The sequence below is a fragment of the Cyanobacterium stanieri LEGE 03274 genome (assembly GCF_015207825.1).
GTDB lineage: Bacteria > Cyanobacteriota > Cyanobacteriia > Cyanobacteriales > Cyanobacteriaceae > Cyanobacterium > Cyanobacterium stanieri_B.
The window spans coordinates 1-57,671 of the sequence record NZ_JADEWC010000011.1; the positions used below are offsets into that span (position 1 = coordinate 1).

Here is a 57,671-nt window from a genome sequence, read left to right on the forward strand (position 1 = left end):
AGTCTGATTTATTGGACTTAAACGCTTGGGGAGATTTGTCCTCTATCTTGGTTGGTGGCAACACCTGCTAGGGTAAGATGAATCACTGAACCAAGAATCCTCCTGCGTTCACGCCGAGGAGTGTCAAGATCCTGAAAATTCTTTAAATTTAGAATTTGGTCAGTATTGGAATAACCATTATATTGCCATTTGCTTGTCAGGATGGTTTTGCAAAAATCGTCAATCTAATACAAGACAATTTCCAAGGAAAATACCCAATTTTTTCACTAAACCAAGTAAGAAGCAGATCAAGTCGCTCTTATATCTAATTTCAATCCTTCGCAAAAAATATAATATACCCATAGATAATATACGAGGTCATCGGGAACTAAATGGGTGCGATACAACTTGCCCTGGAGAAAATTTTGATCTGCATAAACTTAGGACAAGCATTCAATCTTATCAAGAGAAAGCATCGTCATCCCAAATATAATTTTTATCAAAGCATTTATTAAAAAAGACTTTAATTCCTTGTAAGTTACATTCCTTTATTTTCGGAATTAGGTTCAACTGAAATAAGATGAGAAAAAACAAATCTAAAAGAGCAATTTTTTTGTATATCTTTGACTGGGTGATCAAAAATATTGCTAGGTTATATATATTAATCCTCATATTATCATTGCTATACTTAAGTACCAATGATGTAAATATACAAAAACTACCACTGATAATTATCTTCTCACTCTTAATTTTGAAAACATTTGCATTATTTTCTTTGAATTGGGTTAATCCACCAACTTCTGCATTTATGTTAAGAGTAACTAATTCTTTTAGTGATAAAAGTAAAAAACGAATTCAATATACGTGGATAAAATATGATGATATATCCCCCTTTATGCCTATAGTTGTTATCCTGTCTGAAGATTATCAGTTCCCTAATCATTCTGGCTTTAATTGGAGAGAAATTCTGCGCGCTTTTCAACTCAATCGATCTTCTCACTCATTGATAGGGGGAAGCTCAATTTCCCAGCAAACTGTTAAAAATCTTTTTCTTTATCCTAGTAAAACTCTTTTTAGAAAAACTATGGAGGCTTATTTGACATTAATTCTTGAAGCAGTTTTGAGCAAGAAGCGTATTTTAGAAATATATTTGAATATTGTGCAATTCTCTCCTGATATTTTTGGTGTGGAATCTGCATCATTACATTTTTTTAAGAAGAGTGCTCAGAGTCTGACGGTGGAAGAATCTTGCCTCTTAGCTACTGTTATGCCTAACCCCTATATATATGAGGTTCATTCTCCTTCTCATTATATGCGTGAAAGACAAGAGCTTATCTTAAGCTATCTTAATAAAGCGATTTCTGAACAATCTTTAGAGCATTTCCTTTCTTCAAGTCATTTCTCTTGCGTTGAAGAAAAGTGGTTTGCTCGAAAAATATTTTAGAAGTGATAGTTGAGAATGGAAATATTAATGGGCAAATTAATTGGGAGTTGGAAACCTGTTTTAGACGGTATTACATCGATCTAGCTCAACAATTCGCTACCATGGAAAATAATAACGATAGTTTGAAAATTTTTAATGTAAAAATAGCTTGAAATTTAATCAGGGTAAAGATTTTAGGCTAATTTAGATTAAAAATGATCTATGTTATGTTTTTTTATTTTCTTTAAGTAAAGCTACTTATCTTTCCATCATAATCAAGACACAAAAAAGAAAAAGACAAGTCACAATGGAATTATGGAAATCTTTTATTGTGATATTTTTTTGGAGGCAAATTGATGAATAATGTTCCTACCAGTTATCTGTTATGGTTGTTTTGGTTAGCTGGGTGCGCTGGAATACATCGTATTTACAATAAAAAGTATGTGAGTGGGTTATTTTGGTTATGTACTTGGGGGGTTTTTGGTATTGGTCAATTGGTGGATTTGTTTCTTATTCCTGATATGGTTGAACAACATAACTGGAAGATGCGTAAACGTTTGGGGATGACGGGGGCGGAAAATTATTTGGCTGGTGGGTTTCAATCGCCTAATCAAGTTTATAATCCTTCTGTGCATCCCCCTGTATTGGAGGTTAATTCACAAACCGTACAGCCTGGCAATAAGTCTTTATCAAATGAGGATATTATGGTTAAGTTGGCACAGGCCGCTAGTAATCATGGTGGTAAGTTGTCGGTGACTAGGGCTGTGATTGATACGGGATTGACTTTTGAGCAGGTGGAAAGGGTGTTACAGATAATGTTGGAGAAGGGTTATGTGGTAATTGGTAATGATCCGATTAAGGGTCATATTGTTTATGATTTTATGGATATTTCTTAGTTTGATGAGTTTTAAAAACAGGAGATAATTTTCTGGTTTTCATTGGTTGATATATTATTTATAATCTTGCTGTGTTATGTTAAGTTTCAAAAATTCGTTATTAATTGTTGACAAGATGATAAATTTTATCCCGAAATCAGGTTAAGACAGTGAAGATGGTGTCAGTCTTATTGTTGGTGATGGTTCTCAGGATTGGGGTTTATGGGGAATGACAATAACGATCGCCCTTAATCAAAGATACATAGAATTATAATATTTAGCATAATCACCACTGACGATATTTTCTACCCAGTCGAGATTATTAACATACCAATCAATGGTTTCTTTTATGCCCTGCTCAAAGGTATAACGAGGCTTCCAACCTAATTGAGAAGTTATTTTACGATTATCAATGGCGTAACGGCGATCGTGTCCTGGTCTATCTTTGACAAATTGAATTAAATCTTGACTCCTATTTAAACTATCAATAATTAAACGAATAATATCCAAATTTGCCTTTTCATTATTACCGCCAATATTATATATTTCCCCCACCTTTCCTCGATGTAAAACCACATCAATAGCATAACAATGATCCTTCACATGAAGCCAATCCCTAACCTGCATACCATCCCCATACACAGGAATCGGTTTATGTTTTAAACAATTATTAATGGTCAAAGGGATTAATTTTTCAGGAAATTGATATGCTCCATAATTATTACTACAACGGGTAATATTAACGGGCATCCCAAAGGTTTCATGGTAAGCCCGAACAATTAAGTCGGCACTGGCTTTAGAAGCCGAATAAGGGCTATTAGGAAGCAAAGCCATGGTTTCGGTAAACATACCCGTCTTACCCAGCGCCCCATAAACCTCATCCGTTGACACCTGTAAAAATTTCACACCGTCTTGATATTTGCCACAATATTTGTCATCGGGGTTAATTTTCCAATACCTTTTCGCCACATCCAATAAAACTTGTGTACCGATAATATTAGTGGTTAAAAAAATATCTGGGTCAATAATACTCCTATCAACATGGGATTCGGCGGCAAAATTGATGACAGTATCAATGGAATAGACTTGAAAAATTTTCTCCACGGTTTCTCTATTCCTAATATCACCTTTTATAAAAGTGTAATGGGGGTTATTTTCAATGGTTTTGAGATTTGCTAAATTCCCTGCATAGGTTAACAAATCAAGGTTAATAATTTGATAGTCGGAGTGAAGATTCAACATTTCCCTGACAAAATTACTACCGATAAATCCTGCACCGCCAGTGACTAATATTTTTTTCATAATTTATTTTTCTTTGATTTCTTGTAAATATCTTTTGAGGGCGTTTTTCCAATGGGGTAATTTTTCTAGCCCAATATTTTCTGTGGCGACGGTAGATAAACGAGAATTTTTTGGTCTTTGGGCTTTAGTTATGTATGCTTGGGATGATATGGGTATTATCTCCATATCTTGTGCCAGTTGAGCGAAAATTTCTTGGGCGAATTGATACCAACTACAATAACCTTCATTAACTCCATGGTAAGTGCCATAGTTTTCTGTTTGAATTAAGTTACTGATAAATGTAGCTAAATCTTTAGTATAGGTTGGAGAGCCAATTTGATCGTCAACTACTTGTATTTTCTTTTTTGACTCCCCCAAGTGCATCATGGTTTTAACGAAATTATGTCCGTTAATTCCATATACCCAAGATGTTCTGATGATAAAATGTTTTTGAATGTGATTTTTGACAATCTTTTCTCCCTCTGCCTTGGTTTGACCATAATAGTTAACAGGATTTATGAAATCTGTTATGGCATGGGGGTTATTTCCTAAGCCATCAAAGACATAATCGGTGCTGATATAAACTAATTTAGCGTTTATTTCCTGTGCGCTTTGAGCTATATATTTTGTTCCTTCTACGTTAACTGAGTAACATATCTCTTGCTCTTCTTCGGCTTTGTCAACGGCGGTGTAGGCGGCACAATGGATGATAATATCGGGCTTCGTTTTGATGATAAATTGTCTTGTGCGTTTTTCGTTGGTAATGTCTAAATTATCTTTGGTGGTAGTAATTACGTTGATTCCTATGTGGGATAATTGCTTACTGACATCATAGCCTAGTTGTCCGTTTCCTCCTGTTACTAATGCTTTGATTTGAAAGTTAACATCACTATCTTTTAGTAAGGGGGCGACTAAGTCTTTTTCTGACATGATGGGGTTTTCAATGCCCCAATTGATACCTAAGTCTGGATCATTAAATTTTAAGGTGCGATCGCACTCAGGACTATAATATTGATCAACTTTATATTGAACTTCAGCATCATCAGTTAAAGTAAGAAAACCATGGGCAAATCCTTTTCTTCTGGAGCAGATATTTTAATGGCTTGTCTAGTTTCAATCATTTGAACAAAATTCGTTGCCTCTACGAGACTATCCATCGTACCCGTATCAAACCAAGCATATCCCCGCCCTAATAATTCTACATTTAAATTTTGCTGTGCAAGATAAATATTATTTAAATCAGTAATTTCTAACTCTCCCCTAGCAGAAGGTTTGAGTTGTTCAGCAAAACTAACCACCCGATTATCATAAAAGTAAAGCCCTGTCACACAATAATTAGATTTAGGTTGAAGGGGTTTTTCTTCAATGGATATAACTTTATAATCTTGATCGAATTCTACCACCCCAAAGCGTTCGGGATCATTAACATAGTAACCAAAAATAGTCCCTTGACCATTTTCCACATTCCTCTTAGCTTTTTTTAAAATTTTGCTTAAACCATTACCATAATAAATATTATCCCCTAAAATCATGGCAACACTATCTTGACCAATAAAATCCTTAGCAAGAATAAAAGCCTGTGCTAAACCATCGGGGGAAGGCTGTGCGGTGTAAGATAAATTAATTCCAAATTGATTACCATCCCCTAATAATTTTTGAAAATTGGGCAAATCTCGAGGAGTAGATATAATTAGTATATCTTTGATATTCCCTAACATGAGTACTGATAAGGGATAATAAATCATTGGTTTATCATAGACAGGTAATAGTTGCTTACTGGTAACAGTAGTAAGGGGATAGAGCCTTGTTCCTGAACCACCTGCTAAAATTATTCCTTTCATAATATTAATGGTAAAGATCGCCCCTAAATATATAAATTATACTAACTAAGGGATACGACGCACTGCCAACATGGTAAGATCATCAAATTGATCAGCTTCTCCAATATGCTCAATAACCCTATCTTTGACAGTATTAACTAAATCAGTAACCGAGTTACAGGGCTTATCCAATAATTCCTCTAACCTTTTAGAGCGGAAAAACTCTTTATCCACAGAGCGCGCATCGGTTACACCATCGGTATTACCAAAAACAATATCCCCTATTTCTAAATAAAACTGTTTAAAGTTAAACTTCATCCCCGGCATCATACCCACCGCAGGGCCTGTGGATTTTAATAATTGTTTAGTATGACCTTGACTATCTTTAACATACAATGACTCATGACCACCGTTAATATAGGTTAGAAGACCATTTTCAGGATTTAAAACCCCCATAAACATAGTGGCAAACATTCCTAAATCTCCATGGTTATTACCGATATAATTGTTGGTAATACTAACGGCTTGGAGGGCATTAAGGTGGGTTAAGTTGGTTTGGGTATCTTCCCCTATCCAGCCTGTGCCGAGGGGCTGATGGGTGGCTAAAATATTATTTATATCTCCCTGGAGACGATGTTGATGGGAAAAGATACGAATGAGGCTACGAAAAAGCCCCATAAATAAGGCCGCACCTACTCCTTTATCGCAGACATCCGCCAAGACTAAAACCACATTGCCATCGGGTAGGGTGAAAGTATCGTAAAAGTCTCCGGCCACTTGACGGGCTGGTTTAAAGAAAGTGGCAATTTCCCAGTTAGGAATTTTGAGGGGGGCGGAGGGTAGGAAGTTGAGTTGTACTTCTCTACCTTTTTCCAATTCTTTGTTGATTTTCTGGAGATACTGCATTTCTCGATCGCGCAATATCTTTTTCTCTAGGGATGCTTCGATTCTGGCACGGAGTAAAATTTTATTAAAGGGTTTAGGAAGATAATCTTCGGCGCCGATTTCGATGCAACGGATAACATTATCCATTTCGTCGAGGGCGGAAATCATGATAACGGGGATATGTTTTTTTTTGTCGTCTTGTTTGAGGGTTTCTAAGACTTGATAACCATCGATTTCGGGCATGAGTAAATCAAGAAGAATGAGATCATAATCTTGTTGGGAAATCATTTCTAGGGCTTGTTTACCGTCAATGGCGGTGGTAACGGTATAACCTTCTCTGGTGAGTTGGCTATGGAGTAAGTCTCGGTTATTTTCGTTGTCGTCTACGGCAAGAATATGCCCTGTGATGTTTTTTTTGTCGATGGGTTTATTTATTTTAGGGTGTCTAGTATCAACAAATTCTTGGATGGGAATGTTACTAATGTCTTGGGGATTTTCGATGGGGATGATAAATTCAAATCTTTCTAAGTCGGTGAGGAAGTTTTTTAGTCGGATGGAGGATTTATGGATTCTTTCTAAGTCTTTGAGGAAGTCTTCTTGTTGATGATTTTGATTGGTTTTGATGATTTGGCAATTGTGGAGGATGGTGGAGATGAGGGGATCTGTTTTTTGTCTGAGGAGGGATATTTTTTGGCTAAAATTGTCTTTGGAGTAGTCTTGATTTTCTTGTTTTAGGAGTTGATTAATGGTGGCTAATACTTCTTTTCCATTTTTTTGAATTGAGCTTAGTTTTTCTATGATTGGTTGGTTAAGGGCGATCGCCCTTTCTTCTTCCACATTTCCTAAGTCTTCCAATAACATTTCACTATATCCCAAAATAGCATTAATAGGGGTACGTAAATCATGACGAAGATTAGCAATAATAGAGGAATTTAGTTGAGTTATTTCGGGGATATTTTTAATTGTTTCATCCATAAGTTTTTTACTACTTTTAATAGTTTTAATTAATTAGAATTTTAATTTATTTAAGATAGATAATAGTGTTAATTATTTACCCTTGTTTTCCCAAAAAAACTAATTCCTAACACCTGTTCATAACATCTTATTTAGTTCAAAAAGGTTTGGATTTTTTTCAATAAACGAGGTAATTCGATGGGTTTAGTATCATAATCATCACATCCTGCCTTCATAGCTTTTTCATAATCCCCTGCCATGGCGTGAGCTGTAAGGGCAATAATGGGGGTACTTTTAGTTTCTTCTTTTTGTTTGAGTTGCTCCGTGGCACTCCAACCATCGATGACAGGTAAGCTCATATCCATAAGAATAAGATCTGGCTTTTCGGAGATGGCTTTTTCTATTCCTTCTCCCCCATCTACAGCAATGATGATTTCATACCCTTTACGCTTGAGGCGACGGGAGAGCATATCTCGATTCATCTCATTATCTTCAACCAATAAAATTTTGTGCATTAATTTTGTCTCCAAATATACTTTTTATAAAATCAATTTTTTTGATTATTTTAGATATTAATTAAGGGTTACATGACTGATTAAGCGGTGCATTTCTTTCAGTAAAACTTGGCGATCATAATCCCCTTTTTGGATAATATCTTCTACATGAGAATTAAGTTTTTGTCGATCTTCTTCGTCAAGATCTTTTGCCGTCACAATTATAACAGGTATATCATTCCATGCTGGATTTTCACGCAAAATGTTAACAAATTGAAATCCATCTATTTTAGGCATCATTAAATCTAAGAGAATTAATTTGGGTATTTTCGTTTTTATTTTCTTAATACCATCTTCCCCGTCTTCGGCTTCTATAACCTGCCAATTCTCTTTTTCTAAAAGACGACGCATCATTCTTCTAGTGCCTTCATCATCATCCACTACCATGACGATATTTTCTGAGGCTGATTGGTATTTATTAAGAATATTTCTGAGTTTGACTTGATTTAATGGTTTAGTAATATAGTCCGTTGCTCCGAGGGTGTAGCCTATGCTGCGATCGCTCACAATGGTAGCCATAATCACGGGTATATGGTTCAAATCGGGGTCGGCTTTTAATTCCGTCAAAACAGACCAACCATCCATTTTAGGCATGATCACATCCAAGATAATGACATCTGGCATGATTTCCCTAACTAAGTCTAAGCCTTTTTCGGGATCGGTGGTGGCGGTGATGGTAAAGTTATCATTTTTCAAGTAACCCCTAATAACATCATGGGTGGTTTCATCATCATCAATAATTAAAATATGCTTATGATTTTCAGTGACTGCGGGGGGCTGGTTAATAATTTCCTCTACGTTTATTTCGGGTTTTTTAATATCCTGAACAACTACGGGTAAATGGATAGTAAAAGTAGTACCTACCCCTTCTTCACTGTCAAGCTCAATATAACCCCCCATCATTTCACAGAATTTTTTGGTGATGGTTAACCCTAAACCAGTACCACCATATTTTCTAGTGGTGGAAGCATCGGCTTGGGAAAAGGCATCAAATAGTTTTGCTTGTTGCTTAGGTGTCATGCCAATACCCGTGTCTTTTACTTCAAAGAAAATCCAATCTGCCCCTTCTTGTTGATATTTATCGATAGTCATGGCTATTGTTCCTTTATCGGTAAATTTACTGGCATTACTAAGCAAATTAAACATATTTTGACGAATTTTGGTGACATCTCCCACCATAGTGCCGATATTTTCGGGGTAGTGAACTTCAAGGGTATTATGATTTTTTTCGATGAGGGGTTGAATGGTGAGAATAATTTCTTCGATGACGGAAGATAGTTGAAATTCTTCCAGGTAAAGTTCCATTTTTCCTGCTTCAATTTTGGAAATATCGAGAATGTCGTTAATTAAACCTAGGAGGTGTTTTCCTGCACCCTGAATTTTTTTCAAGTCTTCTACAAAGTCTTCTTCCCCCATATCTTCTGCCTCTTCTTGTAAAAGCTCTCCATAACCAATAATGGCATTAAGGGGGGTTCTTAATTCGTGGCTCATGTTGGCAAGGAAAGAGCTTTTAGCCTGGTTGGCATCTTCGGCTAATTCTTTGGCTTCTTCTAATTCTTGGGTGCGCTCTTTTACTCTGGTTTCCAAGTCTTCGTTGGTTTTGGCGAGGAAATCGAAGGAATCCCTTAGTTTTTGAGCCATTTGATTAAATAAGTATGCCAGATGTCCTAATTCATCACGGCGGTTGATATTCATTTGATATTTTAGGTTGCCTTGGGCGACAGTTTCTGTGGCATACATTAGCTCGTTGATGGGTTTTTCGATGTCGTTGCGGATGAGGGAGGAGATAATTAAAATAATGATGGAGAGGGAAAGTATGCCCACTAAAATTAATGTCCTGGTGACGATAAAAACTTGATTACCTACCCATGATTGAGGTACTACGGTTACCCAATACCAGTCTGGCCCTTCTATTTGACTGACGATATAGTATTCTTTGTTGGTGCGATCGTAAATTTGGACTGTGCCGTTAATGGGTTCGTTGGGATCGATGTAATCCATTAATTTAAGGAAAAAGTCTAAGTCATAGGTGTTGCCGATACTATCTAATTCTGCTTCGGTAACGTTTTCCCTATTTTGTACTTCTTCGATTCTGGCTAACAATTGGGGGTGGACGATTAATCTTGCTTTTTGGTCAAAAATGACGTTATAAGTACCATCAATGGCATCATTAACGGTTCTATTCTGCAATTCGCCAATCAAAATATCATGACCAATATTCCCAATTTGTTGTCCTTGGGCATTGTCAATGGGGGTAACGCTAGACACCATCCAATCATTTTGGGTGGCATCATAGTAAATTCTTGTCCAAGCGGTGTCTCTTTCTGGGTTGTTTTCATGGGTGCTAATTTGGAAAGATTCATCGGTGGTAACAATTTTTTCGGGTTCGGCTTCTTCTGTCCAAGGATAGTTGGGCATATAGATAACGATGCCGTTTTCGGGGATGTGGATATAGGTATTAACGAAGGTTTTTTGCCATGCTAAACCGTAGGAGCGCACGTTATCAAAAAATTTAACGACTCGATCTCTCATTTCGTTGTCTATGTTGACATTTCTTCCTAAAAAGACTCCGGGGGTGGTTTGGGTGTCGAGGGGGGGAATATTTCTGATGGTGCCGTCTTCTCTTCGTTGGACGATTTCATCAAAGCGTTGGATATTTTCAGGATTGATGGTGTTAATTTCTTGAACGAGTCTATCTTTTAAGATTTCGTTATTTTTTTCGGCTTCAATGAAGATTTGACTTTCTCTTTCGACAACTATTTTGGTGTTTCTAGTGACGTATCCTAGTATATTATCCCGAATGATTTGACGTAGATAAAAGTATCCTATGCCGTTAAATAAGAGTGTAATCGCTCCCACACCAATGATGGTTTTGGTCATGGTAATTTTACCGAGGGATTGATTAAATCGTTTCATGGAGGTGCATTTTTTAGGAGTATCTTTTTTCTTTAGTTTCATGGGCTTTCCTCGGGGAATATATAATGGCTTAGGTAGGTGTCTAAAAGTTCTTTATCTACGGCAAGACAGGATATTTGGGGGGATATTTGTTGGAGAATTTGGTTATATTCAAATTCAAATGAACCGAGCGATCGTTGGAGAAAGTTTTCTATATGAAGTAAACTTACAAAGGGTGCTAGGGGGTTTGATGTTCCTTTTTTAACGGTTTCTTCTAGTTGTTTTGCCCATGTGGCATGGGGAACAATGGAGAATGGGTAATGGTGTTCTTTTAGCCATTGCAAAATATCTGAGAAGTGGGATGGGTTGGGGTTAACGATGTTAAAGGTTTGATTCAGATATGTTTGGTTTTGGGAAAGATGGACAATTACTCTGCTGACGTAGTCAACGGGAACTAAGTTAACGATCGCATTTATTTGGGGAAATAATTTTAATTGTAAACAACCTTGGAACATTCGTGGTATAAATTCGGTGACAAGGTCTGGATTTGATGGAAAACGTTCAATGATGTTAGTGGGACGAAAAATGGTAACGGGTAATCCTCTTTGTTGGGCTTGTTGTAGTAATTCTTCGGCGGCGTATTTGGTTTGGGCATATCCCCCGCACAATTCGTCTCCATCGGGTTGTTGATGGAGGGTTATTTTTCTAATCTGATGGGAGGAAAATACATCGGTGGTGGAGATGTAAAAAATGGGTTTGCTGTGATGTTCACAGGCTATTTTAATGATTTCTCTGGTGCTATCTATGTTGGCGGCTCTCATGGAGGAGTAGGGATAGACGATGTTTACCCACGCTCCACAATGGTAAATAAGATCGATATGTTGGTTAAGATGTTCTATTTGTTGGCTACTTAAACCTAGGAATGGTTTGCCTAAGTCACCGATGAGGGGGGTTATTCTTGATGTCCATGGGGTTTGCCAGAGTTGTTTTTGGGTTAGTTTGGTTTGGATTCTTTGCAGGGCTTGGGAGGTATCTTTGGCTCTAACTAAGCAGTATATGTGGTAGTTGGTATTCTGTAGTAAGTCGGCGAGTAAGTAACTGCCTAATAGGCCTGTCGCGCCCGTAAGGAGGACGTTTTGTTGGGGGGCGTTGGGGTTGAAGGGGATGGGCGGTTGGATGTTTTGTTCTAGGATGATGTCTGTGTGCAGGGTGTTATGTGGTGTTGGGGATGATGGGTGGTGGTTTTGTTTGATGTTGTTGCTTAAGCAAGAAATGGTGGAGTTTTCGAGGAAAATGTTTAGGGATATGGTGGTTTTAAATGCTGTGTTGATGTCGTGGATAAGGGCGATCGCACTCAGGGAATTTCCCCCTAACTCAAAAAAGTCATCTTCAATGCCGACGGGGGTAATTTTTAACACCGATTCCCATATCTGCGCCAATTCTTGTTCCATGGCATCACGGGGAGCAACATAGGAGCGATGAGGGGAGTTATCCCACAATAAATGACGTTCGGGAGTAGGGAGGGCGCGACGATTTATTTTCCCGTTAAGGGTTTCTGGCAACTTGTCGAGAACCATAAAACCGCTCGGCACTTCATGGGGAGGAAGTTTTTCCCCTAAATATTGACGAATATCCTTGAGGATTTGGGAGGTATCTTGATGATTTTTCAGGGTAAGATAAGCAATTAATCTTTGATCATCATCAGCAAAATGATGTAGGATGACTGCTGAACGATCTACAAGGGGATATTGTGTTAAGGTAGCTTCAATTTCTCCTAATTCCACTCGAAATCCTCGAAATTTAACTAATTGATCTTGGCGACCGATAAATTTTAGTTGACCATCATTCAAATAAACCCCTAAATCTCCTGTTTTGTACATTCTCGATGGTTGAGCATCAAAGGGATTGGGTAAATATCTTTCGGCGGTTAAATCGGGGCGGTGGCGATAACCCCGGGTAATCCCTGCCCCTGCCAGATAAATTTCGCCGATGATGCCTTTTTCCACAGGCTCAAGGTTATCATCAAGGAGGTAGGCTTGGCTTTCACTGATGGGATTACCGATGGGGGGTACATCATCAAAACCTTTCGGAATCAGGGCGACGGTGGAATAGGTGGTATCTTCGGAAGGCCCATAAAGATTATAAACTTTTTCTACATTATCCTGTTTATATACTTCTTGGACTATGTTATTGGTGAGGGCTTCCCCTGCTAGGTTGACGGTTTTGACTGAATCAGGAATCCCTTTTATTTTGGTTAAAGAGGCGATCGCACTGGGTACGGTATCAATGAGGGTAACTTGATGGCGATGGGGTGATTCAGGTAAATGAAGAATATTATCCACCAAAATAACTGCCCCCCCCACACTCAGAGGCACAAAGATTTCAAACACAGATAAATCAAAACAAACAGAAGTAGAAGCCAATACCCCCGCTAATTCTTCCCTGCTAAAAAAAGAAGTTGCCCAACCAATAAAAGCAACGGTATTACGATGTTCAATTTCTACTCCCTTAGGAACTCCCGTAGAACCTGAAGTATAAATAACATAGGCTAAATTATGCCCCAAAGACTTAGGGAAAGGATTCTGCCCAGAAAAAGAAGAAAAATCATCCTCATCCCCATTCACCAAATGAACTCCATCCCCTGAAAATAAATGGGTAAAGGCACTTTGTGTAATAATCACCGACAACCCAGAATCCTCCACCATAAACCTTAAACGATCTTGGGGATAATTCGGGTCAAGGGGAACATAACCCGCCCCTGCTTTTAAAATAGCCCATAGGGAAATGATTAAATGGGCTTTTCTCTCTAAACATAGCCCCACTAACATATCTTCCTGAGAACCAATGCCCAGACTTCTCAGATAATGGGCTAACTGATTAGATTTAATATTCAACTGCTCATAGGTTAACTGCTCATCATCGGTCAAAAGTGCTATTTTCTGGGGGTATTGTCTAACACTCTCTTGAAAAAAATCTTGAATCCTTTGATTAACAGTCATTATGAAAAAAGTATTGTTTTTAATAGATTACACTTAATCTCTGTGATGATACACAGTTAATATATTAATATTTTGTTGCTCAATCCTCTGATAAGAAAAATCGTCCACCCCATCAAAGGCGAGAAAAATTCCCAAACCACCTATTTTGCGTTCTTCTATGGGTTTTTGTACTACCTCCATTTCCGCATCTATTTTATTGGTGGGATTAAAAGGAATACCATTATCTGTGATGGTAATTATCAAGGAATCTTGAGAAATATTTGATTCTAAGGATATATCTTTTTTGCCATCATGATCATCAGCATAGGCATAATTAGCAATATTGGTCGCTAACTCATCTACCGCTAATCGTAACTTATACATAGATTTTTTGTCTAACCCTGCCATTTTTGCAACTTTCATGACATATTCAGCAATGGGTTTGAGGGAATCTAAGTTAGCGGGAACGGTTAATGTTTCGATCATGACTTTTAATAGAAGTAGAGGGGTTTTTAAATTGCAAACTCCGTTACTTTACGAGTCTAATTAAAAAGGGATAAACAAAACTTTTTGAGATCGTGTCTAACCCAGATTAATTATTGTTGAGTAACTGTTAAAACCATAGAGAAAGTAGGATTATTAATCTTTTCTTTCCCATGGGTAATAGTAAATCCGATAAAGTTGGTCATCTTCCACTGTGTAATGGATAAAGATTAATGGTTCAATGAATTGAACTTTTACTTTAATGGACGGATTTGGTCTAAATCAATTATGCAAAGGTTTCTTGAATAATTAAACTGTGATGTAAACCAGTCTTTTCGATGGTTTCGATGATCATTTCATCAGCGCCAACTACATAGACATCAACCCCTGCTCCCATTTTTTGTTTGGAAAACACCAATACCCGTAAACCAGCACTGGCCATGAATTCTAAATCGTTCATGTATAAGACTAATTTTTGGGGTTCGGCGGCGGCGGCTTCTTCGATTTTGGTTTTGAAGTCGGCGGCATTGCTACCATCTAATTCCCCTGCGAGGGTGATTTTGGCGATTTCGTTTTCTACGGTCAAAGTTAAATCTAATGCCATGGGTTAAAACTCCTATGTGTTAATAAATTCAAAGGTTAAATTGTCAAAGATAGCGGTCAGGTTGTCAATTATTTGCCCACTAAAATAACTGTGGAGCGATCGCCCACTAACATACCATACTGATCTTGTAATACAGGTTCAGATCCAGGAGTCCAACTATCTTCGGGGGAAGCCATAGCAGTATTGGCGAATACGTGCCATTGAAGCCCGGGGGGAAGTTGGGGAATCTCGAACCAGAGGGCATCCCAATAAACATTGGTGGCGACATAGATATAATTGTCCTCCACGGTGCCACCCTTGGCGTGTTTACCACACAACATAAAGGCGATGGCTTTGGCATCTTCCGACCAATCAGCGTTCCAGGCTTGGGTACCATGCCAAGAAATATCGGCGTAGCCACTGCCCACATAATCACGGTTTTGGAAATGCCAAGTATTACGCAATACGGGGTGGGCTTTGCGGAAGTTGATGCAGTTTTTGGTGAACTGGAATATATCGTTATTTTGTTTGAGTAAATCCCAATTGAGCCAGTTTAGTTCGTTGTCGTGGCAATAGGTGTTATTGTTGCCATATTTGGTGCGCCCCATTTCATCCCCCATCAACATCATCGGCACTCCTTGGGATACCATCAACAGGGCGATCGCATTTTTAATTTGACGATGACGCAGGGCGTTGATATATTCGTTGTCGGTTTCCCCTTCCCAACCGCAGTTCCAACTATCATTATCATTACTACCATCATTGTTATTTTCCCCATTGGCTTCATTGTGCTTCCCGTTATAGGAAACCATGTCCATGAGGGTAAAACCATCGTGGGCGGTGATGAAGTTAATGGAGGTAGCAGGCGCCCTTCCCGCCCCTTCATAGAGATCTGGCGAACCCTGTAACCGTTGAGCCATTTCCCCTACGGTGGTATCCGCCTTGAGAAACTTACGGATGGCATCCCGATATTTACCGTTCCATTCTCCCCATCTGCCGTAAGCAGGGAAAGAACCCACCTGATATAAACCCCCTGCATCCCATGCTTCAGCAATGAGTTTACATTTTGCCAAAATAGGGTCAAAAGCTAAGGTTTCGAGCAGGGGAGGATTAGATAAAGGAGCGCCCCAGGGATCTCGACCTAAAATGGAAGCAAGGTCAAACCTAAACCCGTCAATGTGGTATTCTGAAGCCCAATAACGGAGACAATCAAGGACGATGCCACGGACGATGGGGTTATTACAGTTAAGGGTATTACCGCAACCACTAAAGTTGTAATAATAACCCTCGGGGGTAAGCATATAGTAGGTTTTGTTATCAATGCCTCGGAAAGAAATGGTGGGCCCCCGTTCGTTGCCTTCGGCGGTGTGGTTAAATACCACGTCGAGGATTACTTCAATGCCATTTTTGTGTAATTCCTTGACCATGGCTTTGAGTTCGTCCACCTGCATCCCAAATTTACCTGTGGCGGCGTAACCTGCCTTGGGGGAGAAAAAGCCCACGGTGCTATATCCCCAGTAGTTATAAAGGGTTTCTCCAGTGGTGGGGTTGGGGCGACTGTTTTCAAATTCATCAAATTCATAGACGGGCATCAGTTCGATGGCATTGACCCCTAATTCTTTGAGGTAGGGAATTTTGTCCCGAATCCCTGCAAAAGTACCCCTATGGCTTTCTTTGATGGCGGAGGATTGATGTTTGGTGAAGCTACGGACGTGCATTTCGTAGATAATCTGATCCTCGGGGGCTATTTCTAAGGGGCGATCGTCTTCCCAGTCAAAATCATCAAAGGCTATGCGCGCTCGATGGTGGTACATATCATCCCAGTCAGGGGGAGTTCCCCACACATCACGTCCGCCAATAATTTTGGCGTAGGGATCTAGTAATACCTTATTTTTATCAAACCAGTGACCTTCTTGGAAGTTATTCGGGCCATCCATACGATAACCATATTCGATGTTTTCATAGTCCAAATCAAAGACAATCATCGAGTAAACATTACCGATTCTAAACTCATCAGGAAAGGGTATCTCTCCAAAAGGTTTAGGGGCGTGTTTTTCAAATAACACCAAAGTGCAGGAGGTGGCATGACTAGAGAAAATAGAAAAGTTTACTCCCCCCGGCACAAAGGTGGCACCAAAAGGGGCAGGGTTTCCTCGTCTTAGTTTAAATTTCCCATGGGTATGGGTTGGGTGGACATCAATTCTTTGCATTGTTATTCTTGCTTTTAATTTTTGCAGTTAGGAAAACGGTTAAACCTATCCTTCTAGTTGTTTTTTGGCATCATCAATGGAATCACTGACGGTGAAAAAATCGAGGAATCCTGTCACGGACATGGTATCTTTGATGTCTTCCGATAATCCCACCAAAATTAATTGAGCTTCTTTGGCAGTGGCTTGGCGGTAGGTAGAAAGTAAAATCCTCAGCCCTGCGCTGGACATATATTCTACCCCTGTCATATCGAGAATAATTTTGGCGTTTTCGGTGACTAGGGGAACAATGGTTTCTGTCACTTCTGAGGCAACGGAGGAGTCTATATCTCCTTGAATGGTGGCAATTTGTAGATCGTCTTTTTTCTTAATATTGATTTCCATTACACAGGTTTAATAGTTTGGACAAAAGAGAATGACAGGTATAGTACCTGTCATGGATGTTTCTATACAGGGGCGATAGTTACTTTTACTTTGACTCGGCTGTCGGTTTTGGGTAACTTCACCGTTAAGGCATCGGCATCAAAGTTGCTGTAGGGTTCACCATCAATTTCTACTCGTTCAATTTTGATACTACCCGAGGGTAAAATATCGGGGGATACCCTTAAAATATCGTCTTCAAATCCGCCAGGGATGGGTTTAAAGTAGAAGTCCATGGGTTGCTTAACTACCAAGAGATTGGTATATACGGCGGCAAGATAGCAAAGTTCAAAGGAGTGATAACCACTCATGGAGTGACTTCCTTTACCTCTTTCGTTACCTCCTGCAAGGAAGGGAATGCCGTTGGCTAGGACGTTGAAGTAAACTCCACCGTCTTCTAAATCCAAGAACCAAGCGTTATAGAAAGCAGATGATTCACGGGCAAGGCGATGGTAGTCTTGATCATCTAGTACCCCCGCAAGGATGAAGTAAGCGAGGATCATTTGTTCTTGTTGCCACCAGGGTTTGCGATCGTGCCATACATAGCGATGATATTTTTCTCCTTCGGGAACGATTCTTTCTACTACGTCATAGCATCCGCCCCGTTGGCGATCGCTCCCGTGTTCGTTCATCAAGTCAGCAATCTTTTTGGCAAGTTCCACATATTCATCTTTTGCTTTGAGGCTTTGCATCCTCATCAAATTCCAGGCAATTTTGTAGTTATGCCCTACTACACCCCTGTCCTGTTGCCATCCCCAAGTTTTGTCGGGAGTCCAATCTTGATAAAATTTCTCCTGTACAAAGGGACTATTACCAAAATCAGGGAAATATTTGGCAATGGTGTCAAAGGTATCTTCCAACATATCAGCATACTCCTGTTTGCCCGTAGCTAACCAGAGATTGATCAAATAGGCAGGAGCATGATCCCCCACGGAGTTCCAATTTTTACGCCCTTTATTGCGTCCTAGGGTGTCGCTCAGGGGGTCTAACATGATGGGGTCTAGGTGAGAAAAATAGCTACCATGTTCCCCTTTATCTAAGAAAAATTCGTTAAACAGCTTGATGGTTTTTTCGGTATCCTCCATGATGCGACGATCGCCCGTACAACGGTAGGTTTGAATGGGGCCGGCGAGGGCGTAGATTTGTTCATAGGCAGGAATAGCATCATAGTCATCCCCAAATTCCGAAGCAAATATTTTCTCTTCACGATCGCCATTAACATCAATACCATGATACCAATAAACAATTCCCTCATCGAGATCCTCAAACTTCATATGTTCCCGTAAATATTCCGTTCCCCTTTCCGCCGCTTTGAGGAAACTATCATTACCCGTCATCATAAACGCCGTAGCAAAACCATATACTAAACGAGAAATAGTATCGGTTTCCTGACGGAAGCTGGTTTCTGATTGAATCCCACTAATAGAAAGGGAGGTTCTATATTTACGATAGTCAAATTCCCCATCCCCAAATTGAGCTTTGAGATAAAACTTACCTAGAGCATTGATTTGGTTAATCCACCAATTTTGTTTCTCAAAGACATAATCATTTTTCTTGCGTCCTGCAAAAACAATCTGCTTGGCATCAAAATATTCACTATCGGGATAAAAAACGCCGTAAACAAACAAAAAGCGCCCAACTTCCAACATTGAACGCATATTACCTGTGGCATCGGGATAAGCCTCATCAAAATTTTGAATCAACTTGGCATAGGCCATGGGGCTAATTTTTACTTTAAATTCTCTCTCGTCAGAGGTTTTGATGGTAAAAGAATCATCATTAGAATTATGGCTAGTTACGTAACCCGCAATCAAATCAGAAAAGGGAAAATCAATGGAAATGGTCATTTTTAGTATCCTATTTTTCAGGTAAATAACATTGTTTTTTGCAAAAAATAGCAGTTTTTACACTACATAAAAAATTTAAATATATTAGGGTTTTATTTTTCTATTTCTGCTAAAAAAGCATCTAAAAATTGATCTACAACCCCCGGATGTTTCCCTGTAATTAAGTTATCATCAATAACTAAATCAGCGGTTACATCTCCTTCATAAACCACATCGCCCCCCGCATTTTCCACATCACAAATAATGTTATGGGCGCAGGTCACTTTTTTTCCTTTTAATAAGTCAGGATCTGCACAAAATAACCATAAACTATGGCAAATTGTTCCTAGTTTGGCTTGGTTTTCTTGCACCGCTTTTCTTAGAAATTCCACCGCAGGAGCGGTATTTTTTTGACCTTTTTTAACACTCACCTGATAGCGTAATCGATCCATGGCGTAAGCCCCGATACATATAATACCTTTATAGTCAGAAGGTTTAACATCATTGATTTCTGTGGTTACGGTGGCATGGAATTCGATTACATCATTTTCAGGGTTAGAACCGAATTTTAAAGATTCATTACCCCATAAGTGTGAGATATATTCTACTTCGTAACCATGTTCGGGAAAGAACTCATTAAAACGCTTATATTCGGTGGCGTCAAAATGTTCTTCAATAATTACAGCTATTTTTCCTTTAGACATTGTTAAATTGAAATATTTTTGGTGTGATAATGAGAGTTATTGTTGTTGGAATTCTAGGTAACTTCCCGATAACTAGAAAATAAATGTAACAATTCTTAATTTATTTTAATAATTACCGTGGAAGCTATTTTGATGACTAAAAATCACCCTGTAAAAGTTCAACAAAAGTTCCATCAGGATCTTTAAAACAAACAATCTTTACCGTTGTGCCTGGAAGTAATTTAGGTTCAGAAATAAATTCAATTCCTTGGCTTTTTAGGTTTTGATAATCTGCTTCAATATCGGTGGTTTTCAGACACATTCTGGCGATGCCTGTATGGTATAGGTGGGGATAGGGTTGCCCTGTGGGGCTAGGATTTTTGAACTCTAAAAGATCGATACGAGTGGCACTAGGATTATCTCCTAGGCGTAGATGTACCCCCCGAATGTCTGCCACGTCCATACCGAATGCTTCTGCCATTTCTTTGCTTTCCATGCCTTCTCCAAAGTCAAGGATGACCTGAAATCCTAATTTTTTATAGAACTCTAAGGAGCGCTCTAGGTTAGTACAGTTAATATTGAAATGAAATATTCTCTCGATCATATTAAGGGATGGGTTTTGTTTACTGGAACTGGTTTGGCTAGAAGGTGCGCTGGGGTTAGGGGTGATATTCGAGATTGGTTCTTGCTTTCAGGGGTTTTCCTCTGAGGAGAGCATTTGCACCAAGTCACTGAGGTTCAATCCTTTGAGATAACTTCTTAGTTGTTGCCAGTTGAAGTTATTATTACCATTGTCGCTTCCGTTATTATGAGGGAGAGGGATATATGTATTTTCCGAATGTACTGACCAACGGGGACCGGCGATCGCCCATTTCGGTGTATATCCTTGTCTAACTCTTTCTTGCCCTTGGGGATGTTCGGTGAAAAACTTTTTCATCACATCTGTGGGCTTATATCGAGAACCCTGTTTAAGAGTCATCACCGAAGAAGTATCACTCACAGGAATACTAGCATTACCCACGGGGTTAGCATCCATAAAGATTCTCAATTCGGCTACCTTTTCCCCTTCAAAACGGAATATATCAGCACAGGGCAAAGTAACTAAACTTCCATCCTTGCGCCAATACATAACATCCATTTCCACAATTACCACATTTCCCGTTTCCCACATCATCTTAATGTCATGGTATAAAGCCGAAACCTGACTAAAGAAATACTTAACAGATTCAAAAATTGCCCCCTTATCCAAACAAGGCTCAAAATTACCAAATTGATATACAGGATTATCTACAAAAAATTCCGTAAATCCTTGGGAATCAAAAGCCTCTCCTCTGGCAAATAAAGCCGTCACAATTTCGGTTTTACGTCCTGGCAAAGTTTCCAATAATCCCGATTTAGGATTATTCAAACCACTATTAAAAGGAGTATTTAAATCCGTGGCAGACCAACGGGGACCTGCGATCGCCCATTTTGGTGTATGACCTTGTAAAACTCTTTTTCTTCCGAGGGGATTTTCAATGAAAAATCGCTTCATGGCATCCCCGGGTTGATACCGTTGCTGATTAGCTAAAGTCATCACCGAAGAAGTATCAGCCACAGGAATAGTGGCATCCCCCACGGGATTCGCATCCATAAAAATTCTCAATTCTGCCAACTTCTCCCCCTCAAAGCGACAAATATCAAAACAAGGCAAGGTAACCAAACTACCATCCTTGCGCCAATACATAACATCCATTTCCACAAAAACCGTGCTACCCACTTCCCACATCATCTTAATGTCGTGGTACAAAGCCGAAACCTGACTAAAGAAATATTTGACAGATTCAAAAATTGCCCCCTTATCCAAACAAGGCTCAAAATTACCAAACTGATAAACAGGGGTATCGGTAAAAAATTCAATAAACCCTTGGGAATCAAACGCCTCTCCCCTAGAAAATAAGGCCTCAACCAACTCAGTACGTTTACCCGGGATAATTTCGCTAGTGCTACCCCCATCCCCAGATAAAGATAAACCATTACCCATCATCAACTTGATGATATTTTCCTTAACTTGATTAGAAGCCCCAATACTATTAATTAAATCTGCCACAAAAGAACTTCTTTGCCCCGCCAAAGTTATTTGATCATCATGGACAAATGTATAGGCGGTTCTTTGGGGAAAAGGCTTAAAATGCTTAATGTAGGAGCGAGACTCTTGGGCGAGATTTTGATAAGAATTGGACTCCAAAAATAAAGCCGCATCTAATTGACTAGCAAAAGCAATTTCTAAAGCCCCATGGTATTGCTGACCGGGTATTTCTGTATGGACAACCTGCCCCGCAGAAGGACGAGAACTATCAATTTCCTCGAACAAATGAAGACGACATTTAAGAATATAAGGGCTACTAGAAAAAACCGGTACAAGACGTTCTTTAACAAACCGTCTAAATTCGGCAACCCCTACCCCGTCAGCCTTACGGATCATCGTATGATATTTAACTAGATCTTGCTCTCCATTGGGACAACCATCGGGAATTTTATCCACATAAGTAATAGAATTACCAGGATTGGTATTGTATCCGATCGCCTTGCTAAATATATTATGTTCATCATCCATCAAAATACCGGCGGCCTTAAACCAAGTATCTCTCTGGGCAGGGGATGTAAAAGTTAGTTCGGCAATACCATCAAACTGCTCCTCAGGGGCAGAACCATTAATGGGATCATCTGGCATATACCAAAAGCCCCCTTCATTGTGGGCCACATGAAATTGCCAGTATTGATGTTGTCCTGGCAACCGAGCGCACACAGGGCCATGAACATCTTTCCAATAATTATCAAATAACTCTACAGATATACCTTTCCTTTTCCACAATAGGACATAAAAAGATACCTTACCCTGTTGATCTCGACTAGAATAATCCATGGATACCATTAATTTTTTTCCTCAAAATTGACTACAATAATTGTTCAGATTGGGCAAACTACTAAGCGGTAGTAATTAATTCAATCAAAGATTCAGGAGCAAACACATCCCGATAGAAGGTCAACTGTTCAGTTTTGAGATAACAAGCCCCCCGATGCCCCCGACGAACCCAAGTTACATTACCTTTGGCAAGGGTTTCATTGGTTTCCAAATCAACACATTTCCACTCAAAAAAAGTATGTTCCCCAGAAAACATCACAATGGGCCAACACATGGTGACACCAGGTTGAGCAATTAAAGCCCACCAATGTTTTTCCCTCTCTTTTTGTTCGTCCAAACCATAATAAGGACCATCTTGACAAAGATAGATCAAGTCATCTCGATATTCTCCTGTTAAAATATCTCCTCTACCCTGTCGCAGAGCTTCACAGTGGGTAGGCCACCAGTCCTTATTTTCCTGCTCAATTTGCTCTAAAGTATAGCTAGAATCGATGTCAGGTAGGCTACTTTCCTTGAGAGTTAATATTCTTTCAGCCTCTGCCACTAACTTAGTGCCTAGTTCGGGTGATACTAATCCTGGGCGAGAATAATTAGCAGATAAATCTTTATAATAGTTAGTTCTTTTCTTTTGCGGCATTTTTTGAATTTTTACTCCATTTTAGATTTCTTGAAACTACTCAGAAAACATTTCTTTTAATACTCCAAAACAACCCGCCGCTTTATTAAAACCAGCATAAACACACATAAAAAGTAATAGTTCTTCTATTTCTTCTTTTGTTGCTCCTTGCTTCATTGCCATATTTACATGGGCGGCAAAAGGACTCCCTGGACCGGTTTGGTCTTGGTTGACTACGTCAATGGCGATGGTGATTAAAGCCTTGGTTTTCTGATCTATTAATGGTAAACCCCAAGCCTCTCCAGCTACTCTAGTACAAAAATCACCAAATTTGGGATTTATACCTGCTAATCCTGCTTGTAAGTCTTGATCATCTAATACTGCGTTTTTGTATGTCATAAATTCTGACCTTATCTGAGAATATAAATCTGATTTTTACCCAGACTCCTTTCTATGGGATGGAATCTGAGCATATTTTGTTAATTTCTTTTTATTTTTGCTTGTCGTAGTAAGGTTTCATGTCAACGTAAACGCGCCATTCATTTACTTTGTTATCTTTCATCCTTAATACGTCGGTACAGGCAAAGTTTAAAATTGACCCGTCTTCAAGGTATTTATAATGGGCTTCAAACTCAAAAATAACTTGATCTGATTCGGGTAAATCTATTACCTGTCTGATGTCGGGGGTTTGCATTTCTACTTGAGAGTACAAACCTTGAAGGGTTTTGGTGACATTTTCTTTTCCTTTTATTTCTTCTCCTGAGCCAATGCGGTAAAAAACATCGTCTGCTAAACAGGCTTGGAAGGAATTCCAATCTTGATCCAACATAGATGAAAACATTTTTTCGCAGGTTTCTCTGTTTGCTGATTTCTGTTCTGACATATGAACCTCGTTTCTAATAAATGTTGAACTCTATAAAGTTATCTATAACTCTGGTTATAATGATAGACCAGTTTTTTTTATTTTTTATATTAAAAAAATGTTAAGAGTTTTCTTTTTAAAATATTAAGAAAAAATAATTTTTGTATCACTTTTGTTAAAAGAAGCAGGGGTTAAATTTACCTTGGTGTTAGTTGTGATTGTAAGGGACTTTCCCTTGGTATTTATATAGGATTTTAATTTACTGGTTAACACCTTAAACTTTTATTGATTATGGATTATGGTCAATCTTTTGGACGAATATTGTAGGGAATGCTGACCATAAGATATTATTTATTTATCAATCTATAATCATATCTTAAATTTGATCATTTATCTTATTTTGTTTATAAGGGGTTAAGGGCGCTGATTATTATTTCTTTATTTTTGATTTAAGGATTAATGTGAAAATACTACCTATTTTTTGTGTTATCTTTTAGAAATATTTAAAGTCTTGCTTACAATTTAACGAAATTACTTACTATGACTAATATAGATAAAAATCAAAACCTAGAAGTTGTCAAAAGTTTTTATGCGGCTTTAGGAAAAGGGGATATTCCCACGGTGTTAAGTATGCTCACTGATGATGCACAATGGGATATGCCTCACCCTCGGGAAATTGTTCCTTTTGGTGGTGTATGGAGTGGAAAGGGGGAAGTGAAGAAGTTTTTTCAGGTAATGCACGATACAGTTAAGGTTAAGGGTTTTGATTTACAGGAATTTCTTGCCGATAAAGATAAGGTGATAGTTATTGGCAAGATGAAGGGGGTTGCTATTCCTACGGGGAAGGAATATGAAAATGATTTAGTGGCAGTGTGGACGGTGGAAAATGGTAAGATTAAGGGGATGCGAGATTTTATGGATACGGTTCAAGGTATAGAGGCTTTTACTACTTAGAAGTTTTTGGGTAATTTAAAGGCGTTGCCCGAAAGTTGTGGTTCTTCTATGTATGAAAAATGGTAAATTCTTTGACTAAATAACCATTGATTATCTTGATAAACTAATTTATCTTGGTAAATTCCATAGTTTTGAAACCCTTTTCCTTGATGGCTTCTGCCTATTTCGCTCATGCACCAACGGGCGATCGCCTCTTGTCCTTTAATTTCAATAACCCCTGTATGTACCATTTGCACAAAAAATTCCCAATTATCCAATAATTCAGTAAAAAGATTACCTATATTTTCTTTTCCTGTTACCACCATATCCATGGGGGGATTAAGTGTCCACACCCCCTCAGGTAGCCATAAACTCATAAACAAATCTCTATCACCCACATTAACCGCATCAGCAAATTTAGCCACTTGAGATTTAATGAGTTGCTCTTGCTCAAATTGATTATTCATCAACTCACCCCTTAATTATTAATTAGAAAAAAAGGACTCATAGAAATCCATTGTTCCTTCCATTGATTAGGGATTAATTCCTGCGTAATAACAGGGGGGAAAACTTCCGCCATAACTTCCCGTTCATCGGCAGGTAAATTAAATAAAATAAAAGGAATAACTAAATAATCAGGATTGATATGTTGTCCTGCATACTTACCAAACTCTAAACACAATTGTGCTTGTTGTTCCAGATTAATTAGTCTCGCCACATTCTCATCATTCAAATATTGTTCTTCTAAAATATAGTGTTCCGCCCATAAACTTTGGATATTTTCTAAACTTTCCCTTAAATTATTAACCTTAAGTTGATTATCAAAATCATTATTAATACCTTTAATAGCATCTTCTAACTTATCCAATAAAGGAATTAATTCTTCATGTTGTTTCGCTAGATCTTCATAGGGCATAGAAAATTTAGACTCTTTAAAATAGGGAAAAATTTTATCATCTTCCACAGTATGATGGGAATGGAATAGGTTAACTAAACTATTTAAATAATTAATAAATCCTTGTTTATATTCTTTGTTTAAATTACTTTCATTATTTATTTTTTGACATACCTTAATACTATTATCGATGGCATAAGTTAAAACAAAATGTATTCTTTTTATATCCTGAGCAACGGTACTCTTAAAATTAGATTTCATAGTATTTTAAAATTATTTTCTTAATCATTTAATTTCCTTTCCTCAAAAACATATTACCATAACAATCTTGAGATTTATCATAAATTAATCTTAATATTTTTTTCACGATCTCAAGGTAAAAAAAAGTAGTTAACTGTACGATAATTATAAATAATATAGATCAAAAACTAAGGAGAAAAAAATGGGGAAACTAGACAATAAAATAATTTTGATTGCTGGTGGTTCAGGCAATGTTGGAGAAGGGGTTGTTCCCGTATTTCTAAAAAAAGGAGCAACGGTAATTGTACCTTCAAGAAGAAAAGAATCATTGGAAAAGTTAGCCCAATCCCTTGGAGATTTGGCCACCGATAAATATATTCCCATGGTAGGAAATATCGGAACTTTAGAAGGGGCAGAAAAACTAAAAAATGAGATAGTCGAGAAATTTGGACACCTAGATGGGGTTTTAGTATCCTTAGGCGGTTGGTGGACAGGTAATAAACCTTTAACAGAAGTTGATTTAGCCACTTGGGAACAATATTTAAACAGTAATTTAACTTCTCATTTTCTCTGTGCTAAAACCTTCTTACCCTTACTCGCAAAAAACCCCGGAAGCACTTACACCCTATTAGGGGGGACTGCGGCTGAATTACCGTTGGCCAATGTTAGCCCCGTAGGAATCACTGCCGCAGGACAATTAATGATGGCAAAAATCGTCATGGAAGAAATGAAAGGTAGTGGGGTAAGAATTAATGAAGTAATTATTCAGGGTATGGTAAAAACCAAGGTGATGGAAGCCTATAGCGAACCCAATTGGATTACTCCACAACAGATAGGAGAATTTACTTCTTGGTTAGCTTCCGATGAAGCGGAGATGATTAGAGATAGTATTTTACACATTAATCAAAAATAATTTGCTTTTAGAATATTGACCCCAAAATGTAATCATGTAGGGTGGGTATTTCCCACCCATAATTTGTTTGATAATTAACCAAAAGGACTACTACTAGCTGCTAAGGGTGCAGTTTCTGCCCCAAAAGAGTTATCAAATCCTGCGGGAATTAATGATGGTGAGAGACTCTCAGAACCTCCTAAACTACGGCTGAAGATGGTTTCTAGGAGAGAAAGGGCATCATCATAGGTCATAATAGATTGAGAAGCATCAGAAAAACCGATTCCCCCCGGATTATTTAAACCGCCACTACCTGAGGGAACAAAAATTCCCCCATCTACGGGGTTGCCACTAGAGTCAAATTTAACAATCTGACTACCATTAAAGTCGCTAACATACAGATTTCCTTCCCCATCAAAAATCATTCTTGAGGCGGAAGTTAAACCCCCGTTGTTATTGGGAGGGACAAAAAATCCTTCGGATTGCCCTGTAAGAGCATCAAACTGTTGAATGGTAACAGGACTACCATCAAGACTAACAAAAGTGCCATTGAGAAATAGTCGGTTATCTGGGGTAAAGGTTGAGCCAGAAGGAATTTGAGGGGCAAATTCTGGAGAGATAAACTGTTCGACTGCTCCGCTTTCTAGGTTATAGCGTATGATACTGTTATCGTTGAGAACGCTACTGATGTATAAATTGCCATCGGGACCAAAATTTAACCCTGCAGCAATTAAATCTCTGCTGGTGAATGGGTTGGTTTCAATGATTGTTGCTTCGTAAGCACCTGTTTCCCCGTCAAATTTTTGAACTCCACCGCCACCGAGTCCACTGATATAGAGGTCGCCATCAGGTCCAAATAGTAGATCTTCGGGAAAGTTTAAGCCATTGGCGGTAAGGTCAAAGCCAGAAATAAATTCTCCTAAAAATTCTCCTGTGGTGGCGTCATATTTTACGATTCTGCCGTATCGGGTATTTTCGGGATCGTTGGCGTTGACTTGATAGCCTTGATCGTTGGCGTAGAGAATACCATCTTTGAAGGTGATACCGGAGGAAAAGAAGATCGATTCTTGATTTTGAAATCTTTGGGCAAAGGCTCGAGCAAATATGCCAAAGTCAGATTCTACTTCTGTGCCTTGGGGTACAAAGTCTCTGATAAATTGTCCCGTGGTGGCATCGTATTCTAAGATGCTTGAATAGAATGTACCTGCTTCAAAGTTTGGGCCTGCGGAGGCGATGTTTAGGTTTTCATCAAGAGTAATTAGGACGACGGGGCCAACTCCAAAGGTGTTGTTAACGTTACTGACATACAAAGACAATTCTGGATTCATATGATTGAATTCCTTTTTATTTATGCTGATACTAAATTTTAGTGTCTTTTTTCTAATACAAAATATTTTTTTATTTTTTCTTTAAAAAACGAAATATTTTAGTAGGTTATTAGGGGGGTTTTGTGAAAGTGAGTGGGGTTTGTTAGTTGTTTTAGGATAAAGTCGGCTACGTCTAAACGGGATATTTTTCCTGCTTTGATCCCTGTTAAATCGTCAATTATTTGATATTTTTGGGTTCTTTCACCGTCGGTGAGGAAGCCGGGGCGAACTATTAACCAATCTAGGTTACTTTTTTTGATGATTTCTTCTTGTCGATCTTTATCTTGGTAGATTGTTTTTAATAGAAGGGGGTTTAAGATGCGATCGTACAAAAAGCCTCCATGTCCTTTTGTTTCCCCTGCTCCTATGCCACTGACGGAGATTAATTTTTGGGGGTATGATTCTGATGCCATGGCTTGTAGGACATTTTTTGAACCGATGGAAAAGACATCTACGGGTTTTCGGGTGGGGGGAATACCGATACAAATACAAATAGCATCTTGATTTTTGACTATGGCTTGGACTGCTTCAGGATCTCGAATATCCCCTTGAATCAGCGTTAGGTTATCGTTTTCGATGGTTATTTTGCTGGGGTTTCTGAGTAGGGCGGATACTTGATGATTTTCTTCTAGGGCTAGAGTTAGAAGGTTATACCCAACTCCTTGGGATGCTCCGATAATTGCTATTTTCATAATTGTTTTGAGGGTGGGTTGATGATTGGGAGATATTTTTAGAGGTGAACGACACCATCAAGGGTTATTTTTTTGATGTGTGTTGCTTCGTAGGCGGTGGTGACTAAATTTGTTTCGATGATTTGATGGGGTTTCATTTTCAGGGAACTACCGTTTTTGATGGCGGTGTCGATTCCTGCGGGGGGATAGCTGGTAAATGGTTCTAGCCCTAGGTTATAGGTTCTTCCGTACCAAGGATAGTCGTCATGGCCTTGATATACTTGCCACATCCATAGGTATTTAAAAAGGTTATGATCCCATGCCATTCCTAAACCTAGGTTAAGGTTATGATTGTTGATGCCGTACCAACCTTCTTGCAGTTCTTTGAAAAAGAGTACGTCCACTGATTTGGATTCTTTGCCGAGGATTTTGGTTACGTCTTGCATTTGTCCTGTACGGCGATTTTGAGCGTGGGGAAAGTCAAATTCTTTGTCTGTGGTCCATAATCCGTTGGGGTGGTAGGCCATGACTTCGATTTTTTTAGCGGGGGCTTGGACGGTGCAACTGGTGTCAAGGAAGGGTTCTCCAACCACGGGATGATGACCCCACATTATTTCAAAGTCGTGGGGGGAGGTGTTGGTTAGTTTTTCTTTGATAAAGAGGGTGGCTGTATCTTTTTTAAGGGATAGGTGTTTTTCTAGTTTGAGGGGGGATCTGTAGAGGGTTACTTCGGTTTTTAGGGTTACTAATTCTGGGGTATCGGTGATTATTTGGGCGGATACGGGGAGGAGGGAAACTTCTCCGTGTAGTCCTTGATAGGTACCTTTGTAGGGTTCTGAGGACCATCCTGCGGAGGGGAGTATTTCTTGCCAACCGCCGTAGTAGTAGTCGTGGTAAGCTCCTTCGGCTAGGGCGTTGGTGGAGGTGAAGGGGGGACGCATGGCGATGGGGGATTGCCAAAGGAAGTCTATATCTTTTGGTTTGTAGGTGATTTCAAAGATGTCTCCTCCTTTGTCGATGAGAATGCCAATTCTCATTAGATTGTTTTCTAGGAAGGCGACGCGCATTCCTTTGTAGGTGTAGTCGAGGGTAATTCTACAGTCTTGTTTTCTGCCGTGGGTGTACATGATAAGTTTTTTTCGGTGAGAAAATATATGATGGTTAGGTTTTGATTAGCTTTTTGGCTGGGACTGGAGATAGTGAGATTGATGGTTAATCTCACTGGGGTTTTATTTGAGTTATGGGATTTTTGATATGGATGGAGTGTTTTTACCAGTCTTCGAGGATGGCGGTTAGTCCTCCGTCCACAAATAGTTGAGTTCCTGTGATGAAGGAGGCTTGGTCACTGGCGAGGAAGGTACAGGCGTGACCGATGTCTTCTGGGGTGCCGATACGTTTCATGACTTGGCGTTCTTCTACTTCTTTTCTGACGGCGATGGGGTCGTCATAGCTGTTGAATAGGTCTTCTATGAGGGGGGTGAGTACCCATCCTGGGGCGATCGCATTTACTCTGATCACTGGACCATAATCTAGGGCCATGTTACGGGTAAGGGCGGTAATTGCTCCTTTGGAGGCACAATAGGGGGCTGTACCTTTGGCGGAGGCGTGGGCATGGACGGAGGACATATTGATAATGGCACCTTTACCGATTTTTTGCATATGGGGAATGCAATATTTTGAAAAGAGAAAATATCCTTTTAGGTTGACGGCTAAACAGCGATCCCATTCTTCGCTGGTACAGTCAAGGACTGATTTATATGTACCGATACCGGCGTTGTTTACTAATATGTCTATTTGTTTATAGATGGAGATGGTTTGTTCTACCACTGCTTTGACGTTTTCTTCGTTGGAAACATCACATTTGATGAAGGTGGCATCTCCCCCTTGGGCTTTGATGGCGGATGCGGCTTCTTCTCCATCTTTTGCTCCGTTGGCTACGATGATGACTTTTGCTCCTTCTTGGGAAAATACTTCGGCTACTCCTTTACCGATTCCTTTTGAGCCTCCAGTTACTATGGCTACTTTATTTTTTAATTTCATATGTTTAATTTCACAACCTAATTAAAATCCTTTCCAACTTAATTTCTACCTCACATTTATTGTTTTGAGTCAAAATTTACTGAATTTTTAATATTTGTTTTATGTTTCTTGAGTTATTTTATTTATAATTGGATTTGATTTTTTTTTATGATGGTGATTAGTCTATGGGGGTAAACTTATTGTAGTAATAAATATATATTGCTATGTTCTATTTTGAGGATAGGGGCGATCGCCCTTAGCAACAATCACTATGGCAAATAGTTTCGAGAGGGTAAGCCATTGATGGAGTTATCAATTTGATTAACGATTAATTATTTATGTTTTACTCAAGATGGTTAGTTATGGTCATCAAAACCACAATGGACTATAATTTTTATGACTTTGTTTATTCCGTTTCCATGGGTTATCTTTATAAATATTTGTTATTAATAAATAAGAGATAAAAAAGAGCATTATTTTTAATAGTTATTTTTAAAACTTCTATAATAAAAAAATAAACTTTAATCACCAATGAAAAATCCATTTAAAATTACTATTTATTATTTAATATTAAGTGTAATTGCGATCGCAATGCTCTTTCCCCTTCTGTGGTTACTAGGAACATCATTCAAATCGGCAGGGGAAGATATTTTTAGTTTCCCCCCTAACTTTATTCCCGAGCAATTCACCCTCGAAAACTTTATCTCAGTATGGCAAAACTACCCCTTTGAAACCTATCTTTTAAACAGCATAATAGTAGCCATTTTAACAGTAACCTTTAACCTTTTATTTTGTTCCTTGGCAGCCTATCCCCTAGCAAGACTAGATTTTCGAGGAAAAAAAATCATTTTTATTCTCATCGTAGCAACCATCATGATACCTTTCCAAATCGTGATGATTCCCCTATATATATTAACCGTCAACTTCGGTCTAAGAAACAGTTACCTAGGAGTTATCCTACCCAATCTCGCCTCAGCATTTGGCATTTTTCTTTTAAAACAAGCCTTTGAAGGAGTGCCGAAAGAATTAGAAGAAGCCTCCCGAATTGATGGTTGTAGTGAATTAGGTATCTGGTGGCACATCATGTTACCAGCCATTCGCCCTGCTACCGTCACCCTTGCTATCTTCGTTTTCATTGGTGCTTGGAGTGATTTTTTATGGCCCCTCATTGTCTTAGATCGTCCTGCCTACTATACTTTACCCTTAGGAGTAGCCACTTTAGCCAGTTCTTTAGATCTCAATTGGCGCTTAATTGCTGCGGGTTCAATTATTTCCATTGCCCCTGTGATGATACTATTCCTTTTCCTACAAAAATATATCATTCCCAGTGACGCTAGTAGCGGAGTAAAAGGTTAGGGGAAATTATTGAATATCCCCCATTTTCCTATTCCCCTATTTCCCCATCACCATCCAAATCATATTCCCCCACTGCCCTTTGTAAACGATTGAGGGATTGGTTATAACCGATAATAGCTTGTAAAAAGTTGCCCCTAGCCTCCGTTAAAGCCCTCTGAGCATTAATAACGTCCGTTTGCGTACCCACCCCCGCTTGAAAACGTAACCGAGCTAACCTGAGGCTTTCTGTGGCGGTGATGGCAGCTTGTTCGGTGGTAGCGATATTATCTTTATTGGCCATCAAATCATTGAAAGCTGTTTCTACCTCTAATCTAATAGCACTTTTGCGATCGTCAAAATTACTTTCCTCGATGGTGGCAGAAATTTCCTCTTGTTGGGCATTAGCTGCACTTTCTCCCCCATCCACAAAACGCCATTGTAATCTAGCACCTATGTTGTAACTATCACTATAACCCGTAATGCCTAGGGGACGACTATCGGCAAAAGCCGTATTAAAATTATAATTAGCAAATAGATTTACTTGGGGTCTTCTTTGGGAAAGGGCGATTTCCCGATCTTGTTTATTTATTTCCCTTAGGGCTAAAATTTGATCTAGTTCTTCCCTATTGGCATAGGCCAAAACAATACTTTCTTCAAGGGATAAATCCCATTCCCCTCTTTCCTCTACTTCGTCAGCGGAGGAATATTCTACGGTTTCGGGTACTCCAATGATTCGGGCTAATTCCCTACGGGCATTTTTTTGATCTGCCATGGCTCTAGTAAGGGCTTGATTAGCGTTGGCTAAATCTACTTCTGCTTGTAGTACATCAAAACGAGTTCCTAAACCTGCTCTTTCTAAAAGTTGAGCATCCCGAAGGGTTTGGGTAAAGTCTTCTACGGCAGCTTGAGCGATATTTACTTGGGCATCGTTGTTTTGCAGTTGATAATATGCGGTGGAAACGTCAAAGATGGTGTCTTGAGTGATTCTATCTACTTCCAATTCACTAACCCTGATTTCTTGTTGGGCTCTGTTGATAGTGGCGGTAATACGTCCTCCTGTGGAGAGTCTATAACCTACTTCTACTCCTGCTCCTGCTCCAAAGGTGTTGGTATTCCCTAAAAAATCTTGGCTAGGGTTGCCTGTTTCTGTGATGTCGGCAGTACCATCTACGAATACTCTTTTTTGGGCTTGGGCGGCTCGGAGGGATTCTCTCGATCTTTGTAATTCTAAGTTTACCCTTTGTAAGTCTCTATTGTTTTCTAGGGCTATATCAATGGCTTGTTGTAGGGTTATGGAGGTTAAGTTATCTATGCGTACTTCTTGGGGTTGGCTCGGGCGTAATAGTTGCTCACGAGTGTTATGGGAGGTGTTATTAATTTCGTTGGTGTTGTTGGATTCTTGGGCTGATATGTTGCCGCTCCATCCTAAACTAAAAATTAAACTACTTAGAACCAAATTTAAACCCTTTTTATAAAACATTACCATCTAAAAATGACTTTCCACAGTGATTATATGTCATTTTAACGGTTTTGGTGTTGATTCAGGGCTGATTATGTTCAGAATTATTTTAGGATATATATCAAAAGCAGTTGTGTTTTTTTCTTTGACTGTTGGCAATGGTAGTGGAGTTTTTGATGGATAAATTTTTGAAGATCATTAGTTTTATGGTTTTGATGGTGGGGGTGGTATTAATTTTATCTCCTCTGTTTGTGGTGTTATATACTTCTTTTTCGGCTGGGGGGGAGAGTGGTGGTTTTACTTGGGAGTTTTATCGTCAGGCGTGGGAGATGGGAGATTTTGTCTTAGCTTTTTTTAATTCGGGGCTAGTGGCGATCGCCGTTACCTTTTCACAAATTGTTACTTCTGCTTTAGCGGGATACGCCTTAGCAAGATTACAATTTCAAGGCAAAAATTTTATTTTATTATTAATCATAGCTACCCTTGTTATTCCTATTCAACTATTAGTAATTCCTATTTTTTTAATCCTCAGAAATGCCCATTTAATTAATACCTATTGGGCGTTAATTTTACCTAGTGCCGCCAATGGATTTGGTATTTTTTTAATGAGACAATATTTTTGTACCATTCCCCTAGAATTAGAACAAGCCGCAGAGTTAGACGGGGCGAATCGATTACAAGTTATTTGGCATATTCTATTACCTCTAGCTAAACCTGCGGTTATCACCTTATTTTTGTTTACCTTTATTGGTGAATGGAATGATTTATTTAAACCCCTAGTTTTTACTAGCAATCCTCAGTTAAAAACTGTTCAACTCGCCCTTGCTTCTTTTCAAGAACAATTTACCAGTAATTGGTCATTGCTAATGGCGGGAGTTGTTATTGCAACTATTCCTGTGATTTTGTTGTTTATTTTGGGACAAAAACAATTTATCGAAGGAATTGGCACTACAGGGCTGAAAAATTAAGTATTTTTACGGTCAATTTTAGTTAAAATGTACAATAGAGAGTGTCTATAGATTGAAAATGTTACCTAAAATAAAAGTTTTAAGACCTGAAGGAATTTTTGATGGAGTCAAAGCCAATGAATTTCGACAAGACATCAACAAGTTAATCGGTGATGGGGTAATTTATATTCTGGTGGATTTTAAAAAAGTCACTTTCATGGATAGCTCTGGTTTGGGGGGATTGGTTCAGGCTCTCAAAAACATACGGAGTGCTAATGGACGTTTATTTCTCATGTCCCTCAATGAACAAATTAAAATGTTATTTGAATTGACTAACATGGGGCAGGTTTTTGAAATTGTTCAAGATAAATCAGAGTTAGGGACTAAGTTTTCTAATTCCTAGTTACCATGAATTATTCAAATTTTTGGTTGCGTCTTGGTGGATGACTATCTTAGTATAGATATAGATACAAATCTTTACAATTGATATGATTAATAATCAAAAAAACCAAGAACCTCAATCCAACGAGGAAAATGAGCAGGAGGAAGAGATTCTTTGTCCCCATTGCAAAAGGACAGCCACCAATGGTATTAAGTGCAAGGGAATTTGTGTGGCTGACAGTGATTATTAACCTCTATGTAAAAATTTAATTATAAAGACTCATCGCCTTTTCTACGCCATCCTTTAAACTAAGTTCGATCGCCCCTTGAGTCACTCCCATCAAATCTTCTATAATGGGCGTTTCAGCGGAAGAAAATTTACCTAAAACATGACCAATGGTTTCTTTTTTTCCCTCAGATTTACCAATGCCAATGCGACAACGGGGAAATTTTTGACCTCCTACATGACTGATAATCGATTTCATTCCATTATGACCCCCTGCTGAGCCAGAGAGCCTTAGTCGAATTTTACCCAGGGGAATATCCATATCATCATAAACAATTAAAAGATCATCCAGATTCAACTTATACCAATCAATTACCGCTCTTACTGACTGCCCTGAGCGATTCATATAAGTTAAAGGTTTTAGCAGTCTTACCTTTTGACGATGGGGGGCAATTCCTTCACAAAAAAAACCATTAAACTTGTTGTTTTTTTGCCAACTAAAACCCCATTTATCGGCTAAATAATCAACTATTTCAAAACCAATATTATGTCTAGTTTTGTCATATTTAGGCTCAGGGTTTCCTAAGCCCACAATCAAATTAGGAATAACTATTTTTTTCTGTTTTTCTTCTTTCATGAATCTTATATATCGCTTGAATTAACCACTAAATGAAACTATGATTAATATTAATTTCCATTAGTTATTCGTTATAAATCCCAGTTCTATGGGAATAATTAATCTTTATAATCTACATTTAATTTTCCATTGTCCATTGTTCATTGTCAATTACTTTAGTTTTCATCACTCCAACAACTACGCCACTGAGATTGAGCCTGTGCGATGGCATACAACCTTGTAGTACGTTGATAACGTTTTTGTAAATCCATTAACTTATCAATGAGGGCAATAATTTTGGTGCGATCGCCTCTTAAACCAACATCAGCAAACTCAATTTCCCCCAACCGTAAACAAATAGCCACCACAGGGGTAATATCCTTAATCTCTTTACTAGAAATATCCTCCTTTTCCACCACCAAACTAATCAAATTAGGAGAATCAGCAATACCCTTAGAACTATCCTTCGTCTTCAGAGCCATTTCCAACACCTTAGCAGGAATTTGGGCAGGAAGAATATTATACTCCTTCAATAAATCATTACCCCCCGCAGAAATATCCGTTAAAACCTCTCCCAAACAATCCTCAATTTCCCCATAAAAATGTAAAATATCATCAGGATTTAAAACATCAGAAAAAAGACTTTCTTCCGAATTCAACCCCTCAATACTAGCTTCCAAATTATTAATCTCCTCAGGAGTAACCCCCGTTAAAAACCGAGGGAAATCATTAAAAAGCTGATCATCAGGAATATCAATTTCTGCCAAATAACCAGATAACCTCACCAAAAAATCTCCACCCAAATCCTTAATTTTTCGCTGTAAATCAACCTTTTGCTGATAACTCAAAGCCAAAAAACAATCAGGATACTTTTGAGTACATATTTGATAACTAGCCAACACCAACTGTTTTCCCAACACAGGGAAAAAATGTTCCACATACAATTGATATAAACCATACAACTCCCCAGCCAATAACCTAACCTCAGTATCCAACACCGCCAAATCACTGCGTAACTGTTTGATTGACTTAGCCATAACAACCCATACTCTACATCGATAAACAACAATAGACAATTAAAATCCCCCTCCCTCCCCAAAAGGGAGTAACCATCAGGCAAAGGGGGAAAAAATTATCAAGTTTTCAACCACAAACCAAAAACCTAGCTAGATAGCGCCACCTGTTTGAGCGGCAACTTCTTCAGCGAAATTAGTTTCTTCCTTCTCGATACCTTCACCTAAAATAAAACGAGCAAAACGACGGACTTGAATATTTTCCCCAATAGTCGCTACTTGCTGAGTAATTAACTCCTCAACGGTAATACTTTGATCCCTTACATAAGGCTGAGAAAGTAAACACATTTCGCCCAAACGTTTTTGGATTCTACCTTCTACAATTTTTTCCTTAATGTTATCGGGCTTATTACCTAAATCATCACGGCCCATTTCGATGGCTTTTTCCTCATCCACAATTTCTTGAGGAATATCAGCAACCTTAATATATTCCACGTTAGGACAAGCTGCAATTTGCATCGCAATATTTTTAGCAAGGGTTTGGAAATCTTCCCTTCTAGCTACGAAATCAGTTTCGCAGTTAACTTCCACAATTACGCCAATACGTCCACCAGTGTGGATATAGCTTTCTACAATACCTTCGGCGGCAACTCTACCAGCTTTTTTCTCAGCGGAGGTAATACCCTTTTGACGTAACCACTCCATGGCCTTTGCCATGTCGCCATCACTTTCTTTTAAGGCTTTTTTGCAGTCCATCATCCCTGCATTGGTTTTATCTCTAAGCTCTTTTACTTGCTTTGCTGATATTTCTGCCATAATTAACTACTTTAATTTGTATTAAATCTTAAAAATTATCTTAAATAATCATTACACAAATCGAGTCCCATGCTTTTAGTTTTTCTGGAAACAGGATTTGTTTTTTCAACACATAACGGAAATCAAAAACAAATTTTACTCACCATTAAAAGTATCTAAGTTATAGACACGATCAACAGTAAGTAAAAGTTACATTGTCAACGGTTCAGTTGTCAATCAAGAAAAATTACTCCTCTTCGCCACCATCTTCGGTGTCAGAGTAATCGTCATCATCATAATCTTGATCTTCAACGGTTTCTACAGACTCAAGAAACTCATCTACAGTGCCATCGGCCACGGCTTTACCGTAACGTCCTTCATAAATAGCGTCAGCTAATTTACCGACAATTAATTTGATCGAGCGAATAGCATCATCATTGGCGGGGATAGGTAAATCAACTAACTCAGGGTTACAGTTAGTGTCTAACATAGATACCACGGGAAGATTAAGTTTTTGACATTCCTTAATGGCATTATGCTCACGACGAATATCAACGATGATAACAAGATCAGGAATTCTGTTCATGTCTTTGATACCACCGAGGTATTTTCTGAGTTTGGTTAACTCACGACGTAACACAGAGGCTTCTTTTTTAGGTCTTCTGTCTAAAGCTCCACTTTCTTCGAGGGCTTCTAAGTCTTTGAGGTGAGCAACACGGGCTTTAATGGTTTCCCAGTTAGTTAGCATTCCCCCTAACCAACGTTGGTTAATGTAGAATGCACCACAACGGGAGGCTTCTTGGGCGATGATACCGGCGGCTTGACGCTTAGTACCAACAAATAATACTTTTTTACCACTTTCAGCGGCTTTTTTGACGTAGTTATAAGCCTCGTCCATTAATTGGGCGGTTTGTACTAGGTCAATGATATGAACCCCATTTCTGGCGGTGTAGATGTACTGAGACATCTTGGGATTCCAACGGCGGGTTTGGTGTCCAAAGTGAACACCAGAGTCTAATAGCTCTTTTAAGCTAACTACTGGCATTTGATTTTCTCCTTTATTCGGGTTTATCCTCTATCTAGGCGATTAAAATTTCTCTGTCAGAAACACCCGACATCCTAGATATGTGAATTTTGCAACTTTTCTAGTTTAACTTAATTATGATTTTTTTTCTATTATCTTGAATGGTGAAAATCTTGTTTTGTGATTTTGGTATTTTGATAATTAATTTTGCGATAATATCTTAAGGTTTGTTGATTTTTGCTGTGAAAATTTGATGAAAACTTTTTCTGTTTTTGATTTGCCTATTCATTTGAGTGATGATTATCTGGGGTGGCTGTGCGATCGCATTTATAACCATATGGGAACCCATGTTATCACCATGAATTCGGAAATGGCGATGATGGCGCAAAAGAATAAAGCCCTCAAAGAATATATCCAGAAAGCTGATTTGGTGGTGCCTGACGGCTCGGGAGTAGTAATTTATCTCAAGCAAAGGGGACAATCACAAAAAAGAGTGGCGGGAATCGAGTTAGCAGAATCTTTAGTTAAAACATTGGGACAACGGGGGGAAAATTATCCCATTTGTTTTTACGGTGCTTCCCCTGGGGTAACGGATCGAGCCGCTACAAAATTTCGCTCCACCATACCTAATATCAATATTATCAACAACCACGGTTTTTTAACAGAACCCGATTTATCAGCATGGTACGAAACAATTAAACAAGTCCAACCTAAACTAATTTTAGTAGGTTTAGGAGTGCCACGCCAAGAAGAATGGATAGCTAAACACCGTCACCTTGCCCCCCATGCTGTTTGGATTGGGGTAGGAGGTAGTTTCGACATTTGGGGTGGGGTTAAACAAAGAGCTCCAAAATTCTTTTGCGATAACAATTTAGAGTGGTTATATCGTCTTTATCAAGAGCCTTGGCGCTGGAAAAGAATGATGGTTTTACCGCAATTTTTTCTTAAATCACTACTCTATCGAGGGTGAATTTTTGGCACAGAAGATAATTTACGGTACAATATAACTTTAGATTGGGGCTGTAGCTCAGTAGGATAGAGCAAGTGCCTCCTAAGCACTGGGCCGGTGGTTCGATTCCGCCCAGTCCCGTTTTGATAATCGTCCATGAAAAAAACCCGATGGATAGTCGGGTTTAGCTTTCTAATCATCATGAAATATTTACAAACTTACTCTTGAGGGAGACTAAATATGGTTAATATCACAAGTGAGGGGGCAAGAAGCATATAAGGGTAGTATTTGCTGTTTTGCTTCGTGATCATGTAACCAACCAAGCCATTTTACATCATGGGGATCAATTCCTTTTAAGGTTAAGAGTAAGGAACTAACTAAAATCGCTACCGCCGTAGAGCCTAATATACTGCCTGATACCACTAGAATGGCGCTCGCTGGTAAAATTGACTGTAGGATGATCGCTCCTAATACTCCCAAGGTCATTAAAATTACTACCACGGGAAATCCTACCACTAAAAAACATACTGTAAGGGTTAATGTCCATAGTAGGAAGTTTTTGGCGATCGCCACTAAGTAGTTACCCTGCCAACCGTCTCGATGGGATATTTGCATTATATGGTACTCCTTCTATTTATTAAAGACAACAAAGATTTTATCTAAATCTATTTCCCTCCCTAGTCACGAAGATTTGGAAGCAATAGATATTTTTTCTATATTGTTAGTATAAGATAACTAAAATGGAAATGAAGGTTTTTGCAATATTTCGTTACAACTTTTCTTGAAAACTATGCTATATGAATTGATTATTGCTTTATCCTGATTGATTTCTAAGGTCTTTTTTTATCTAATGATTATTTTCGTTACATTTTTTAATATTTCACTTATTTTCTCTCAGTTTTGAATCAAACAAGTGACTGTTAGCCCTTTTGAACGGCATTTAAACTACGTTTAGCCCATATTTTCCATGTACTAACTAAACCAAATAGTAAAAAACAGGAAGTAACGAGATTCGGTTCAGGAATTTCTTTGGGCTCGTCATCTTTCTGACTTACTCCACCGTAAAGGATAAAATTAGATAAAGCATTTCCCTTGGTTATAGACTTGTTGGGAGAATTAGATATATCAAGCTCATTGATGGGGGTTGTTGTCCAAATCACAGACTGAAAAGGATTTAGAGCAACGGCTGCTCTTAAACATTGAGAAGTATAAAAATTTGTGGCATCACTACAAGCCCCCCCTATATTCCTTTGAGTTGTTTCCACTTGCCATAACAAAGTAAACTGATTTCCCCCTTTAGCCGCCCAATATTTAATTTCTAAATCATCTCCTTGATAGGTAAAATTTCCATTACTACTATCCTCATCATTACCAACAATATTTTTACCACGTTTATTGATGTTACCTTCTATAGTACTACCTCTAATTAAAAAATCATTTTCGAGATCGACAAGGGAAGATAAATCATTGTTTTCTAAAGTCCAATTATTATTTATATTAGTAACATTGCCATCAGCTTTAATGATTAAAGGAGCAATTTCTTCCACAGGATTAAGCTGTTGTCCAACATCGCATAAAAATGTACCGCAGGTATTTTTCCCTGGGAAAAAATGTCCAATTGTTACTAAGGAAGCGGCGGAAACAGGTTTAGAAAAAACCCCCACGGTAATCAATAATCCTAGGGGAAAAATCAGGGGTAAGAAATTATTTAACGGTGAACAATATTTTTTCATAGAATTATTGGAATTATCTGTTGGTAAGAGATAGGGGAAACGACTACGGATATTAATGGGGGTAATCACCAATATACTTAAGTATAATTTATTAAGTGTTTAAGTATCCACAAAAAAGAGAATTTATTTATATTTTTTTTAGATTTGGGAATATATATAGCAATTTTATTATGTTTCTAGGTGGAGAAAAATAATGATTATTTATAAGTGTTTATACGTGTTTTTTTTGTTGCTATATTGTAATTTTGGTAAATTTTAAATAATTTCAAGGATATTTTACGGCAGTATTTATTACGTGTTATGACGGGTGACAAAATATTAAAAGTAATGGTTTTTTTACATGGTTTTATGGGCGATGTTTTTATTTGTTTTTGAGAAAAAGTGTATAATTTGCAATTTGTTTGCTAATCTCTAAAAAATAGTCATATTACACTCATAGCGTACTAACTGAGCAATAATACTCATGGTTGAACAATTAAACTTACTGAATCAAGGTCAAATTATTTCCACGGCACTACATACAGAAATGGAGCGCTCATATTTGGAATATGCCATGAGTGTGATTGTGGGAAGGGCTTTGCCTGATGTGCGAGATGGTTTAAAACCTGTGCATCGGCGGATTTTGTATGCGATGTATGAGTTAGGATTAAGCCCCGATCGCCCTTTTCGTAAGTGTGCAAGGGTTGTGGGGGATGTGTTGGGAAAATATCATCCCCATGGTGATCAGGCGGTGTATGATGCCATGGTACGGTTGGTACAGGACTTTTCTAGTCGTTATCCCCTCTTGGCAGGTCATGGGAATTTTGGTAGTGTGGATAATGATCCTGCTGCTGCTATGCGTTACACTGAGACGAGGTTGGGGGCGATCGCCTTTGAAACCATGCTAGAGGAAGTAAATGAATCTACGGTGGACTTTAGTGCCAATTTTGATAATTCTCAGCAAGAACCCGTTGTTTTACCCGCAAAACTGCCCATTTTGCTCCTCAATGGTTGTTCAGGTATCGCCGTGGGCATGGCAACCAATATTCCACCCCATAATCTTAATGAAATTGTAGATGGTTTAATTGCTTTAATTGATCAACCAGACATCAGCGATGAAAAACTGATGAAATTAATTCCTGGGCCTGATTTTCCCACGGGGGGAGAAATTATTGACGGTAAAGGCATCAGAGATGCTTATTTGACAGGTAAAGGTATTATTCCCGTGCGGGGGGTGGCTACCATCGAAGAGTTAAAACCCCAGAAAAAACGCAGTCGCTCCAAAACTGCCATTATCGTTACTGAGTTACCCTTTCAGGTAAATAAAGCGGGATGGATTGAAAAGGTAGCAGATTTAGTTAATCAGGGCAAGATAAACGACATTGCCGATATACGGGATGAGAGCGATCGCACTGGCATCCGTGTGGTGATAGAATTAAAAAGAGATGGTAACCCTCAACTAATTCTTAATCAACTGTATCGACAAACAGCACTGCAAAGTAATTTTGGGGTAATTTTGCTAGGTTTAGTCAATAATAAACCCTGTCAATTATCCTTAAAGGAAGTATTACAAGAATTTTTACAGTTTAGAGAAGAAACCCTCACCAGGCAATATAACTACGAATTAGAAGATAAACAGGATAAAACCAATCTTTTGGCCGGGTTAATCAAAGCCTTAGATAACTTAGATACCGTCATTGATATTTTACGTCATGCCCCCGATGGCACTACCGCCAAAACTACCCTTAAATCTGCCCTTGAGATTAACGAAGCCCAAGCAAATTCAATTCTTGCCATGCCCCTGCGTCGTCTTACAGGGTTAGAAAGACAGAAAATTGAGCAGGAATATGACGATTTGGAAACTCGTATTAATCAACTAAAAGAATTATTGGATGATAAAAAAGAATTTTTAAAAGCTCTTAAAAAAGAATTACGTAGCTATAAACGCAAATTTGGTGATAACCGTCGTACTAAGATTATTACCGTAACTAACACTCCCCCTAGTGCCAAAACATCTAGTAAAAAAACTAAATCTCAAAGCCCCACCCTTCCTTTGATTACCAGTCAAGAATTAACCGATGATGCCATGGTGCAAATTAGTGCTAAGGGGAAAATTTATTGGCAGCCCCAAAGTGCGATCGCATCTCAACCCATGATTAAGCAAAACACTGATTTAATCATCCATCAACAACGAATTAAAGACAAACAAGAAATTATCGTTATCCTTGACAGTGGAAAAGCCTATCCCCTCAGTGTGGATGATATACCCCGCCACCCCACCAAACAAATCATCAAAAGATTAATCTCCTATAGTGCCACTAAAGACAATCATCAACCCATCAACTACATCACGATTCATCCCGAAAATAAACATCATAGTCTTGTGTTATTAACCACAGGAGGATTTATTAAACGCATTGCCATAGATGAATTAGATAATATCGGTAATCGAGGATTTACCCTCATTAAGCTAAAACCAAAAGATAGCCTTTATTCTTTATTCATCGCCCAACAGGGGCAAGAATTAGTTACCGCCACCAGTGGAGGGCGTTTATTGCGTCACACCATCAATGATGAAAATATGTCTATCATGGGTAAATCTGCACAGGGTAATATGGCAGTAAAATTGAGATTGGGGGAAAAAATTATCGGTTCAACGGTGGTTGATAAAAGTGAGAATGTATTATTAATTTCTGAGATGGGTTATGGCAAAGTAGTGCCTGTCAATAATTTACGTCCCCTCGGCACTGGTAAAGGGGGAGGTTTAGGAAGTCAAAGTTTCCGTTTTAAGCAAAAAGAAGATAATTTGCTTACTATGTTAGTGCCTAATGATCATAAAACTGTCATTGTTACCACTGATTCAGAGCAACGATTCATAGTTGATGTTAATAAATTATTTAATAATGATGGTGAAAAGACGATGGTTAAATTAGCTAATCAGGAAAAAATTACCTTTGCTCTCAACTGGTGGGGAAAGAGTTAGCTAGAGTTTAAAATATATAACTAAGGTGCGCTGTATGTTCCGAGAATTCGTTATCAATAGTTCGTTATCAATAGATTGTATCCTAGTAGTTGCCCCACCGTGTAATTAATTACACGGCTAACGGTAGTTCGTTCAATAAGTTAAACTCAGATATTGATATTGCTAATTTGTAAGTGATCAAGGAGACTTGATATTACTGATGAGGATAGGCCATTTTGGTTAAATCAACGCACTTATCAAATTCCTGCGCACTCAAGTAACCTAGTTTTAAAGTAGCTTCCTTGAGGGTTAAATTATCATGGTGGGCAAGGTGAGCAATTTCTGAGGCTTTGTCGTAACCGATTACAGGGCTAAGGGAAGTTACTAACATCAAAGATTGATTAACTAATTCATTGATCCTTTCTCGATTGGGTTGCATATCCTTAATGGTAAAATCGGTAAAGTTGTTACAGCTGTCAGATAAAATTTTGATGGATTGAATGATGTTATAAATCATCATCGGTTTATATACATTCATATCGAGATAACCACTAGCCCCCGCAAAACTCACGGCGGTATCATAACCCATCACTTGCACTGCCACCATCGCCAAAGCCTCGCATTGGGTGGGGTTTACCTTACCTGGCATAATAGATGAACCTGGTTCGTTGGCGGGTAATTCTAACTCGTTTAACCCTGCTCTTGGCCCACAAGCAAGAAGCCGTATATCGTTGGCTATTTTGTAGAGGGAACAAGCAAGGGTTTTGAGGATACTACTTAACATTACCATGGCATCGTGAGAACCCATCACGGTAAATTTGTTGGGGGCGGTGATGAAGGGTAATCCTGTTTGTTGGGCGATATGGTGGGCGGATTTTTCAGCGAAGCCTTTGGGGGCGTTGATTCCTGTGCCTAGGGCGGTGCCTCCGAGGGCTATTTGATAGATTTCGGGTAGGATGTTGTTAAGGCGTTGTAGGTTATCATCAAGCATTCCTACATATCCTGAAAATTCTTGTCCTAGGCTTAGGGGTACGGCATCTTGGAGGTGGGTTCTACCGATTTTGATAATATCTTGCCATGCTTGGGCTTTTTGGTGTAGGGCATCCCTTAGTTTGGTTACTTTGGGGATTAAACGGCTATTAAGGGCGATCGCACTGGCGATGTGCATAGCAGTGGGAAAGGTATCATTGGAAGATTGAGACATATTGACATCATCATTGGGATGGATAGGATTTTTTGAACCCAATTCACCGCCTACCATCTGAATAGCACGGTTAGCGATAACTTCATTGACATTCATATTCGATTGAGTGCCACTGCCCGTCATCCATACATACAAAGGAAAATGATCATCCCATTTCCTTGCCAAAATTTCCTCACAGGCAAGGGAGATTAAATCCGCCTTTTTTTTGTCCAAACAACCCAAATCACAGTTAGCCAAAGCAGAGGCTTTTTTGAGGATGGCAAAAGCCCGAATTACTTCCATGGGCATCATATCCTCCCCGATAGAAAAATGGTGTAACGAGCGTTGGGTTTGAGCGCCCCAGAGGCGATCGCCCTTCACCTGTACTTCACCCATACTGTCTTTTTCAATGCGAATATTATTACTTGCCTCTGCCATCGTTTTTTAATTGATAATTGATAATTGAAAATGGATAATTGATAATTAAAAATCCTAGTCCCCTCTTTATTAGGGGCAGGGGTAATTCAAAATAGGAAGATAAAAAACCATTGCCTATTGCCCATTGCCTATTCCCTGCTTTAACCAAGAAGATAAAGGCTCATCATGAATATCTAACCGTAAAACTCCAGCCACAAAACCCCCCACAAAAGCCACAGGTTGCTTAGAGGCTTCCTCACAAACAAAAAATAACTCTTGCAAAAACATAATACACCCTAAAAAAATACAAACATGACTCGATATAATTAATTAAAACATATTCCCAGTCAACCACTGTGAAAAAATCATCCATGAATGTAAGCAACCCCTCACAAATTCCCGTCACCAACGACAAAAACTTGAAAGGATTTGACTACAAAAACCCCCCCTCCCAAGAATTAATCGATCAATGCGTCCATTGTGGCTTCTGTCTTTCCACCTGCCCTAGTTATCGCATCATCGGTAAAGAAATGGACTCCCCGAGGGGAAGAATCTACCTCATGGATGCCATCAATAAAGGAGAGGCTAGTTTAAATCAAGCTACCGCCCAACACTTCGACAGTTGCTTAGGTTGCCTTGCCTGTGTAAGTACCTGTCCATCAGGGGTACAATACGACCAACTTATTGCCAAAACTCGCCCCCAAGTGGAAAGAAATCAACCCCGTAACCCATGGGAAAAATTTCTGCGTTTCATCATTTTTAATCTTTTCCCCTATCCCAAAAGACTAGGCTTTTTCCTACCTCTGTTGTGGCTTTACCAAGTATCAGGATTACAAACCCTCGTGAGAAAAATTAAACTCCTCAAACCCTTTCCCCGCATGGAGGCGATGGAATCTATTTTGCCAAAAATTAGCCTTAAAACCATTAACAAAAAATATCCTTATACTATCCCCAGTCAAACAGATAAAAAATATCGAGTAGGAGTTATTTTAGGCTGTGTGCAAAGACTCTTTTTTGATTCCGTCAATGAAGCCACCGTCAGGGTGTTAACCGCCAATGGCTGTGAAGTTGTGATACCCCCTTCCCAGGGTTGTTGCTCTGCGCTCCCAGCGCACCAGGGCCAAGAAAATCAAGCCCAAGCCTTAGCCCGTCAGATGATTGATAGTTTTGCCGATACCGATGTGGATTACATTATCATCAACGCTGCAGGTTGTGGACACACCCTCAAGGAATATGCCCACATTTTAGCCGATGATCCTGAATATTTACCTAAAGCCCAAAAGTTTGTCAGTAAGGTTCGTGATGTGCAAGAGTTCCTTGCAGAAATTGATTTCACAGCCCCTCTGAGTGCTATTACGGAGGATAAATTTACCCTTGTATATCAGGATGCCTGTCACCTGCTCCATGGTCAAAAAATCAGTTTACAGCCCCGTAAATTACTTAACATGATTCCCAATATTGAATTAAAAGAACCCCTCGACGCTGCCTTATGTTGTGGTAGTGCGGGAGTTTATAATATGTTACAACCTGAAGTTGCTGACGAATTAGGCGAACAAAAAGTGCGTAATTTACTCAATACGGGGGCAAGGGCGATCGCCTCTCCTAACCCCGGTTGTGCGTTACAAATTACTAAACATTTAGCAAAACAAGGGCATAATATTTCTGTTTTTCATCCCATGGAATTGTTAGATAAATCTATTCGGGGAGAGAAAGTGATGTAATGATCAGCATTAGGGGTTATAAAATTTTTGGCAGTGCTTAATTAGGGGATGAAATGTATTTGAATTATTCAAACAACTTAGTATTTCAAATATTATCCCCATTGCCCGTTATTAACTACCATGTACCTCACACACGGCATAATATTGGGGACAAAGGTATTGGGAGACGTAACATTTTATTTGTTCCGCGGATAAATTCATTAATATTTGAGGATATTGGAGAGCTAATTTAGCATCTTTTAAAACGTGATAATAGCCATATATACCTGCTAATTGTTCAGGGGTTTCGGTGGAAAATATATAGTCATGAATTAAAGATTTTTTGAAGTTTTCTAGTTCTTTTTCATCAATAGATTTTGTTTGTAGATTATAAATTTCTTGACGAATAAATTCTTCTATTTTATTTATATTTTGAGGAGATAAATAAGCAGAAATAGTAAATAAACTAGAGTCTTTTTGTAGGGAAAAATCACAGCTAATATCTAATACTAATTGTTTTTCTTCCCTCAATTGTCGCACTAAACGGGAAGTTCTTCCCCCAGCCAAAATCATCGAAATCAAGTCAAGGGCGATCGCCCCTTCAAGATTATCAATACCAGGACCACTCCAGCCCATAATTAAGCGAGACTGCTCAAGACGGGGAAAACATAACTGTTGACGGCGAATATCCACCATGGGCGGTTCACTATCAAACCCCACAGGGGGACACTCCGAGCGCACCCCAAAATTACCAAAAGAATCCTCGATAAGGGCGATCGCATCTTGTTCCCGAATATCCCCCACCAACACCACCGACATCCGCTCAGGCTGATAATGGGTTTTATGAAAACAACGCATCTGATTAGGAGTATTTTCCAACAATAAACCCTCCTCCCCCAACACCGAACGACCATAAGGATGACAAGGATAAATCAAATTAGAAAGACATTGAAAAGCCAACCAATCATAATCATCATTACTCCCCCTCAACTCCTCCAAAACCACATCCCTTTCCAAATAAAACTCCTCATCAGGAATCTGAGCCTGTAACAAAATATCACCCAAATAAGGCAAAGTCGCCGACATATACTGACTCGCCGTCACCAAAAAGAAATGAGCATAATCATAACTCGTAGCCGCATTGGCAAATCCCCCATTGTTCTCCACCACAAAATCAAACTCCCCTGGTAACACATTCAAAGAACCCTTAAAAATCATATGTTCCAAAAAATGTGCTATCCCAGACCAACCAACAGGCTCTCTCCTCACCCCCGCATCAACCCAAACATCCGCCACCACCACCGAACTATGGGGCATATCCTGATGAATAACACTCAACCCATTAGATAAATGAAAAACATTAACCTGGCTTTGATTAATCAACTTTTGGAAATTTGACTTATTACTTGTAGATAAAACCATGGATGAACAACGAGCTATCTTTATCCCATATTAGCCTTAAGCATCCCTTAACCATAACAATTATCTATAAATCATCACATTATCAATCAATACGATTAACATTACCAGCCTTAACCCACGCCTCCTGCCCAGTAGTCTCAACCCTTACCCTATCCCAATCATTATCATCACTCCTCCCCAAAATAATTAACTCCTGATTATAAGCAACCCCCCCAACCCGTTCAGAATTTTCCGTAGGTTCAGCCCTTAAAATAAGCCCCGTATTCCAAGTAACCGTAGCGCGATAAGCGCCTTCAGGTAACTCCTCCTCAGGTTCAGGTTCGGGTTCAGGCTCAGGTTCGGGTTCAGGCTCAGGTTCAGTAGAAGGATTTTCCGTCATCGTTGGCTCTTCCTCAGAAGGCTGTTGATTTTCGTATAACTCCATAGGATCATTAGGATCACCAGAAACCCTCGTTAAAAAGTAATAAGCACCTCCAGCTATTCCTCCACCAAACAAAACTATGCCGATGATAAAACCCAAAAGAAATTGAAAACAGCCAGATATGTTCATAGTAAATTATAGGGTAGGTGTGTCAAAATTTTTAGACATTATTATAACAACCCATGGTTATCAATGAAAATTATCATCCCCTCGTAAACCATGAAACCTCAATAACTCTCAACATCTAAGCAGGACAAATTTTGGTAAGATTTAAAACTAAGCCTAAAAATATCAAGAAAAAACTACCCCCAATGTAGTGAAAACTTGACATAGTAAGCGATTTAAGACAAACTTTAGATTACTTTAATAACATCAGGAGTATATTAAAGATATGAGAAATACCAAGGTTGTAAAAACTTTTGCTAAAAATCCCGCCGTTGAAGAGCGTCGTTTTTTATTTGAAGTTTCTGGAATTTCCCAACAGGGAGATAACAACTTAGAATACGCCATTCGTAAGAGTGGAAATTCATTTTTAGCCGTTCCTTATTCTCGTATGAATCAGGAAATGAACCGCATTAACCGTTTAGGCGGTAAGATCGTTAACATCTCCCCTATCGGTGTAGTTGCTCCCGTAGCGGGAAATGCCGAACCTCAAGAGGCAGCAGCAGACCAAGAAACTGATAAATAATTAAGGAGCAAAATCAGCGTAAGGAGTTTAGCAATCACAATCAATGAAAAAATTTAATACAGTAAAAACCTTTTCCAATAATTCTGTAATAGAAGAACGTCGTTTCCTCTTTGAGGTTGTTGGAATTTCTCAACAAGGAAGTAATAATTTAGACTATCCTATTCGTCAGAGTGGAACAAGTTTTATCACTGTTCCCTATTCTCGGATGAATCAGGAGATGACTCGGATTAATCGCCTTGGAGGGAAAATTGTTAACATTACCCCCATCGGTATTAATACCCCTGTTCAAGCTCAAAGTCTAAGTTCAAGTTCTGAAAAAACTACGAACAATAAACCCATGACTCAAGCTCAAGAAAAAAAAGAAAAAAAAGAGGTAAAAGTACCTGTTAATATATACCGCCCTAAAAATCCTTTTATGGGCAAATGTATTGAAAATTACGAACTCGTAGCCGAAGGCGGTAGTGGTACTGTACGCCATTTAACTTTTGATCTTTCTGATGGTGATTTACATTATTTAGAAGGTCAAAGTATTGGTATCATTCCCCCCGGGGAAGACGAAAAAGGTAAACCCCATAAGTTACGCCTTTACTCCATCGCTTCTACCCGTCACGGTGACAACCTAGACGATAAGACAGTTTCTTTGTGTGTGCGTCAACTAGAGTATCAAAACGAAGAAGGAGAAACCGTACAAGGTGTATGTTCTACCTATCTTTGTAACCTAGAAGAAGGGGCTGACGTAGCTATTACTGGCCCTGTAGGTAAAGAAATGCTTTTACCTGATGATGAAGATGCAACCATCGTTATGTTAGCCACTGGTACTGGTATCGCTCCTTTCCGTGCCTTTTTATGGCGTATGTTCAAGGAAAGAGAGTTAAATCCTGATTATCAGTTTAAAGGTTTAGCATGGTTAGTTTTTGGTATTCCTTACACTCAAAATATTCTTTATAAAGAAGAATTGGAGAAAATGGCTGAGGAATATTCTGATAACTTCCGTTTAACTTATGCTATCAGTCGGGAACAAAAAACCGATGATGGTGGAAAAATGTATGTTCAAAGCCGTGTAAGCGAATATGCTGACGAGTTATTTGAACTAATTCAGAAACCTAATACCCATGTTTATATGTGTGGTTTGAAAGGTATGGAACCTCCTATTTCTGAAACCTTTACCGCTGAGGCGGAGAAAAGGGGAATGAATTGGGATGAGATGCGCAAACAGATGAAAAAAGAACATCGTTGGCACGTTGAAGTTTATTAGGTACTAGGTTTTGGTGTTAGGTTATGGGTGACAGTGGTTTGATAACTTCTGTTACCTTTTTTGTTGTTTATTGAGGATTTATAGTTATGATTATTTTACCTGGTTCTGTGGTTAAGGTGAATAACCCTGATGATATTTACCATGATTTTCAAGGTTTGGTACAGAGGGTTTCTGATGGTAAGGCTGCGGTTTTATTTGAGGGGGGCAATTGGGATAAGTTAATTACTTTTAGGTTATCTGAATTGGAAATTTTCGATCCTAAGGCGAAGAAATAATGGTTAACCTCTGTTTGGGATAAATTTTATAGTCTTGTCAAGGTGTTAGGTATCAGGTGTCATAGCAAGTTCGGATAATCAGTTATAAATAGATTGTATATTCGTGACCCCACCGTGTAATTCATTGCACGGCTAACGGTGATTCGTTCAATAAATTGAACTAAGATATTACTCATTTGTAAGTGATCAAGCGAATTTGATGTAATGGTTAGCCTCTATTTGGGATAATGGTTTTCAGTATCTTTAGGTGGTAGGTTATCGTTTGTTAATTATTGTCAATTGTTAATTAACTGATGTTATCCCGAACTCACGTTAGTTAAATGGTGGGCAATGCCCACCCTACGGGCTAAATTAGTTTGTTGACAAATTGGCTAAATTTTTCTAATCCTTTGTTAATGGATGCCATGTCGGTGGCGTAAGAAAAACGAATACATCTATCTTCACCAAAGGCTATACCTGGGATGGTGGCGACGTTTTCTTCTTGGAGTAATTTTTTGCAAAAGTCAAGGGAGGTTAATCCTGTGGCATTTATATCGACAAAAAGATAAAATGCGCCTTGGGGCATGGGGGCGCTGATGTGGGGAATGCTGTTGATGGCTTGATAGATAATTTTTCTTCTTTGGCTAAAAGCGTCTAACATGGTTTTGACACAGTCTTGGGATGAGGTTAAGGCTGCGATCGCACCATATTGAGCAAAGGTACATACGTTAGATGTACTATGGCCCTGCACTTTTACCATGGCTTTAATAATTTCCGTGGGAGCGGCTACATAACCGACACGCCATCCCGTCATGGAATAGGCTTTGGCAAAACCGTTACTGGTGATGGTACGTTTAAAAATTTCTTCATTTACCGCCCCAATGCTTAAATGGGTAGCTCCATCATAAAGAATTTTTTCATAAATTTCGTCGGATACTACCAAGATGTCATGGTCGATAATTACTTGGGCTAGAGCCTTGATTTCTTCTGGGCTATACACTGCCCCTGTGGGGTTAGAAGGGCTGTTGAGGACAAATAATTTAGTTTTTGGGGTAATAGCTTGTTTTAATTGGTTTGCAGTGATTTTGTAGCCATTTGCGGCGGTGGTAGGAACAATGACGGATTTTCCTCCTGCCAAAGTAACCATTTCAGGATAGCTCAACCAGTAGGGTGCGGGAATAATTACCTCATCCCCTGCTTCAATTAATACCATCATCAGGTTATATAAAGAGTGTTTGCCCCCATTGGTGACGATGATGTTTTCTGGTTGATAATTTAAGTTATTATCTTTTTGTAGTTTATGGGCGATCGCCTCTCGTAACGGTAACTCACCAACCGCCGCTCCATATTTCGTTTTACCATCATCCAGAGCTTTTTTTGCCGCCTCCTTAATGTGCGCTGGGGTATCAAAATCAGGCTCTCCCGCACTAAAACTACACACATCCAACCCCTGAGCCTTCATTGCCTTAGCTTCTGCGGTGATAGTTAAAGTAATAGAAGGATTAACCTGAGCAATTCTTTGAGCTAATTTAATCATGTTTTATTATAAAAATTTATCTTTTCACCATTTTAAATATTAAATAGTGTGCGGGGGTTAAAAAAATAACAAACTTCAGCTTTGTTACAAAACGTAAATCTACTCCATAAAAAACAAGGGGTAAAAGAATCATTGATCATTGTTTACTTTTCATTACCCCTTTATCACCCCATTTCTCCATTAACTCACGAATGATTATGCTCAGCCAAAATTCTTTCCACCTTAGCTTCTTCTAACTTTGATATTATCCTAGTAGATTCATGGAGATCCCTTTGAGTTTTAGTTAAACTTACCGTAGAGCCAATAGAAAACAATAATCCCATACCCATAAACGCCTTTATCCAAGAGTTCACAGGCATATAAAAAATACCAATAGATGTTACACTCACAGAAATTATAAACGATAACCATGTTTGAATGACCCACGCAGAGCTATGGTTTTGAGTTATTTGTTCTTTCATATTTGATACTGATATAGTAGATAGTCTTTATTTTATGAAAGATTAATTTGCACAAGGGAAATCATGTGACACTACTTCAATTGTCTGTTTCAATACATTATACCCATTCATACCAAACGGAAAAATAAACATGAATAGGTGTTAGATTTTAATAATAAGTTTAGTCAATTAATTTGATTCAATGGTTTCAGTTATATAAAATTCGGAACATTAGTTATAAATAGATTCTATCTTCGCAGTTATCCCACCGTGTAAACAATTGACCGAAAATATAGATTAATCACCTCAAGGAATAGGGAAGATATTATTTTGTTTATGCTTGATTACTCAAAACCAATATTACAGTATAAATTGTTATTGACGTTTTAAGAATAAATAGATATATTAAGAATATGGATTTAAAAAGCCTAGAAAACAGCCATCAAGAATGGCTAATCGATCAATTTGTGGAGGTAGCCAACCAACTATTACCCGACTATTTCCCCGAGATAAAAGGTAATACCAAAGTAAAAGAAGAAATTAACACCCGTCTGGTGCGTAGTTATACCAGTCAAAAATTAATGGATGAACCCATCCGCCAAAGTCGTTATGCTTTTTATAACTATCGTCATCTATTACAGTTACTGTTAATTAAACGTTTATTGAGTGACGGTATCGGTACATCAGCTATTAACGATTTATTAACCTCGAAAACTAATCAGGAGTTAAAAAGTTTATTAGTCGGGGGGGTACAAATTCATATTACCACTGCCCATCCCACGGTTTCTGATAATGCTGGTTCGAGTAATTCGGCTTTGGATTTTTTGGCGGATTTAAAGAAAAATAAACCTTCTACGCCTCTGCAATTTAGACCTTCTCATCAGAACGAGCGTACTATGTCTGCATTGGATAATTCCCTTGCTGATAACCTCGGCAAAGATGAGTTGGATATGTCGGAGGGGGAAAGGTGGACTCGTTTAAGGGTTGTGGATGGTTTAGAGTTACATATTCGTGATGATTTTCTTTATCCCAATAGTATCAAGGAAAAGGAATCATTGATGGAACATTTGAGCAATATTTTAAGTAAATGGTTTAAAAAGAGGTAATTATGAGCAATATTAAGCCCCTAGTGCAATTTATTTGTTTAAGGGATGCGATTTCTTCCGATAAGGTTACTAATCTTGATGTGGTTGTCAGGATAACAGTGCCTGAGATTAAAACTAATCAAAAACGTCCTATGCTTAATTTAGGGTTGGTAATAGATCGTTCTGGGTCGATGCACGGCGCTAAGATGGAGTATGCCCGTCAAGCGGCTATTTATGGGGTGCAACAGTTGCTAGAGTGCGATCGTCTCAGTGTTACCATTTATGATGATGAGGTGGAAGTTATTATTCCTTCTCAACAGGTAAAGGATAAATCTGATATTATCAACCGCATCAAAAGAATCCAACCCGATGGCATGACGGCATTATATGACGGTTGGTTAGAAGGAGCAACCCAAGTTAGTCAACATCTACAACCTGAATCATTAAATCGAGTTATTCTTTTATCCGATGGTTTGGCTAATGTGGGGGAAACGAATCCTGATGTAATAGGGAATGATGTCCATGGTTTGAGTAAGAGGGGAGTTAGTACCACTACCATGGGTATTGGAGATGATTTTAATGAGGATTTGATGCAGGGTATTGCTTTATCAGGTGATGGTAATTATTACTATATCCAAAACCCAGATCAATTACCTACTATCTTCAATGCAGAGTTACAGGGGATAATGGCAACCATCGGGCAAAGGGTGAGTTTAGGTGTCAGAACTTTTGCAGGGGTTGAATTGGTGGATGTGTTTAATGATTTGGAGAAGACGGAGTATGGTAATTATAAGTTACCGAATTTGATTGCGGGGAATGAGTTTGATATGGTGTTACGGTTGAAAATACCTGCCATGGCAAAGTCTGAGTGTTTGGTAAATTTCCGTCTGGCTTATGATGATAGTGAAACGCAATCAAGAAAGGTATCTCACCATAAGTTACAGTTACCTGTAGTTAATTCGGCCCAATTGCATGATTATCCTTTTAATGAGAAGGTAAAAACAAAAGTCGCTCAGTTAGTGGCTTCACGGGCAAAAGAGGAGGCGGTAAGAAACCTTGACAGAGGAGATATACAGGGTACAAGAGAGCGTTTACAGATGGCGAAACAGGAGATGATGGATTCTGGTATATCTCTTGAGATGATGGCGCCTGAGATGGCGGAAATGGATGATTTATTGCAGGATTTGGATGAGGGTAAGACTAAATCTATGCGTAAGAATGCTCAATTTCAAAACTACAATAAGCGCCGTAGTCGTCCTTAATTTTGTAGTAAGCCCTTTAGGGCTTATATCAATAAATATTAATAAAATGCTATATTAGCTTGTCAAAATTGATAAACTTCAAATACATAAATAAATCTCAGCCTAACATAATGATCAATTTAGAACGTCTTTTATGGACAAAAAATGTCAGACCTAGCGATGGTACATGGGCTTATATGAACTTCAACATAGGGCAATTATTTAAACTAGGATGGAAAGCTACAGCTAACAAAAAAGATTACTTTAATGCAGATCAACTTGAAAGAAATGATTTAATTCTACTCCGGCAACACGGCTATGTAAGTCATTTAGTAAAAGTGTTAAATCGTCAGGCTGAGTATGATGACTTAACTGGTGATTTTATTTTTTACCGTATAGTCGAAATTGTCTGGAAAATTGATAATATTATACCCCCTTCAGAAAATTATAAAGCTGATAAGATATTTGACTTTCCAGAAGTTCTTCATTTTATGGGCGGAAATGCGATGAAATTGCAGGATTTGCCTACGTTTCAGGAGGCTTGGAACCATAGAGGTGGTATCTCAGCATTTCAATCACACGTTGAGTCAAAATTAGAACTAATATGAAATCTAAAAAAAATTGCTATAAATATAATTCAGCTGGGGTATCATTTTAGAGGTTTTATTTGTCGCAAACATTTAAGTATTTCATCTAAGTTGAGCAACGGTATAGTTTTCCAATAAGGTTTCATTGGTCAATAAATCTTCCACAGTAATTTTGAGGGTGCATTGTTCATCTACGATGAATGATACCTTAATTCGATCGCTCCCTGGCATTCCCACAGGATTTAAAGGTGCGATATTTCTTCCCCCTTCTTTATCATTCAAAGGTTGCACTGTTGTATTACCGTTAGTTACTTGTTTTGTTACAATGCGATCGCCATCAAAATATACTTCAGTGCTAGTGGTTTCTTGCCCTAATTCACCGATAATTAATTCAATATTAGGTTGATTTTCCACCGATGCTCCAAGATAAAGGGGAATGGGATTTGTCATGGGGTAGGGTTGCCCACTGGGTATGATAGTGTGCCAGTCATGGCGATTTTTGCGACGATTCCAATAACGAATACCATAACTATGGTAGAGAAAATCTTTTACTTGTAAGCCTTCTTCGATTTTTAATGCACCCATGGCAATAGCTGAAAAAGGACGATCGCACTTTATTTTTTCTGGGTTAAAATATTGTTGTAACCAAGTTTGTAGGGCGGGAATTTGGCTACTACCTCCCACGAGTAAGACTTTTTCAATATTTTCTTTAACCACTCCATTACGTTGGGCTTGTTGTAGGAGATTATTGATAAGACTATCTAATTGGGTAAAAA

Annotated in this window: 56 protein-coding genes, 1 tRNA gene and 1 pseudogene (1 of these 58 running past the window's edge); 19 read left to right on the forward strand and 39 right to left on the reverse strand. The window is 38.6% G+C overall.

The features are described 5' to 3' along the window. Positions 1-85 precede the first annotated feature (85 nt). The 3 genes from IQ215_RS14550 (at position 86) to IQ215_RS06485 (ending at position 2,298) form a co-directional block, all read left to right on the forward strand. Complete coding sequence (locus IQ215_RS14550) at positions 86-472, forward strand: peptidoglycan recognition protein family protein (protein ID WP_193800575.1); 387 nt, start codon at positions 86-88, stop codon at positions 470-472. Positions 473-559: 87 nt separating this feature from the next. After that, positions 560-1,423 (forward strand): monofunctional biosynthetic peptidoglycan transglycosylase, encoded by an 864-nt coding sequence (mtgA, locus tag IQ215_RS06480; protein WP_193800502.1) that lies wholly within the window; start codon positions 560-562, stop codon positions 1,421-1,423. Between the two features lie 335 nt (positions 1,424-1,758). Next, the gene (locus tag IQ215_RS06485) at positions 1,759-2,298 is read left to right on the forward strand and encodes a TM2 domain-containing protein (protein WP_193800503.1); all 540 of its coding nucleotides are present in this window, start codon (positions 1,759-1,761) and stop codon (positions 2,296-2,298) included. 231 nt (positions 2,299-2,529) lie between these two features. On the opposite strand, the gene rfbB is transcribed toward IQ215_RS06485, so the two are convergent. The 19 genes and pseudogenes from rfbB to IQ215_RS06580 form a co-directional block, all read right to left on the reverse strand. Further along, positions 2,530-3,579, reverse strand: a complete 1,050-nt coding sequence (gene rfbB / locus IQ215_RS06490; protein ID WP_193800504.1) for a dTDP-glucose 4,6-dehydratase — start codon at positions 3,577-3,579, stop codon at positions 2,530-2,532. Positions 3,580-3,582: 3 nt separating this feature from the next. Then, complete coding sequence (rfbD, locus tag IQ215_RS06495) at positions 3,583-4,488, reverse strand: dTDP-4-dehydrorhamnose reductase (RefSeq protein WP_241735274.1); 906 nt, start codon at positions 4,486-4,488, stop codon at positions 3,583-3,585. Positions 4,489-4,509: 21 nt separating this feature from the next. Continuing rightward, positions 4,510-4,650: pseudogene (locus IQ215_RS14520) on the reverse strand (dTDP-4-dehydrorhamnose 3,5-epimerase family protein); the annotation flags it as partial. Next, positions 4,605-5,399, reverse strand: a complete 795-nt coding sequence (rfbA, locus tag IQ215_RS06505; protein ID WP_193800505.1) for a glucose-1-phosphate thymidylyltransferase RfbA — start codon at positions 5,397-5,399, stop codon at positions 4,605-4,607. The gene rfbA and the pseudogene IQ215_RS14520, both read right to left, overlap by 46 nt. Before the next feature lie 45 nt (positions 5,400-5,444). Then, positions 5,445-7,238: a SpoIIE family protein phosphatase gene (locus IQ215_RS06510; RefSeq protein ID WP_193800506.1), complete on the reverse strand. Its 1,794-nt coding sequence runs from the start codon at positions 7,236-7,238 to the stop codon at positions 5,445-5,447. A 131-nt stretch (positions 7,239-7,369) separates the two neighbouring features. After that, positions 7,370-7,732 (reverse strand): response regulator, encoded by a 363-nt coding sequence (locus tag IQ215_RS06515; RefSeq protein WP_193800507.1) that lies wholly within the window; start codon positions 7,730-7,732, stop codon positions 7,370-7,372. A 57-nt stretch (positions 7,733-7,789) separates the two neighbouring features. Then, positions 7,790-10,729 (reverse strand): response regulator, encoded by a 2,940-nt coding sequence (locus IQ215_RS06520; protein ID WP_241735272.1) that lies wholly within the window; start codon positions 10,727-10,729, stop codon positions 7,790-7,792. After that, the gene (locus tag IQ215_RS06525; protein ID WP_193800508.1) at positions 10,726-13,665 is read right to left on the reverse strand and encodes an amino acid adenylation domain-containing protein; all 2,940 of its coding nucleotides are present in this window, start codon (positions 13,663-13,665) and stop codon (positions 10,726-10,728) included. Before IQ215_RS06525 ends, IQ215_RS06520 begins: the two co-directional genes overlap by 4 nt. Before the next feature lie 33 nt (positions 13,666-13,698). Beyond that, positions 13,699-14,130 carry an ATP-binding protein gene (locus IQ215_RS06530; protein WP_193800509.1) on the reverse strand — a complete coding sequence of 144 codons (432 nt, stop codon included), beginning with the start codon at positions 14,128-14,130 and terminating at the stop codon, positions 13,699-13,701. Between the two features lie 283 nt (positions 14,131-14,413). Further along, entirely contained in the window at positions 14,414-14,731 is a 318-nt protein-coding gene (locus IQ215_RS06535; protein WP_193800510.1) for an anti-sigma factor antagonist, read from the reverse strand. A gap of 68 nt (positions 14,732-14,799) precedes the next feature. Further along, a complete protein-coding gene (gene glgX / locus IQ215_RS06540) occupies positions 14,800-16,920 on the reverse strand; it encodes a glycogen debranching protein GlgX (RefSeq protein WP_193800511.1) in 2,121 nt (706 codons plus the stop codon). A 45-nt stretch (positions 16,921-16,965) separates the two neighbouring features. After that, complete coding sequence (locus IQ215_RS06545; protein WP_193800512.1) at positions 16,966-17,301, reverse strand: STAS domain-containing protein; 336 nt, start codon at positions 17,299-17,301, stop codon at positions 16,966-16,968. Between the two features lie 62 nt (positions 17,302-17,363). Further along, complete coding sequence (locus IQ215_RS06550) at positions 17,364-19,184, reverse strand: AGE family epimerase/isomerase (protein ID WP_193800513.1); 1,821 nt, start codon at positions 19,182-19,184, stop codon at positions 17,364-17,366. A 92-nt stretch (positions 19,185-19,276) separates the two neighbouring features. Further along, entirely contained in the window at positions 19,277-19,867 is a 591-nt protein-coding gene (locus tag IQ215_RS06555) for a DJ-1/PfpI family protein (protein WP_193800514.1), read from the reverse strand. Between the two features lie 136 nt (positions 19,868-20,003). Next, entirely contained in the window at positions 20,004-20,450 is a 447-nt protein-coding gene (locus IQ215_RS06560; protein ID WP_193800515.1) for a VOC family protein, read from the reverse strand. Positions 20,451-20,537: 87 nt separating this feature from the next. Further along, complete coding sequence (locus IQ215_RS06565; RefSeq protein ID WP_206688530.1) at positions 20,538-22,751, reverse strand: nuclear transport factor 2 family protein; 2,214 nt, start codon at positions 22,749-22,751, stop codon at positions 20,538-20,540. 61 nt (positions 22,752-22,812) lie between these two features. Further along, a complete protein-coding gene (locus IQ215_RS06570) occupies positions 22,813-23,388 on the reverse strand; it encodes a hypothetical protein (protein WP_193800517.1) in 576 nt (191 codons plus the stop codon). Positions 23,389-23,424: 36 nt separating this feature from the next. Continuing rightward, positions 23,425-23,766, reverse strand: coding sequence for a carboxymuconolactone decarboxylase family protein (locus IQ215_RS06575; protein WP_193800518.1), 342 nt, complete (start codon positions 23,764-23,766; stop codon positions 23,425-23,427). A 91-nt stretch (positions 23,767-23,857) separates the two neighbouring features. Continuing rightward, the gene (locus tag IQ215_RS06580; protein ID WP_193800519.1) at positions 23,858-24,250 is read right to left on the reverse strand and encodes a nuclear transport factor 2 family protein; all 393 of its coding nucleotides are present in this window, start codon (positions 24,248-24,250) and stop codon (positions 23,858-23,860) included. A gap of 519 nt (positions 24,251-24,769) precedes the next feature. Here IQ215_RS06580 and IQ215_RS06585 point away from each other — a divergent pair. Further along, positions 24,770-25,183: a nuclear transport factor 2 family protein gene (locus IQ215_RS06585; RefSeq protein WP_193800520.1), complete on the forward strand. Its 414-nt coding sequence runs from the start codon at positions 24,770-24,772 to the stop codon at positions 25,181-25,183. Here IQ215_RS06585 and IQ215_RS06590 read toward each other — a convergent pair. Both IQ215_RS06590 and IQ215_RS06595 read right to left on the reverse strand, forming a co-directional pair. Next, a complete protein-coding gene (locus IQ215_RS06590) occupies positions 25,180-25,629 on the reverse strand; it encodes a YybH family protein (RefSeq protein WP_193800521.1) in 450 nt (149 codons plus the stop codon). The two genes, IQ215_RS06585 and IQ215_RS06590, sit on opposite strands and share 4 nt — an antisense overlap. Positions 25,630-25,640: 11 nt before the next feature. Continuing rightward, a complete protein-coding gene (locus IQ215_RS06595; RefSeq protein WP_193800522.1) occupies positions 25,641-26,318 on the reverse strand; it encodes a hemerythrin domain-containing protein in 678 nt (225 codons plus the stop codon). A 181-nt stretch (positions 26,319-26,499) separates the two neighbouring features. Here IQ215_RS06595 and IQ215_RS06600 point away from each other — a divergent pair, with 181 nt between their 5' ends. After that, entirely contained in the window at positions 26,500-27,210 is a 711-nt protein-coding gene (locus tag IQ215_RS06600; RefSeq protein ID WP_193800523.1) for an SDR family NAD(P)-dependent oxidoreductase, read from the forward strand. 74 nt (positions 27,211-27,284) lie between these two features. Here IQ215_RS06600 and IQ215_RS06605 read toward each other — a convergent pair whose 3' ends face one another. The 4 genes from IQ215_RS06605 to IQ215_RS06620 form a co-directional block, all read right to left on the reverse strand. Further along, entirely contained in the window at positions 27,285-28,517 is a 1,233-nt protein-coding gene (locus tag IQ215_RS06605; protein WP_193800524.1) for a Vgb family protein, read from the reverse strand. Between the two features lie 98 nt (positions 28,518-28,615). After that, on the reverse strand, positions 28,616-29,248 hold the full coding sequence (locus tag IQ215_RS06610) for an NAD(P)-dependent oxidoreductase (RefSeq protein ID WP_193800525.1): 633 nt from the start codon (positions 29,246-29,248) through the stop codon (positions 28,616-28,618). A 38-nt stretch (positions 29,249-29,286) separates the two neighbouring features. After that, positions 29,287-30,354, reverse strand: coding sequence for a DUF4432 family protein (locus IQ215_RS06615; protein ID WP_193800526.1), 1,068 nt, complete (start codon positions 30,352-30,354; stop codon positions 29,287-29,289). Between the two features lie 142 nt (positions 30,355-30,496). Further along, entirely contained in the window at positions 30,497-31,267 is a 771-nt protein-coding gene (locus IQ215_RS06620; RefSeq protein WP_193800527.1) for an SDR family NAD(P)-dependent oxidoreductase, read from the reverse strand. 510 nt (positions 31,268-31,777) lie between these two features. Between IQ215_RS06620 and IQ215_RS06625 the strand changes: the two genes are divergently transcribed. Beyond that, positions 31,778-32,602 carry a carbohydrate ABC transporter permease gene (locus IQ215_RS06625; protein WP_193800528.1) on the forward strand — a complete coding sequence of 275 codons (825 nt, stop codon included), beginning with the start codon at positions 31,778-31,780 and terminating at the stop codon, positions 32,600-32,602. 28 nt (positions 32,603-32,630) lie between these two features. Here the strand turns inward: IQ215_RS06625 and IQ215_RS06630 are convergent, their stop codons facing one another. Continuing rightward, positions 32,631-34,061: a TolC family protein gene (locus IQ215_RS06630; protein WP_193800529.1), complete on the reverse strand. Its 1,431-nt coding sequence runs from the start codon at positions 34,059-34,061 to the stop codon at positions 32,631-32,633. 155 nt (positions 34,062-34,216) lie between these two features. Here IQ215_RS06630 and IQ215_RS06635 point away from each other — a divergent pair, with 155 nt between their 5' ends. The 3 genes from IQ215_RS06635 to IQ215_RS06645 all read left to right on the forward strand — a co-directional run bounded on the left by IQ215_RS06635 (position 34,217) and on the right by IQ215_RS06645 (position 35,619). Then, on the forward strand, positions 34,217-35,008 hold the full coding sequence (locus IQ215_RS06635; RefSeq protein WP_193800530.1) for a carbohydrate ABC transporter permease: 792 nt from the start codon (positions 34,217-34,219) through the stop codon (positions 35,006-35,008). 58 nt (positions 35,009-35,066) lie between these two features. Then, the gene (locus IQ215_RS06640; RefSeq protein WP_193800531.1) at positions 35,067-35,390 is read left to right on the forward strand and encodes an STAS domain-containing protein; all 324 of its coding nucleotides are present in this window, start codon (positions 35,067-35,069) and stop codon (positions 35,388-35,390) included. Positions 35,391-35,475: 85 nt separating this feature from the next. Continuing rightward, positions 35,476-35,619 carry a hypothetical protein gene (locus tag IQ215_RS06645; protein ID WP_193800532.1) on the forward strand — a complete coding sequence of 48 codons (144 nt, stop codon included), beginning with the start codon at positions 35,476-35,478 and terminating at the stop codon, positions 35,617-35,619. A 15-nt stretch (positions 35,620-35,634) separates the two neighbouring features. Here IQ215_RS06645 and pth read toward each other — a convergent pair whose 3' ends face one another. From pth to rpsB, 4 genes are all read right to left on the reverse strand, one after another. After that, a complete protein-coding gene (pth, locus tag IQ215_RS06650) occupies positions 35,635-36,231 on the reverse strand; it encodes an aminoacyl-tRNA hydrolase (RefSeq protein ID WP_193800533.1) in 597 nt (198 codons plus the stop codon). A 155-nt stretch (positions 36,232-36,386) separates the two neighbouring features. Further along, positions 36,387-37,247 carry a hypothetical protein gene (locus IQ215_RS06655; RefSeq protein ID WP_193800534.1) on the reverse strand — a complete coding sequence of 287 codons (861 nt, stop codon included), beginning with the start codon at positions 37,245-37,247 and terminating at the stop codon, positions 36,387-36,389. A gap of 129 nt (positions 37,248-37,376) precedes the next feature. After that, positions 37,377-38,039 carry a translation elongation factor Ts gene (gene tsf / locus IQ215_RS06660; RefSeq protein WP_193800535.1) on the reverse strand — a complete coding sequence of 221 codons (663 nt, stop codon included), beginning with the start codon at positions 38,037-38,039 and terminating at the stop codon, positions 37,377-37,379. Between the two features lie 226 nt (positions 38,040-38,265). Beyond that, complete coding sequence (gene rpsB, locus IQ215_RS06665) at positions 38,266-39,063, reverse strand: 30S ribosomal protein S2 (RefSeq protein WP_193800536.1); 798 nt, start codon at positions 39,061-39,063, stop codon at positions 38,266-38,268. A 232-nt stretch (positions 39,064-39,295) separates the two neighbouring features. Between rpsB and IQ215_RS06670 the strand changes: the two genes are divergently transcribed. Next, positions 39,296-40,012: a WecB/TagA/CpsF family glycosyltransferase gene (locus IQ215_RS06670; RefSeq protein ID WP_431355524.1), complete on the forward strand. Its 717-nt coding sequence runs from the start codon at positions 39,296-39,298 to the stop codon at positions 40,010-40,012. A 46-nt stretch (positions 40,013-40,058) separates the two neighbouring features. Next, positions 40,059-40,132, forward strand: a tRNA-Arg gene (locus IQ215_RS06675). 93 nt (positions 40,133-40,225) lie between these two features. Here IQ215_RS06675 and IQ215_RS06680 read toward each other — a convergent pair. After that, complete coding sequence (locus IQ215_RS06680; RefSeq protein ID WP_193800538.1) at positions 40,226-40,606, reverse strand: hypothetical protein; 381 nt, start codon at positions 40,604-40,606, stop codon at positions 40,226-40,228. Positions 40,607-40,911: 305 nt separating this feature from the next. Then, positions 40,912-41,793 (reverse strand): hypothetical protein, encoded by an 882-nt coding sequence (locus IQ215_RS06685; protein ID WP_193800539.1) that lies wholly within the window; start codon positions 41,791-41,793, stop codon positions 40,912-40,914. Between the two features lie 394 nt (positions 41,794-42,187). Here IQ215_RS06685 and IQ215_RS06690 point away from each other — a divergent pair, with 394 nt between their 5' ends. Beyond that, positions 42,188-44,686, forward strand: a complete 2,499-nt coding sequence (locus tag IQ215_RS06690; protein WP_193800540.1) for a DNA gyrase/topoisomerase IV subunit A — start codon at positions 42,188-42,190, stop codon at positions 44,684-44,686. 193 nt (positions 44,687-44,879) lie between these two features. On the opposite strand, the gene fumC is transcribed toward IQ215_RS06690, so the two are convergent. Continuing rightward, positions 44,880-46,286, reverse strand: coding sequence for a class II fumarate hydratase (gene fumC / locus IQ215_RS06695; RefSeq protein WP_193800541.1), 1,407 nt, complete (start codon positions 46,284-46,286; stop codon positions 44,880-44,882). 114 nt (positions 46,287-46,400) lie between these two features. Next, the gene (locus tag IQ215_RS06700; RefSeq protein ID WP_193800542.1) at positions 46,401-46,553 is read right to left on the reverse strand and encodes a hypothetical protein; all 153 of its coding nucleotides are present in this window, start codon (positions 46,551-46,553) and stop codon (positions 46,401-46,403) included. Between the two features lie 83 nt (positions 46,554-46,636). On the opposite strand from IQ215_RS06700, the gene IQ215_RS06705 reads away from it, so the two are divergent. Then, a complete protein-coding gene (locus tag IQ215_RS06705; RefSeq protein ID WP_193800543.1) occupies positions 46,637-47,986 on the forward strand; it encodes a (Fe-S)-binding protein in 1,350 nt (449 codons plus the stop codon). 111 nt (positions 47,987-48,097) lie between these two features. On the opposite strand, the gene IQ215_RS06710 is transcribed toward IQ215_RS06705, so the two are convergent. Further along, entirely contained in the window at positions 48,098-49,387 is a 1,290-nt protein-coding gene (locus tag IQ215_RS06710) for a M16 family metallopeptidase (RefSeq protein ID WP_193800544.1), read from the reverse strand. 82 nt (positions 49,388-49,469) lie between these two features. Continuing rightward, complete coding sequence (locus IQ215_RS06715) at positions 49,470-49,937, reverse strand: SH3 domain-containing protein (RefSeq protein ID WP_193800545.1); 468 nt, start codon at positions 49,935-49,937, stop codon at positions 49,470-49,472. A gap of 262 nt (positions 49,938-50,199) precedes the next feature. Between IQ215_RS06715 and IQ215_RS06720 the strand changes: the two genes are divergently transcribed. From IQ215_RS06720 to IQ215_RS06730, 3 genes are all read left to right on the forward strand, one after another. Further along, positions 50,200-50,496 carry a phycobilisome linker polypeptide gene (locus IQ215_RS06720; protein ID WP_193800546.1) on the forward strand — a complete coding sequence of 99 codons (297 nt, stop codon included), beginning with the start codon at positions 50,200-50,202 and terminating at the stop codon, positions 50,494-50,496. Between the two features lie 43 nt (positions 50,497-50,539). Further along, positions 50,540-51,751, forward strand: coding sequence for a ferredoxin--NADP reductase (petH, locus tag IQ215_RS06725; RefSeq protein WP_193800547.1), 1,212 nt, complete (start codon positions 50,540-50,542; stop codon positions 51,749-51,751). 86 nt (positions 51,752-51,837) lie between these two features. After that, on the forward strand, positions 51,838-52,026 hold the full coding sequence (locus tag IQ215_RS06730) for an NAD(P)H dehydrogenase subunit NdhS (protein ID WP_193800548.1): 189 nt from the start codon (positions 51,838-51,840) through the stop codon (positions 52,024-52,026). Between the two features lie 346 nt (positions 52,027-52,372). Here IQ215_RS06730 and IQ215_RS06735 read toward each other — a convergent pair whose 3' ends face one another. Next, positions 52,373-53,542, reverse strand: a complete 1,170-nt coding sequence (locus IQ215_RS06735; protein ID WP_206688531.1) for a pyridoxal phosphate-dependent aminotransferase — start codon at positions 53,540-53,542, stop codon at positions 52,373-52,375. Between the two features lie 185 nt (positions 53,543-53,727). Next, complete coding sequence (locus IQ215_RS06740) at positions 53,728-54,003, reverse strand: YiaA/YiaB family inner membrane protein (protein WP_193800549.1); 276 nt, start codon at positions 54,001-54,003, stop codon at positions 53,728-53,730. Between the two features lie 392 nt (positions 54,004-54,395). On the opposite strand from IQ215_RS06740, the gene IQ215_RS06745 reads away from it, so the two are divergent. The 3 genes from IQ215_RS06745 to IQ215_RS06755 all read left to right on the forward strand — a co-directional run bounded on the left by IQ215_RS06745 (position 54,396) and on the right by IQ215_RS06755 (position 56,916). Then, positions 54,396-55,088: a MerR family transcriptional regulator gene (locus tag IQ215_RS06745; RefSeq protein ID WP_193800550.1), complete on the forward strand. Its 693-nt coding sequence runs from the start codon at positions 54,396-54,398 to the stop codon at positions 55,086-55,088. Between the two features lie 2 nt (positions 55,089-55,090). Further along, complete coding sequence (locus tag IQ215_RS06750) at positions 55,091-56,329, forward strand: vWA domain-containing protein (RefSeq protein ID WP_193800551.1); 1,239 nt, start codon at positions 55,091-55,093, stop codon at positions 56,327-56,329. Between the two features lie 110 nt (positions 56,330-56,439). Beyond that, positions 56,440-56,916, forward strand: a complete 477-nt coding sequence (locus IQ215_RS06755) for a hypothetical protein (protein WP_206688532.1) — start codon at positions 56,440-56,442, stop codon at positions 56,914-56,916. Between the two features lie 81 nt (positions 56,917-56,997). Here the strand turns inward: IQ215_RS06755 and IQ215_RS06760 are convergent, their stop codons facing one another. Then, a protein-coding gene (locus IQ215_RS06760) for an Hsp70 family protein (RefSeq protein ID WP_193800552.1) crosses the window boundary here: on the reverse strand, positions 56,998-57,671 show its end. 910 nt of this gene lie beyond the right edge of the window; 674 of the gene's 1,584 nt are visible here — the last part of the coding sequence; its start codon lies beyond the right edge, outside the window; its stop codon occupies positions 56,998-57,000.

Bases quoted from the DNA above. Each gene is read 5' to 3' on its own strand.
- IQ215_RS06585 (WP_193800520.1), top strand. From the start codon at position 24,770: ATGACTAATATAGATAAAAATCAAAACCTAGAAGTTGTCAAAAGTTTT.
- IQ215_RS06555 (WP_193800514.1), bottom strand. From the start codon at position 19,867: ATGTCTAAAGGAAAAATAGCTGTAATTATTGAAGAACATTTTGACGCC.
- mtgA (WP_193800502.1), top strand. From the start codon at position 560: ATGAGAAAAAACAAATCTAAAAGAGCAATTTTTTTGTATATCTTTGAC.
- IQ215_RS06525 (WP_193800508.1), bottom strand. From the start codon at position 13,665: ATGACTGTTAATCAAAGGATTCAAGATTTTTTTCAAGAGAGTGTTAGA.
- petH (WP_193800547.1), top strand. From the start codon at position 50,540: ATGAAAAAATTTAATACAGTAAAAACCTTTTCCAATAATTCTGTAATA.
- IQ215_RS06530 (WP_193800509.1), bottom strand. From the start codon at position 14,130: ATGATCGAAACATTAACCGTTCCCGCTAACTTAGATTCCCTCAAACCC.
- IQ215_RS06560 (WP_193800515.1), bottom strand. From the start codon at position 20,450: ATGATCGAGAGAATATTTCATTTCAATATTAACTGTACTAACCTAGAG.
- IQ215_RS06645 (WP_193800532.1), top strand. From the start codon at position 35,476: ATGATTAATAATCAAAAAAACCAAGAACCTCAATCCAACGAGGAAAAT.
- IQ215_RS06735 (WP_206688531.1), bottom strand. From the start codon at position 53,542: ATGATTAAATTAGCTCAAAGAATTGCTCAGGTTAATCCTTCTATTACT.
- IQ215_RS06535 (WP_193800510.1), bottom strand. From the start codon at position 14,731: ATGGCATTAGATTTAACTTTGACCGTAGAAAACGAAATCGCCAAAATC.
- IQ215_RS06715 (WP_193800545.1), bottom strand. From the start codon at position 49,937: ATGAACATATCTGGCTGTTTTCAATTTCTTTTGGGTTTTATCATCGGC.
- IQ215_RS06595 (WP_193800522.1), bottom strand. From the start codon at position 26,318: ATGAAATCTAATTTTAAGAGTACCGTTGCTCAGGATATAAAAAGAATA.
- IQ215_RS06655 (WP_193800534.1), bottom strand. From the start codon at position 37,247: ATGGCTAAGTCAATCAAACAGTTACGCAGTGATTTGGCGGTGTTGGAT.
- IQ215_RS06580 (WP_193800519.1), bottom strand. From the start codon at position 24,250: ATGTCAGAACAGAAATCAGCAAACAGAGAAACCTGCGAAAAAATGTTT.
- tsf (WP_193800535.1), bottom strand. From the start codon at position 38,039: ATGGCAGAAATATCAGCAAAGCAAGTAAAAGAGCTTAGAGATAAAACC.
- IQ215_RS06485 (WP_193800503.1), top strand. From the start codon at position 1,759: ATGAATAATGTTCCTACCAGTTATCTGTTATGGTTGTTTTGGTTAGCT.
- IQ215_RS06520 (WP_241735272.1), bottom strand. From the start codon at position 10,729: ATGAAACTAAAGAAAAAAGATACTCCTAAAAAATGCACCTCCATGAAA.
- IQ215_RS06750 (WP_193800551.1), top strand. From the start codon at position 55,091: ATGAGCAATATTAAGCCCCTAGTGCAATTTATTTGTTTAAGGGATGCG.
- fumC (WP_193800541.1), bottom strand. From the start codon at position 46,286: ATGGCAGAGGCAAGTAATAATATTCGCATTGAAAAAGACAGTATGGGT.
- IQ215_RS06600 (WP_193800523.1), top strand. From the start codon at position 26,500: ATGGGGAAACTAGACAATAAAATAATTTTGATTGCTGGTGGTTCAGGC.
- IQ215_RS06575 (WP_193800518.1), bottom strand. From the start codon at position 23,766: ATGACATACAAAAACGCAGTATTAGATGATCAAGACTTACAAGCAGGA.
- IQ215_RS06620 (WP_193800527.1), bottom strand. From the start codon at position 31,267: ATGAAATTAAAAAATAAAGTAGCCATAGTAACTGGAGGCTCAAAAGGA.
- IQ215_RS06605 (WP_193800524.1), bottom strand. From the start codon at position 28,517: ATGAATCCAGAATTGTCTTTGTATGTCAGTAACGTTAACAACACCTTT.
- IQ215_RS06565 (WP_206688530.1), bottom strand. From the start codon at position 22,751: ATGGATTATTCTAGTCGAGATCAACAGGGTAAGGTATCTTTTTATGTC.
- IQ215_RS06705 (WP_193800543.1), top strand. From the start codon at position 46,637: ATGAATGTAAGCAACCCCTCACAAATTCCCGTCACCAACGACAAAAAC.
- IQ215_RS06615 (WP_193800526.1), bottom strand. From the start codon at position 30,354: ATGTACACCCACGGCAGAAAACAAGACTGTAGAATTACCCTCGACTAC.
- IQ215_RS06515 (WP_193800507.1), bottom strand. From the start codon at position 7,732: ATGCACAAAATTTTATTGGTTGAAGATAATGAGATGAATCGAGATATG.
- IQ215_RS06570 (WP_193800517.1), bottom strand. From the start codon at position 23,388: ATGCCGCAAAAGAAAAGAACTAACTATTATAAAGATTTATCTGCTAAT.
- IQ215_RS06640 (WP_193800531.1), top strand. From the start codon at position 35,067: ATGTTACCTAAAATAAAAGTTTTAAGACCTGAAGGAATTTTTGATGGA.
- IQ215_RS06635 (WP_193800530.1), top strand. From the start codon at position 34,217: ATGGATAAATTTTTGAAGATCATTAGTTTTATGGTTTTGATGGTGGGG.
- pth (WP_193800533.1), bottom strand. From the start codon at position 36,231: ATGAAAGAAGAAAAACAGAAAAAAATAGTTATTCCTAATTTGATTGTG.
- IQ215_RS06625 (WP_193800528.1), top strand. From the start codon at position 31,778: ATGAAAAATCCATTTAAAATTACTATTTATTATTTAATATTAAGTGTA.
- IQ215_RS06700 (WP_193800542.1), bottom strand. From the start codon at position 46,553: ATGTTTTTGCAAGAGTTATTTTTTGTTTGTGAGGAAGCCTCTAAGCAA.
- IQ215_RS06720 (WP_193800546.1), top strand. From the start codon at position 50,200: ATGAGAAATACCAAGGTTGTAAAAACTTTTGCTAAAAATCCCGCCGTT.
- IQ215_RS06630 (WP_193800529.1), bottom strand. From the start codon at position 34,061: ATGTTTTATAAAAAGGGTTTAAATTTGGTTCTAAGTAGTTTAATTTTT.
- IQ215_RS06545 (WP_193800512.1), bottom strand. From the start codon at position 17,301: ATGGAAATCAATATTAAGAAAAAAGACGATCTACAAATTGCCACCATT.
- rfbB (WP_193800504.1), bottom strand. From the start codon at position 3,579: ATGAAAAAAATATTAGTCACTGGCGGTGCAGGATTTATCGGTAGTAAT.
- rpsB (WP_193800536.1), bottom strand. From the start codon at position 39,063: ATGCCAGTAGTTAGCTTAAAAGAGCTATTAGACTCTGGTGTTCACTTT.
- IQ215_RS06745 (WP_193800550.1), top strand. From the start codon at position 54,396: ATGGATTTAAAAAGCCTAGAAAACAGCCATCAAGAATGGCTAATCGAT.
- IQ215_RS06730 (WP_193800548.1), top strand. From the start codon at position 51,838: ATGATTATTTTACCTGGTTCTGTGGTTAAGGTGAATAACCCTGATGAT.
- IQ215_RS06680 (WP_193800538.1), bottom strand. From the start codon at position 40,606: ATGCAAATATCCCATCGAGACGGTTGGCAGGGTAACTACTTAGTGGCG.
- IQ215_RS06610 (WP_193800525.1), bottom strand. From the start codon at position 29,248: ATGAAAATAGCAATTATCGGAGCATCCCAAGGAGTTGGGTATAACCTT.
- IQ215_RS06590 (WP_193800521.1), bottom strand. From the start codon at position 25,629: ATGAATAATCAATTTGAGCAAGAGCAACTCATTAAATCTCAAGTGGCT.
- glgX (WP_193800511.1), bottom strand. From the start codon at position 16,920: ATGCAAAGAATTGATGTCCACCCAACCCATACCCATGGGAAATTTAAA.
- IQ215_RS06740 (WP_193800549.1), bottom strand. From the start codon at position 54,003: ATGAAAGAACAAATAACTCAAAACCATAGCTCTGCGTGGGTCATTCAA.
- rfbA (WP_193800505.1), bottom strand. From the start codon at position 5,399: ATGAAAGGAATAATTTTAGCAGGTGGTTCAGGAACAAGGCTCTATCCC.
- rfbD (WP_241735274.1), bottom strand. From the start codon at position 4,488: ATGTCAGAAAAAGACTTAGTCGCCCCCTTACTAAAAGATAGTGATGTT.
- IQ215_RS06755 (WP_206688532.1), top strand. From the start codon at position 56,440: ATGATCAATTTAGAACGTCTTTTATGGACAAAAAATGTCAGACCTAGC.
- IQ215_RS06710 (WP_193800544.1), bottom strand. From the start codon at position 49,387: ATGGTTTTATCTACAAGTAATAAGTCAAATTTCCAAAAGTTGATTAAT.
- IQ215_RS06690 (WP_193800540.1), top strand. From the start codon at position 42,188: ATGGTTGAACAATTAAACTTACTGAATCAAGGTCAAATTATTTCCACG.
- IQ215_RS06670 (WP_431355524.1), top strand. From the start codon at position 39,296: ATGAAAACTTTTTCTGTTTTTGATTTGCCTATTCATTTGAGTGATGAT.
- IQ215_RS06510 (WP_193800506.1), bottom strand. From the start codon at position 7,238: ATGGATGAAACAATTAAAAATATCCCCGAAATAACTCAACTAAATTCC.
- IQ215_RS06550 (WP_193800513.1), bottom strand. From the start codon at position 19,184: ATGACCATTTCCATTGATTTTCCCTTTTCTGATTTGATTGCGGGTTAC.